Raw genomic sequence first — 57,671 nt, 5'->3', positions numbered from 1 at the left:
ACTATCAAAGCCTGTTCAGTTTGAGGCTGTTCAAACGGGCAGAGACGATGTCTGCCTGCTGGGTTTCACATCTGGCACCACCGGACAGCCGAAGGCAACCATGCACTTCCACCGCGATCTGCTGATCATCGCAGATGCCTATGCAAAGGAAGTGCTGAACATCCAGCCATCGGACGTGTTTGTTGGCAGTCCGCCACTGGCCTTTACATTTGGCCTCGGCGGCCTGGCAATTTTCCCGCTTCGTTTCGGCGCAACCGCTACTCTGCTGGAAACGGCAGGCCCTAAGCAGCTTATTGAGATCATTGAGACTTACAAGGCAACGATCTCGTTCACAGCACCAACGGCTTACCGTGCCATGATGGCGGCAATGGAAGAGGGGGCAGACTTGTCCTCACTGCGCATTGCAGTCTCAGCGGGAGAAACATTGCCAGCACCAGTGTTTGAGCGATGGAAAGCAAAAACTGGCATTCCAATGTTGGATGGGATTGGCGCAACGGAAATGTTGCACATCTTTATTTCCAACCATTTGGAAGATGCTATGCCAGCAACCACAGGCCGGGAGATCAAAGGATACTCGGCAAAAGTGGTTGATGAGAACATGCAGGAGGTTCCACGCGGCACAGTTGGCAAACTTGCCGTAAGAGGACCAACCGGTTGCCGGTATATGCAAGATGACCAGCAGCAGAAATATGTCCGCGACGGCTGGAATTTGACAGGTGATGCCTTTTATCAGGATGAAAAAGGCTATTTCCACTTCGCAGCCCGCGCAGACGACATGATCATCACGTCCGGCTACAACGTTGCCGGGCCAGAGGTAGAGGCTGCTCTGTTAAGCAGCCCGGAAGTGTCCGAGTGTGCTGTTATCGGCGTGCCTGATGAGGACCGGGGACAGATTGTAGAAGCACATGTGGTGTTGGTGGAGGACCACCCACAAGATGCAGACGTAATCAAACGTCTTCAGGACTATGTAAAATCTACTATAGCGCCCTATAAATACCCTCGTTCACTTAAACTGGTAGATTCGCTACCAAAAACCGCGACTGGTAAAATTCAAAGATTCCGTCTGAAGGAACAGCTGGTCGAGGATAAATCAGGGGAACTTATATGAAAAAACTCGTTTCAGCCGGAGTAGCCGCCCTTCTGTGTTGTACAGCTGGCATGGCGCAAGCCGAAGTTAAAATTGGCATGATCACCACCTTATCAGGCGGTGGCTCCACACTCGGTATCGACGTCCGCGATGGCTTTGAGCTTGCTCTCAAACAAGCAGGCGCATCCGATGTTAAGCTGCTGGTAGAAGACGACGCCCGCAAACCGGACGTTGCCAAGAAACTGGCAGACAAGTTCATTCAGAAAGACAAAGTAGATATCCTGACAGGTATCATCTGGTCCAACCTGGCAATGGCTGTGGTTCCAGCTGCCACCCGCAAAGGCACGCTCTATATCAGCCCGAATGCAGGCCCATCTGCGCTGGCTGGTAAAGCTTGCCATGAAAACTACTTCAACGTGGCTTGGCAGAACGACAACCTCCATGAAGCGATGGGATCTCACGCCAATAAAGCTGACTACAAGAAGACCTTTATTCTGGCACCAAACTACCCAGCTGGCACCGACGCTCTGAAGGGCTTCAAGCGGATGTACAAGGGCGAGTTGGCAGGTGAACTCTTCACCAAGCTTGGTCAGGACGATTACGCAGCAGAAATCGCTCAAATCCGTGCTTCTGGTGCAGATAGCGTATTCTTCTTCCTGCCAGGAGGCATGGGCATCGCGTTCATGAAGCAGTACGCCCAGTCCGGCGTTGATGTGCCAGTCATGGGCCCGGCGTTTTCCTTCTCACAGGACATTCTGCCTGCGATTGGCGACGCTGCACTCGGCGTCGCAAACTCCTCACAGTGGGGTAAGGACATTGAGAGCGAAGTAAACGCTAAATTCGTCAAAGGCTTCAAAGAAGCTTATGGCCGCCTGCCTTCCCTTTACGCATCTCAGGGCTATGACGCTGCAAATCTGATCCTTTCTGCAATGGAAAAGGCAGATGTCAGCGACAAAGATGACTTCCGCGCAGCTCTGAAAGAAGCCGATTTCGCTTCTGTGCGCGGTGACTTCAAGTTCGGCAACAACAATCACCCAATTCAGGACATTTACGTTCGTGAAGTGGTGAAAGAAGATGGCCAGATCACCAACAAAATCGTTGGTGTCGCAATCAAAGGCCATCAGGATGCATACGCATCCAAGTGCCGAATGAAGTAAGCCAACACATTGAAGTAAAATAATAATCAGCGGGGAAACCCTAATCCTTCTCCGCTGATCCCCTATACTGATGTAACAATGAAAAAGAAGCCTCGGGAATATCATAAATGACGGCAGCTTTGATTTTTGAGCAGGTATTGAACGGGCTGCAATTCGGTCTCACTTTGTTTCTGATGGCAGCTGGCCTCACGCTGGTCTTCGGCGTTATGGGTCTGATCAACCTCGCTCATGGCTCGCTTTACATGGTCGGTGCCTTTTGTTGCGCTTGGATCACTCAGCAAACCGGCTCTTTCTGGCTTGGTCTTGGTGGTGGTGTCCTTGGAGCGGCGGCAGCTGGTGCACTTATCGAAATGCTTGTCATTCGCAGGCTTTATGACCGCGATCACCTTGATCAGGTACTGGCAACCTTTGCTCTTATTCTGATCTTTTCTGAAGGCACCCGCATGGTCTTCGGTTCCATGCCACTTTACCTCAACATTCCGGCAGCTCTGGGGGGCACCATGGCGTTGCCCGGCGTAGAAGCTTATCCGGTCTATCGCCTGTTTATCATTCTGGCAGCACTGGCTGTTGCCCTGCTTCTCTACCTGCTTATTTCCAAAACGCGCCTTGGCATGCGGATCCGCGCCGGTGAAAGTGACCGCGAGATGATCGCTGCCTTAGGTGTTGATATCAAAACGCTTTACACCATCGTTTTCGCATTGGGCGCTGCGATCGCAGGTCTGTCGGGTGCTCTGGTCGGCGCATTGCGCTCCGTACAGGTCGGCATGGGAGAACCAGTGCTCATTCTGGCCTTCGTGGTCATTGTGATTGGCGGCATTGGCTCAATCAAAGGCGCTCTCATCGGCTCCATCCTGATTGGCCTCGTAGATACTCTGGGACGTATTTTCCTGCCCGTTATCCTGAAGTTCTTCATGGAAAATGCCAGTGCAAACAGCGTCGGGGCAGCTCTGTCATCCATGCTTATCTATCTGATGATGGCAGGCATTCTGGCAGTCAAACCAAAGGGGCTTTTCAATGCAACGAACTGATACAGCTCCAAAATCCATCAACATGCCAAAGCTGAGCCGCGAGACCGTCGTTAACATCGCAGTTATGGCAATCCTGCTGGCTCTGCCGCTCTGGGCGTCTTCCATCGGAGAAGACTACTACGTCAATCTGGCAAGCCTGATCACCATCTTTGCCATTGCTGGCGTTGGCCTCAACTTTGCCATCGGGCAAGGCGGAATGGTCAGCTTCGGCCATGCAGCCTTCTTCGGCATTGGTGGCTACACCACTGGTATTGCAGCCTTTCACAGCTTTGAAGAAACCCTCTTCATGGCCATGCCTTTTGCGATCTCCGGCACCAACCAGATGCTTATTATCTGGATTGTCGCAATGGTCATTTGCGGCATCGCTGCCTTAGCAATTGGCGCAATTTCGCTGAGAACCGAAGGCGTCTACTTCATCATGATCACACTGGCATTTGCCCAGATGATCTACTACTTCGCCATTTCCTGGCCGACATACGGCGGTGAAGATGGGCTTTCAATTTACCTGCGCAACGAATTTCCAATGGTAGATGCAGAAAGCGCTCTGACGTTCTTCCTTGTCTGTTTTGTCCTGCTGCTCGGTGCAATCTTCGTCTCAGCACGCTTGTCTGGCTCCCGTTTCGGTGCAGCTCTTGGCACCGCCCGTATGAATGAGACACGGCTGGCAACCTCTGGCATTGATCCATTCCCGATCAAGCTCACAGGCTTTGTTATCTCCGCGATGATCACCGGCCTTGCAGGAGCGCTGTTTGCCGAGCTAAACGGCTTTGTAGGCCCTTCAATGCTCTCCTGGCACCGTTCCGGAGAGATTATGGTGTTCGTCATCCTTGGCGGCGTCGGGCGTCTCTATGGCCCTGTTATCGGCGCCGCCCTGTTCGTACTGCTCGAAACCTATATCGGCGAATGGACAGAGCACTGGCAACTGCTGCTTGGTCTGGCCTTGCTCGGGGTCGTTCTGTTCGCCCGAGGTGGCGTCATGGGCATGATTGCAGGGAGAGCACGCCATGACTAAACCGGTTCTTGAAGTCAAAGGCCTGCACAAATCCTTTGGGGCTCTGCAAGCGACAAAAAACGTATCCTTGGACCTGAAACCCAATGAGATTCATGCGCTTATCGGACCAAACGGGGCTGGTAAATCAACGCTCATCGGTCAGATTGCAGGCTGGATCACACCTGACAGCGGCAGCATCATTCTGGATAGTGAAGACGTAACTTCAGAGACAGTCGCCAGCCGGTCCCGTAAGGGACTGGGCCGCAGTTTCCAGGTTTCTTCGCTGGCCATGGACGTCAGCGCCCGTCGCAATGTCATGCTCTCCGTACAAGCCAGTCAGGGCTCCAGTTTCCGCTTCTGGAAGCAAACCAAGTCCGACGAAGAACTGCGCGAAACCGCTGGAAACTGGCTCAGACAAGTCGGCCTCGGTGGTCGCGAAGATATCGCGGTCTCGGAACTCTCTCACGGTGAGCGCCGTCAGGTGGAAGTCGTCTGCGCTTTGGCTCTCAAACCTAAAGCACTGTTACTGGACGAACCCATGGCAGGCCTTGGCCCGACAGGCTCTATTCAGCTCACTGAATTCCTTGAGGAAATTCGCCCGGAAATCCCAATCCTGCTCATTGAGCACGACATGGATGCCGTGTTCCGTCTGGCAGATCGCATCACGGTTCTGGTGGGCGGTGCAGCCATTCTGTCAGGCTCGGTCGATGATATCCGCGCCAGTGCACTTGTCAGAGAAGCTTATCTTGGGGAGGAAGCCTGATGCTGTTAGAAGTCAAAGGCTTGGAAGCCCATTATGGTGCTGCGCAAGCGCTCTTCGGTGTGAACCTCTCCGTCAATGAAGGCGAAATGGTCGCGATGCTTGGCCGCAATGGCATGGGCAAATCAACCACAATCAGCTCTATTTGTCAGATGGTTACGCCAACCAAAGGTACCATTGAGTTTCGCGGTCAAAGCCTGAACCGCCTGTCCAGCCACAAAGCCGCACGCCTTGGTCTGGGATTGGTCCCGGAAGGTCGTCGCTGTTTCCCGAACCTGTCTGTTCTGGAAAATCTGAGCGCGGCCGCCCGCAAAGGCGCATGGACGCTGAACCGCGTCTATGACTTGTTTCCACGCCTTCAGGAGAGGAAAAGTCAGAGCGCAAACACGCTGTCTGGTGGAGAGCAGCAAATGCTTGCCATCTCCAGAGCTTTGATGACAAACCCAAAATTGCTGATACTCGATGAAGCAACGGAAGGTCTGGCACCTGTGGTGCGCGGGGAAATCTGGCAGGCGATCGCCAGGCTGAAGAAGGAAGGACTGTCCATTCTCATCATCGACAAGACGCTCAAGGAGCTCCTTCCGCTGGCTGATCAGGCCGTCATTTTGGAAAAAGGCGAGTCAGTCTGGGCAGGCCGCCCGGATACACTCACCGAGGAAATGAAGGACAGATACCTTGGTCTTTGAACGCACGATCAAAGTGATCTTCCAGCACTGCGACCCCGCTGGAATTGTCTTTTATCCCCGCTACTTCGAGATGATCAATCAGGTCACCGAAGAGTGGTTCGAGCAATCGCTCGGCACGTCGTTCGTAGAAATTCATATAAATCAAGGGGATGCAGTCCCAACAGCCAAGATCGAAACAGAGTTCAAAAAGCCGAGCAAGCTTGGTGACGAACTCTTATTCACGCTCCAGGTCACAAAGCTGGGACGCTCCAGCGTCCATCTGGAGTTTACGGTGACATGCGAGGACGAGCTTCGTCTCACCAGTCGCTCGGTCATTGTCTACGTCAAAGGCGAGGACAAGAAGCCAGCGAGTTGGCCACAAGCCATTAAGAAACAAATGGAATTTTTCCTGAAGGAAGAGGGACCTTCATGACAACACAACAAGCACTGTTCAAATTTCTCCAGCCGGAAGGTTGGAAGCCTGCTTCTGGATACGCCAATGGCATTATGGCAGAAGGCACACCCATCTTTCTGGGAGGTCAAATCGGCTGGAACGGCCAGCAGGTCTTCGAGAGCGATGATCTCATTGATCAGATCAAGCAAACACTTGAGAACATTAGCGAAATTCTAGCCACAGCTGGCGCTAAGCCAGAGCATGTGGTGCGCCTGACGTGGTATGTGGTCGACAAGAAAGACTACACCGCTCGCCTGCGCGAAGTTGGCGAGGCGTATCGCTCTGTGTTTGGCCGTCATTTTCCATCCATGACCATGATCCAGGTGGCAGATTTGGTGGAAGATCAGGCCAAAGTGGAAATTGAAGCAACGGCAGTACTGCCAAGAACGGAATAACGTGATGCGGGATTGGGACGCGGCCTATCATAACTCCGGTGCAGTACCAAACGCACAAGAGCTGTTTAATCAATGGGTTGAGCGCTCCAAAGCGTTTCGCGAGGCCTCAAAAAACCAACTGGACGTAGCCTACGGAAGCGGGGAGAGAGAAAAGCTCGACCTGTTCTTCCCACAAGGCACTGAGGCGTCCAAAGGGCTCGTCATGATCGTTCATGGCGGGTACTGGAAGGCCTTCGATAAATCCGCCTTCAGCCACTTGGCGAAGGGGGCTGTCGAGATGGGGTACACCGTTGTCGTGCCTTCTTACGACCTCTGCCCGGATGCGAAAATAGATAGCATTACCAATCAGATGCAGCGAGCTCTTGAAGTTGTAGCTGAACAAGTTGAAGGATCGATTCACTTGACCGGTCATTCTGCTGGTGGACACTTGGTAGCGAGGTTGGGCTGCAAAAACCGGATGATACCAGATAGTATCACTGGTCGGATCAAGCACATCCTCGGCATCAGCGGGGTTTACGATCTGCGGCCAATCCGCAGGACAGCAATGAACGACACCCTGCATATCGACGAAGCCGAGGCGCTGGCAGAAAGTCCAGTCCTGCACGAACCTCTTGATAATCTACGCTTTACAGGCTGGGTTGGCGCTGAGGAGCTGGCAGAGTTTCGACGGCAAAATGCAACCCACTGCGCAATGTGGGGCGGTTTCGAAACACACATCACCGCCTATGAGGATCCGGGCAAAAACCATTTTACCGTGGTAGAGGCGCTGGAGCAGCCCAACAGCCTACTCCTCACAACTATGTTGAATACATAATCACAACCTACTGAAATATATAGACATTATAAAAGCCACGCGACTTTGCGTTCTTATGTGTAATTTTGCGTGGTTTAAGTGATTCATGCGTTACTTTAAGTTGCTATGTAACTGCGTTGATGAATTCATTTCATCAGAAAGCACCCCTCACAGCAAACGACACAGCCCAGCGCATCAGATTGAAAAGCCATCCTATAACCTCCACTCGTCTTAACCTATTGGATAGCCTATTCACCAAATGGAGAGTTGTGGAACTGCTACCAGCCGCTCTAAGGTTGACCCAACAACGCGAACCAGAGTTATCCGCCCAGCGCGGCTTGCAGGTACACTCATCTGACAAGCCAGCTCTGTAAGGCATCAACTCTGGAAACGGGCACTTTCCAAGTTGCCCGTATGCGCAGGACTTGGCTGACTGGGGAGGCATATGTGACAACAGCAAAAGCGGGACCACTTTCGGGACTTCAGGTGGTGGAGATGGCAGGCCTTGGCCCAGCGCCCATGGCCGGACAATTGCTTGCAGATCTGGGAGCCGATGTCATCGTCGTCGACCGCCGCACCGGCGAGCGGATCGACAAGGATGTCAACCGCCGAGGCAAGAAGTCCATCGCTTTGAACATGAAGAGCGATGAGGCAGTCAAAGTCTTCTTTTCCCTCGTTGAGAAAGCCGACATCCTGATTGAAGGCTTCCGCCCCGGCGTAATGGAGCGCCTTGGCCTTGGGCCGGACGAATGCCTCGCCAAGAACCCGGGCCTGATCTATGGCCGCATGACAGGCTGGGGGCAGGACGGGCCACTGGCTCATGCCGCCGGCCACGACCTCAATTACCTCGCCATGACCGGCATGCTCCACGCCATTGGTGAAGAAGGCCGCCCACCAGTTCCACCACTCAACATGGCGGCAGACTACGGCGGCGGGTCCATGTTCCTGCTGCTAGGTGTCTTGTCAGCGCTGTTTGAGCGCACCAGAAGCGGCAAAGGACAGGTGATCGACGCAGCCATGGTCGATGGCGTGCCAGCCATGATGGGCCTGATCTACTCCTTGCTGGGCCGCGGGCTTTGGCAGGACAAACGCCAAACGAACCTGCTGGACGGTGGTGCCCCGTTCTATCGCTGCTATGAAACCTCAGATGGCCGCTATCTGTCCGTTGGTTCTCTGGAACCTCAGTTCTTCGCTCTGCTGCTAAAAGGGCTGGACCTCCCGCAAGAGCTTTCCAAGATCCAGATGAACATGAAAGAGTGGCCTCAGCTGGAAGAGCAAATCGGCGCTGCCATCAAGGCGAATACGCTGGACCACTGGACCGGCGTCTTTGCGGGAACTGACGCTTGCGTTGCCCCTGTGCTCTCCATTGAGGAGGCAAACGCAGCCTCTCTCAACACCGAGCGCGGCAACCGCATCCGCCTCAACGGCGTCACCCAGGCAGCACCCGCACCGCGCTTCAGCCGTACAGTTCCGCAAACACCTGAACCAGCAGGAAGAACCGGAGACGATACTGCACAGGTTTTACAGCAGCTTGGTTTCTCTGAAGCTGATATCGTTGATATGCAAAAGAGCAAAACTTTGGCCTGAATCTGCGACAATTAACGATGCGAAACAAACTGTAAACGGAGGGGGCCTCAGCACTCCCTCCCACGTCATAACTGCCTCAGCCCAATCCTCTGAGCACATCCCATGACTGAGGACATCCTCTCGAATCTCCTAGGGTAACTTTAATCAGGTTACTGCGAAGGAGTGCACCAGAGTATGCTGGTAACAGATGCATTTGTATTATTGTTTCTTGTTACGCAGGGCCTCTTTCTCGTCGCCTCATACGTCTTTGCTGTATCTGGCGCAGATGACCTGTTCGTTGACACCCTCTATTACACCTTTGTCGCCTGGTATCGCAGCCCCTTAGCGGGCAGAACCGAAGAACGCCTGTTTGAAGAAACCGGGCACGTCCCGCCAAGACCGCTGGCCATCATGCTACCCGCATGGGATGAAGCCTCAATCCTCTATCCCGCCGTTACAGGCATCATGCGCAGGCTGGACTATCCATCCTATTGGATCTTCATTGGCGTCTACCCCAATGACGCAGCCACAAAGAAGGCTGCAAATCGTCTGGCAGCTGAACATGACAATTTGCGCGTCGTTACCACCAACAATGACGGCCCAACCTGCAAAGCCGACTGTGTCAACACCATCATTGCCGAAATAGAGAGGTTCGAACAGGAACAGAACATCTCCTTTGCCGGCATCGTCATGCAGGACGCAGAAGACATCCTCAACCCAAACGCTCTGCACGTCTTCAACGCAAGCCTTGAACTTGCCGATGTGGTGCAACTGCCCGTCCTCTCCTTACCCCGTAGACGGCGGAACCTGACAGCCGGCCACTACATGGACGAGTTTGCCGAGTTCCATTCCAAGGAAGTTCTCGTCAGGGGCTTCTTGACCGGAACAGTTCCGGGCGCTGGTGTTGGCACCTGCTACTCCAAGAAAACCATCGAGACAGCCAAATCCATCTCCGGCACAGATGAAAACGGCATACCGGAAGTCTTCAACATCGGCTCCTTGACGGAAGATTACGACCTCGCCATGCGGCTCACAGGGAAGGGGCTCACCCACCACCTGCTCTGGGTCCACCCGGCCAAGAAAAGCGATCACACGGACTTTGCAGTCACGCAGGAGCTGTTTCCCTCCGGCTTCTGGCAAAGCGTACGCCAGAAAACCCGCTGGACCATCGGCATCGCGTTTCAGGGCTGGGCACAGCTGGGGTGGAAAGGAGGGCTCGCTGATAAATACTTTTATTGGCGCGACAGGAAGATGGTGTTCTTCAGCCACGCCATCATCATCGGGTACATCTCGCTTTTCTTCTACTGGGGCCTTCGCCTCTATGAGCGTCTGGCACCGGATGCCTACTATTTGCCGCCACTTCTGCCAGAAGACAGCCCATTTTGGTATGTAATCTGGTTCAACGTGCTCCTGCTCGCCCACCGCCTTATCCAACGCCATATCTGGACAGGCTACCATTATGGACTGCGCGCATTGGCACCTGTGACCCTGCGCTACTTCGTATCCATCATCATCAACTACATCGCCATGATGCGCGCCATCAAAACATGGATCCGGCATCTGGGCACCGGCGAAGTCATCGGTTGGGACAAGACCGCTCATGACTATCCGGAGGAAGAAAGTCTGGAGCTTGCAATTCCTGTAGAGCAGGAAGCACAAACATGACCCGGCCCCAAACGCCCCACAACACACGCGGGAATGCCAATCGAAACTCGGCATTCTATCTGCTGTGGGTCATCATGTTTGCGCTTGGCTTATCCATCCCAACACAATCGCAAAATCCAGCTCCGCCTTCACAGAGAGTCAGCCCTGCGCCTTACACCCTCCAGCAAAAAGACGAGTACTACATCAGCTTGCTGAAGGACCGACAGGACAGCCAATCCCTGTTGCAAAGCACGTGGCGCGGCTACCGCTCCTATCCCTTGCTGGACCTTGCCTACCGCCTGCTGGCAGAGGGGCGAAGTGAAGATGCGCTGAAAGAACTGGATGAGCTGCTGAAACAAGACCCCGATCATCTTGTGGCCCGCTGGCAAAAAATCCAGCTGCTCATCGGCCTCAATCGCCCAATCGCAGCAATTGACCAATTAGAGATCCTCCAATCTCAAGCCCCCGCTTTCAGCCGCGGCTACCTTTCGCTCGGCCACCTGCAAATGCTCACGGGCGAGTATGCGGAAGCCTTTGATGATTTCCGGCTGGCGATAGAGACTGGCAAATTGCTGCCGAGCAACCGGGAAGAAGCCCTTGCAGGCGCAGCAGAAGCAGCCATCAAGCTTGGCAAAACCAAGGAAGCTCTCCATGCACTGAACATTTTGCGAGAGCTGGGCGCTGCCACCCCAAGACAAAGGCTCATCAGAGCGGATCTTTTGCGCAACTTCAATCAGCTGGAAGAAGCCCGTAGCGAATGGGACGAGCTTTCCAAGCTGGACAACGCACCAAGAACCCAGCGCACAGCAATTTTGAACGAAGCCTTCCTCTTTCTTGCGCAAGGCAAAGACGAAGAAGCCTACCGCTTGCTGCTGCGTGGTGAAATGAATGGACTGTTTACGGGCCGCCAATCCTCCGCTTTAGAACAACGCACATTCGCCAGAGCCCTGGCCGCCAGCGCGCTCAATTCTGGTCATCTGGATGAGTTGCTGACCTTCCTCAACCCCGGGCGCATTGATCAACTGGGACTGTCCACGCGCGTTCAGCTGGCCTACGCTCTGGTGAAAAAAGGCTCCAGCGCCGAGGCAGAAATGGCGCTTCTGACAGCGGATGGCAGGATCCTCGACACCAAAGCCTCCGGTCCGGAAGAAGCCGCCAACTACTATCTGGCACTGGCAGACATCGCCATTCGCGCAGGAGATGATACCAGAGCGGTCACCGCAGGCCGATTGCTGATCAAACTCACCCGCAGCCCGGAATACGGCCTGCAACTCAGCATGCTCGCTCTTAACAATGGCTGGGAAACACAAGCCATCAACGCGCTGGTGGAACTGCGCGCCATCACCCAGTTTACCGACCAGCAGAAATCTCCGGAAGCCTGGGTCGAGTTGTTGCAAACCCTTTCAGATCTGGCACGGCGGGCAGGGGATCTGGATCTCGCCAATCAGGTTCTCAAAGAAGCTGAAACGCTGATGCCCAACTGGCGCATCACAGCAAAAAGAGGGCAGGTCGCCCTGCTCTCCAACCATCACCGCATCGCCTCCGCTGTTCTTCAGGATGCTCTTGCACGAGCCCAAAGAGCCCGTGCTGACGGCGCCTTCAATGAAAACGACAAGAAAGCCTATGCACGTCTTCTGTTTGATCTGGCAGCTGTCTCTGCAACCAATGAAGACTGGACCAGCACGCTTGACTATCTGATCGCGGACTGGAAGCTGCAACCGGACCCGGCACTGGTTCTGCCAGCATATCTCATGCTCAAGGAAAGCACCGCAGAAGGCATCACGGCACGCATGTGGCTGAACTACGTTTTCAGCTACACCAACACGGCAAACCTGTCAGAGGAAAGCAAAGACATGTTTGCCATGGCTTTCCTCTCACTGGCGCGCCTCTTGAAAACAGAAGGGCAGCTTCAGGAAGCCGTGAAAATGTACCGCCAGTCACTGCGACTGGCCCCAACTGCAGAAACCCGTTTAGAAGCTGCTTATCTTGCACTGGAGCTCAATCACCCCAAAAGAGCTCTCATGTTGCTGCAACAACTGGACCAGACCAAAAACACAGATGCGATCTTGGCGATCAGGTGCGAGGCCTACCGCGTACTCGACCGCAACCTGGAAGCCCTGACTTGCGCACAACAGGAGCTTCAGGCCCAGCCCATGAACGCCGACAAGCACCTGACGCTGGCCAGCCTCTATCTGCGACTGGGAGACAAAGAGAAAGCCAGAGAGGAACTACAGCAAGCGTATGAACTCAGCCCAAACCTCGCCACCGCAAGCCAGCTCGGCTTCCTCTATCAGGAGCTGGGAGAATATGAGGTCGCGGAAGACTGGTTTCTGGAATCTTTTGAAGAGCATGACGATCAGAGCGCTGGCATGGCACTGCTCTACCTCAACCTGCGCCAGATGGACTATGATGAGGCAGCACACCTCCTTGCCAAACTGGATGTCTCCAAGCTCTCTCAAGAGCAAATGGCCGGCTACTACGCCGCCCGGGCCCAGCTCACGCTCCATCAGGGCAATCAATCACCAGAAGCACTGGCAAGCGCTCTGGTGGACCTGCGCAAGGCACGGTCCATCGCCTCGACACCGGACATTCGCTTTTCCGTGGTTCAGGTTCTGTTCCAGCTGGATCAGCTAGAGGAGGCAGAGGCTGAATATGAAAAACTGCCGCCAGCCGACCTTAAAAACCCGGCAACACTCGCTTTGGGAGGATACCTTGCCCGTGCTCAGGGTGACAATGATCTGGCAGTCACCCGCTTTGAAACCTCGCTGGAGGAAAAACCAGATCAGGCGAACCTTCAGGAAGATCTGGCCTATACCTATCTGGCAGCCTTTGAAAACAAGAAAGCCGCTGAACTGTTTCGCAAGCGGATTGATGTGCTGCACCAGCATCAGCGCGACATCTATGAACAGGACAAGCTGGAGCGCTTCCAGCGCCAGCTCCGCATTCTGGAAATCCCGATCAGCTTTCTGTTCTTCGATGGAGCCAGCCCGTCACGGCAGGATGAGGAGGAGTTTGCAGGCGCCATCCTTGGCATCCCATCCAGCAGCCCGTTCGGCTCACTGGAAGTGGCATGGCGACCTCCGGTCATCGGCTACCAGAATGGCCGCGTGTTTGAGATAATCGCCCGCGCCCAGTGGCTCAACCAACGCTACAGCTTCCGTCCGGACCCTGACACCTACCAGACCATCGTCGGCCTACGCTTCAAGCCGTTTATGACGCAAAACCTGAAAATAGGTCTGGAGCGGTTCTTTAAAGGCGGCAGCATCACAGAAGACAACTGGCTGGGGAGGGTGCTTTGGTCCTTCACCCGCGGAAACGACTTCCTCCCGCTCTACGATTTTTACTCCGGTGAGCCTATCGACAAAGAACCCTACATCAGTCTCTATCTGGAAGGTGGTCGTTTCTTCGAAAAGGAAAAAACCATTCTATTCTATGGAGATGGCCGACTTGGTTACACTTTTAGGCTCGATCCTAACCTGATTTTGTCGCCTTTTGCGTATTCCATAGGGAGCGGAAACTGGAACTCCCAAACCAGCGCTGTGGCGATTGAGGCAGGGCTGGGAGCATCTTTGAAGTGGAGAGGGTGGTACACCGAAGCCTATGGTGACCTGCTTCAGCTGGAAGTGTTCGGGCGTGTAGGACACGAAGTATTAAACACAGATGACAGTGAGACCAGCCGAGTGCTTCTCGGGCTTCAAGCAAACTTCTAAACTCTTCGTTCTTGGGGTGTTCTGCCTCGCTCTCATCACATTCATGATGATCTTTAAAGCCTATGCGCGGCAGGATTCCGGCGCCAAGGAATGTATTCCTATACGTATGAGCTTCATCCAGCCGTGGGGCGATGAATATTTTCCTAACCCAAGATTATGGCGCAGCGAACTCCTTTCACATCAACGACTTGGCATAAACGAAGCCATCCTCCAGTGGACCGTATGGGGAAGCGATCTTCAGGACGAAATCAAGCTGCCTATGTGGCTCGAAGCTGCAATCATGGGCGCAGATGAAGCCGGAGCCAAACTCTGGTTCGGCCTGCGGTATGATCCAACGTTCATGGAGAAGCTGCAAAAAGATGGCCAGACCTATCTGGACAAGCGCTTAGCGGAGACCGAAAAACTCGCCACTGCGATAAAGGCCCAGATCAGCTACACCGCTCATCCCACCGAGGTTTTTGCGGGCTGGTATATACCAGATGAAATTGATGGCAATCTGCTGTTGGATAGCAAGCTCAAACAGCTCGTCACCGGATACACCACACAAACCCGCGCAATCTTGAACCGCATCCTCCCGGGGCCTGTTGCCATCTCTGGATACACCGATTTGAAGACCATTCCGCGAAAACTGGCCACCCAATGGAACAAGCTCATGGCAAAATCATCCATGGACATTCTGTTGCTGCAGGATGGGCTAGGGGCCAAGCTTATGGAACCTTATTCCAGCCGCAACCTGCAACGCGCCATCAGCGCCGCCTTCAGCACACAAGATCATACGGTTATTCCAGTGGTGGAAATCTTCGAGATTGATCCAAGAACAGCAGATTTCAGCACAATCCCAACCTCGCTCGGCACCATGAAAAGCCGTTTGAAGAACGCAAGATTTTCGGCCACGCAGCCTTTGGCCTTGTTCTCGTTGTCCAGTCATATCCTGAAGTTCAACAACAAACACAGTCGCGAGATCAAAGAGTTTCTTACTGAGAACGCTCATGTCTGCATTGCAAACGCATTGGCTGATGTAGAAGCTGCCGAATAATCACAAGGACCGTAGCGCAAAAGATGAAAGAACCAGAGATCATCGGAGCGGGCCCTAACAAAGTGCTGTGCATCATAGGCACCCGTCCAGAAGCTATAAAAATGGCGCCGGTCATCTCTGCAATCGCAAACTGCCCAAACCTACACGCCCATGTTCTAATGACAGGCCAGCACCGCGACATTGCATCCAATGCACTTGAATCCTTCGACATTCACCAGATCAACTGGCTCGACGTATCCAGCACCAGCCACAAGCTGGCCGATCAGGCCGGCGAACTGCTCAAAGGCATAAACGCATACATTGCTGTGCATCATCCCAAATACGCATTGGTCCACGGCGACACCACAACAGGCTTTGTCGGCGCACTGGCCAGTTTTTACAGCGCCATTCCAGTCGGCCACGTGGAAGCCGGACTGCGCAGTGGTGAGCTGCAGGATCCATTTCCCGAAGAAGCCAACCGACGATTGGCAGACCAACTGTAACATCCATCGCTAAAGACAACTTGCTGCGTGAAGGCCTGAGCAAAGAGAAAATCCTCACCACAGGAAACACGGTGGTCGACGCCGTTCGACATCTGGCACAGAAGATCAAACCGGCACGAGAGCTCGACCAGCTGAAAGGTGTTCTGGGGCCGCAAAAGCGATTGGTGCTGGTGACCACACATAGACGTGAAAATTGGGGCGATCCCATGCGCCATATCTGCCAGGCCATAAAACGCATCACAGAAACCCATGAGGATCTGCAAGTCATTTTGCCGGTCCACCCAAATCCGGTCGTCAAAGACATGATCGAGTCCGAGCTCAAAAATACATCGCGCATCCATCTGGTCACGCCATTGTCTTATGAAGCGCTCATCGCACTGGAACGTGACGCAGACCTGATCCTCACAGACAGCGGCGGCATACAGGAAGAAGCACCGGAGTTCGGAACACCGCTGCTGATCCTGCGCAAGACCACAGAGCGACCAGAAGCATTGATCAGCGGCCTTGCAAAACTTGTCGGCACATGCGAGCAAACCATCACCGATGAAGCCGCGCACATTTTGAAATGCAAACACACTAAGATCGACCGCCAAAACCCATTCGGCGATGGCCATGGATCACAACGCATAGCGGCTGCCGTAGAAAGTCACATAAACTCAGCAGACTAGCTCCATTCTGGTCTTTGTAATTTAAGTTCCATAATCTACCTTATGCGTATTTTATATGTCAGCGCAACGCTAAACTGTCTATCCCTTGCAAACTAAAAATGTCATGCTTGGCCTGGTTCAGGTTATGCTGGGGAGCGTGGCATGGGATGGGTGGTTATGAGTGAACGGGAGTTAAATCGGGTTGAAGTGATTGCGCAGGTTGTGCGCGGCGAGCTAAGCAATGCGGGTGCCGGTAATCTGCTGGATCTGTCGGTGCGCCAGATATCGCGGCTGGTGAAGCGCTATAGAGATGAAGGTGCCAGCGGCCTACGCCACCGTGCCCGTGGCAAGCGGCCGAATAACCAGATCAGTGACGCCAAGCGTGAATACGCGCAAGTTGTTATCAGCGAATATTATTCTGACTTCGGGCCAACACTGGCGGCAGAAAAGCTGGAAGAGCATCACAGCTTGAAGGTCTCGCGCGAGACGGTGCGCAAATGGATGATCGAGGCCGGGATTTGGCTGAATAAGGCGCAGCGGCGCACGTTTCACCAGCCGCGCAATCGCCGCTAAGCCTATGGCGAGCTCATCCAGATCGATGGCAGCGATCATCGCTGGTTTGAAGAGCGCGGCGATCCATGCACCCTGCTCGTCTTTGTTGATGATGCGACGTCCAAACTGATGCACCTGCAGTTTGTGCCTTCAGAAAGCGCGTTTTCCTATTTTTCTGCTCTGGAGCAGTATTTAGATAAACATAGCCGTACAGAGACACAACCTTGGCGCCCCGCGCAATCAATCCGCGGGAAACATACTCGCCGACACCCGCTGATCCACCTGTTATCAGAACAGTTTTTCCGTCAAGTCGTGGTCCAGGAGGACACATACGTGTTCTCGCCCCTTGACGAAACATACACCGTAAAAGGCGCAAAACACTGGTTTTGGAGGGTTTATATGGGGTGAGGTCTATGGACACTTTTTTATCCTTGTTTACAGTCGGTCAAGATCGATTGACCATAATACTTAACTAGATTACTATTCTAATCAAGTATTATCTGTAACACCTCGGATATGTGATGACTCAGTTTGATTTCGCCCCAGAATCCCAAAAGGCAACCATTCAGGCAGCGCATCTGCTGTTGCTGCAAGCCGCTCGCCTTCGACAGAAGCTACAAACGGCAGTGAGTGAGGCGTGTGATCTGACCTTGTCAGAAAAAGAACTTCTTGGACGCGTCCAGCAATCAGGAGGTGAAGTGCGGATGAGTGATATTTCCAGTGCTCTGATGTTCACCGAAGGTGGCGCAACAAAGATCATTGGCCGGCTGGAGAAACAAGGTCTCGTCACGCGACATCGCTCGCAAGAGGATAAACGGGTTATCCTGATCAACATCACAGAAGAAGGTGAAAGCAAACTCGCAACCGCTCTTAGCGCCATGGCGAACGTCGCCTATCCGCTTTTAAGCAAAGTGTATTCTGAAGAAGAATGCGCCGAGATGACCCGCTTGCTGGAGAAGCTTGGTGCACATCCCGACCTGTTATGAGCGAGGTGCTAACGGCCTTATCAGGTCCGCTTAGACAAGCAAATGCCGCAGATACGAAAAAGATTCTGCGGCATTCATTCATCTTCTCAGGCCTTAAAAGTCCATCACAATACGACCGTCAATCTTGCCGTTACGCATACGATCGAAGATATCATTGACGTTGTCGAGCGGCTCTGTGGTGTAATGCGCCGCCACCTGGCCTTCACCAGCAAACTCTAATGACTCCCGCAGATCATTTCGCGTGCCCACAATGGAACCACGTAATGTTTTGCGATTGAGCACCATATCAAAGATGTTGAGTGGAAAGTCCTCAGGAGGCAAACCAACAAGGCTCATAGTGCCGCCACGTGCCAGCATGCCAACACCTTGCTGGAAGCTCTTGCCAGCCACTGCCGTCACCAACACGCCCTCAGCACCGCCGCCAGCTTGCACTTCAGCCACCGGATCGCACTTGAAGGCATTCAGCGTCATATCCGCGCCAAGTGATCTTGCAAGCTCCAGTTTGTCCTCTGCAATATCAACCGCAATCACATGCAAGCCCATGGCCTTGGCGTACTGAACAGCCAGATGCCCCAAACCGCCAATACCGGAAATCACAACCGTTTGTCCCGGTTTTGTCTCCGTTTCCTTCAGCCCCTTGTAAACGGTTACACCTGCGCACAGAATTGGTGCTGCAGGTGCAAATTCAAGTTCCTTCGGCAAATGAGCGACGAAATTCGGGTCAGCCAAAGCATATTCTGCAAAGCTGCCATTGACGCTGTAACCCGTGTTTTGCTGGCTTTCACATAAAGTTTCCCAGCCATCAACACAGTGACGACAGCAGCGGCAAGCGGTGTGAAGCCAGGGAATTCCAACGCGATCCCCCTCTTTCACCGAAGTGACATTCCGGCCTTTCTCAACCACAATGCCCACGCCTTCATGGCCCGGAATAAAGGCTGGTGTCGGCTTGACTGGCCAGTCACCTTCAACAGCGTGAAGGTCGGTGTGGCACACGCCAGTGGCCTCAATTTTCACCAGAACACTGTCATCATTTACTGTAGGCTTTTCAACTTCACACACGTCCAACGGCGCACCAAACTCGCGCACAACGGCCGCTCTCATCATAGACATGACGGGCTCCTTGACCTGTTCGGGCCGCAGCGGCCCAGATGCATACAGGGAAAGCTAAATTTTGCAAATGCAGGTATGCAGCACCAGCATTCAACCCGAGCCTAACAAATCTCCTGCCAAGTATAAAAGAGATGATATTTCAAGGATGCAAGCGCGGTTAACAACGTTTCTCGCCAGTCACTCAAAGTTAAAAAGGCTTGTTCTTTAATACAAAACCCGCGGACGACAATCAGGTGTATTCAAGGACATACATTTCCGTAAAGTGAAACAAATTCATCAACTTAGGCTAACTACGTAGCTTTTAGGCGACTTCACCTGAGATCATTTCATCGTCATGAGTCGAGCGGAGACCTGACACTCTCCCCCTACTCCATACAACACCACAAAACATTTGCCTCCACCTAACAATATCAAGTATAAATCAAATGTATGCATAAGGTAGATTATGGAATTACTTGCTATTATTCAATCTAAATATAGCAATTATGAGTATTGTATCATTTAAATACTTAAACATCTAACAGCTAGTTCATACTATGGATGATCATCACCATCACTCAGGCCAAGTAAACGTCTTGCGCGTAAGATCACAGGTGCATCGACCATCTTGCCATCAACAACAAACGCGCCTTGTCCTGCTGTATCCTTTTGCTTTTCAAGCACATTCAAGGCCCACTGAACTTCCTCATCACTAGGCTCAAAGCACGAATTGACAACGCTGACTTGAGAAGGATGAATGGCAAACTTGCCGTTATATCCCATATCTCGCGCATTGCGGGCTTCATCTTCAAGTCCTTCAGGGTCATTGAAGTCTAAATACACGCCATCAATCGCCCAAAGATGGTTCTGAACGGCTGCATTCAGCAGCTGTCCACGTGGCCACACAAGACTGTTCCAGCCCATAGTGCCACCTGTCTCTGCCGTATAGTCCGCATACCCAAAGGCCAGTGCATGAAGCAGCGCATGAGTTGAGGCAATCGCTTCTGCGTTAGACAGTCCCGCTGGCGTTTCCAACAACGCGCACACCCGCACCATCTCCTTGCCAGGATGGCCCTGCAGCAGATGGTCAAGTTGCTCCAGATCACGCGGGCTTTCGCATTTGGGCAGAAATATCCAGTCTGGCAGGTGCGCCAGATCCAGCAGGCACAGCACATCTTCCAGTCCATCCGGCGTGCTCATCGATGAGATGCGAATACCGATTTCACAGGCCTCATGCTCGCGGATCTCATCTTGAAGGCCGCGCAGCAGATCTCTAGCGGCTGGCTTTTGCTTTTCAGAAACACCGTCTTCAAGGTCAAGCACCACACACCCTGCTCCCGATGCTGTCGCCTTCGGGAAAAGATGGGCTTTATCTGCAGGTAAGAATAACAGGCTCTTCACACCGGAACTCCAACTTAATCCATTGACGCCGTTAAGGCAGAATGTAGATCAGTAACAATTAATTTCCTGAAAATAGATAGGATCAAGCTGACCTCTTTGACGATGGACCCCGGACATAACCGCATGCCTGCAGACCACTTTGATCAGCTGTATCAACAAAAACTGATAAGCGCAGATGAGGCGATAAAAACGCTTGCAAGAGATACAAAGCTGATCACCTTCGGGTGTTATTGCGGAACCCCTCCTCGCCTTACCCAAGCCTTTTGCGAGGCTGCTGCTGCCGGATACTTCAGCAGCACACCAGATGTTTACCTGCTCCGCTCGCGCAAAGAGATTGTCGATCAGTTTTCAAATGTCGAAGTACTCAAACAAATCAAGCTGCTCTGCCCCTTTTTAGGAGGAAGTTTTCGTCAACTTGCTGATCACGCCAAGGAGTTAAGACAGACCCATCCGGATCTGATCATTCCGCACTATCTGCCAGAGCATTTTAGCCTGTATGCACAAGGTGTTTTCTCCCGTCATGGCAAGCCCAATGTGCACTTGTTTCAGGTCTCTCCCATGGACGAGCACGGCTATTTCAGCTTTGGTGTAGATGGTAGCATGTCCATCCCCCTGGCGTTTGAGGCTGGGCAGATTATCGTTGAAGTCAATCAAAATATGCCGCGCACCTTTGGGTCTGGGCTCGTACATATCTCTCAGGTCTCAGCCCTTATTGAGCACAACAGCGACCTCATGGTCCTGCCGAAGAAACCGACAAGTCCTGAGGACCATAAGATTGGTGAGTTTGTTGCTGAACTTGTACCAGATCACGCTTGCATTCAGCTCGGCATTGGCGGCGTCCCGAATGAAGTTGGCAAACGCCTGAAGACAAAATCTGATCTTGGCATTCACACAGAAATGCTGGGGGACACGCTGTTCGAGTTGATACAGGCCGGTAACGTATCCAACCGGTATAAACAGCTCAATGTCGGGCACACCGTTTTTAACATCGCTCTGTTCTCCAATCCCGACTACTACGCCTATCTCGACAACAACCCAACCATGGCCTGCCACCCGGCGCACTACGTCAACAATCCGCACATCATTGCTCAAAATGACCGGATGGTCTCCGTAAACTCCTTCGTGGAGATTGATCTGTTCGGCCAAGTCGCCTCAGAATCCATCAACTGGCGTCAGATTTCCGGCAGCGGTGGGCAGCTGGACTTCGTCCGCGGAGCATTCCGCTCCAAAGAAGGCATTGCCGTGCTCGCTGCCCATTCCACCGCGAAAAACGGCAGTATCTCCAAGATTGTCCCGCGCCTGCAGAACATCGTCACAACCCCGCGCAATGACGTCAGTTATGTGGCTACAGAGTACGGCTGCACCAACCTGTTTGGCATGTCCACCTCAGAGCGCGCCCACGCCCTCATTGAGCTCGCCGCCCCGCAATTTCGCGATGAGCTGCGCGAAGAAGCCAAAAGTCTGACCATCTACTAGGCTGAAAGGAGCCCGTCATGTATTCAGCCTACGCTCAAATCTCGGAAAATCGTTTTCTGGAGATTTACGGCCTCAACTTCGAAGATTTCTCCGTGGGCCAGATCTTTCACCATCGTCCCGGCATGACGGTTTCTCAGCAGGAAAATGCAGAGGAAGCGTTGGACACCTTCAATGCCGCAATGCTGCATTATGATGCCCATTACGCAGCGCAGACAGAGTTCAGGAAACCTCTCGTCGTCTCCACGCTGACACTGCAAAAGATCTTCGGCATGAGCTGGAAGACCTTTGCCAGAAAAGACCGCATCACAGCGTTTAAGAACATCTCCATGACTGCGCCCATCTTCGGCGGCGACACGCTCTACTGCTGTAGCCAAATCATCGCAGTAGCAGAGACTGAAGACAAAACCGGCCACGTCACCGTAAAAGCCTCCTGCACCAATCAGGAAGGCGTTGAGGTCGCCAACCTCACATACACCGTCAGCATCTTCAAAAAAGGCAAGCATCCGGTTTGGGGCAACCTTCCCAACTCCAGCAGTAATCCTTGGTTTTTGGCCTATTATCAACGTGAGGATGGGTCCCTACAGGAAACAACAGGCATCTACTTTGAGGGGTTCGCAACAGGTCAGGTCTTCGAGCACAGCCCGGACATCACACTCCATTCGTCTTCCATGCTCCGTCACGCCGTCCAGACCATGCAATGGCACCCACTCTACCGTGATCATGAGTTCGCGCGGGAGGTCTACGGCAGAGACCGTCTGCCAGCATCAGAACTGCACGTCCTCTCGTTGGTCACCGCCGCCACCACAACCACCTTTGGCCGTGTGGTTGCCAATCTGGGTTGGACCGATACAAAATTGTCTCGTCATTTCTATGCAGATGACCGCTTCAAAGTGCAAAGCGAAGTCCTGTCAAAGCGAGAAAGCCGTTCCAGACCAGATCAAGGCATTTTGACCGTAAAAACCGTCGCCCACGATCAAACCGGCACCGAGGCCCTCTCCTACACCCGCACCCTGCTCGTCTACCGTCAGGGCGGAGGTCCATACGCAGCCGCTGGCTATTGATCCCACACCACATTCTCCTATGATGCTCTCTTGTGTAAAAGATGGATGACACGTGAGACCAGCTATCATGAGCAAAGCCGCATGGCAGTTGGAAGCCGCTGAAAACAATGCAGATCTTTATCAGCATATGTTTGAAGCCCATGGCATTCCCTATGAGCGCTCTAAGGAGCTGTTTCACACAACTGTGCCGCCCCTTCCGTTTTACTCCAGCATCGTGACCTGCCTCCCGGCAACAAAACCTGAACTCATCAATGACTTCACGCGCACTGCTACCTTTGATGTTTATGTCAAAGACAGTTTTGCGGTCCTTCCACTGGAACAATCTGATTTCAAAAAACTGTTCGATGCCAGCTGGTTTTATCTGACTGAAATCGTCAAAGCAGACACGGCAGGCTGGGAGCAGATAAAGACCGCCCGGCAGCTGGAGCACTGGGAGGCAGCATGGAAGACAAGCGGCAATCAGACAGACCGCAGCATGTTTCCACCTGCACTTCTCACGAACCCGAACATTGCCTTTTGGGGCTATGCTGAAGCGGGAAAGTACACCAAGGGCTTCATCGGCAACTGGTCTGGCAGCTCAATCGGCCTTTCCAACATCTTTGCAGGCACACTGTCCCTACAAGACCTCCAACAAATAGCGGGCCTGTTGCAGGCGTGGCAACCATCAACACCCATAGTCGGCTATGCACGAGGTGAAACTCTGCACAGCACCATACAAACGGGCTTTGAAACTTCCGGAAACCTGACGGTCTGGATCAAACAACTCTCACCAAGCTGAGCTCTCATGCGAGCAACAGCATGCAATCGCTCAAACTTTCATCAAGCACCATTGCCTCCTGCAACAAAATGTGAGGCGTAAATAATTGTTTCCATTGTTGTATTTCGTCATCACACCCGCAGAATTTTGGTCACAATTCGCCCCTACCTCTCCTGTGCAACACATCGTTTCAGGAGAAAAGCCATGGCCATCGAGGTTTGGCTGACTTACGTCCTTGCCTGCACCATCTTACTCATCATCCCCGGACCAACAGTCCTTATGGTCTCCAGTTATGGTATCAGCCAGGGCCTGAGGGCGGTTGTCGCCTCAGCCCTTGGCGTTAGTTTGGGGAGTATCTTACTGATCTCGGTCGCATTGGCCGGGCTCGGCGCCGTCATCTCAACCTCCGCGCTGCTCTATGACATCCTGCAATATGCGGGCGCGACCTACCTCATTTATCTGGGCGTCAGCATGTGGCGCAGGAAATCTGTCCTCAAAGACCAAATGGAGATTGTGGCAACGACCCGCCTGCAAATATTCAGAGATACGTTTCTGGTCTCAGCATTCAACCCAAAAGACATGCTGTTCTTCGTCGCGTTTCTCCCGCAATTTGTAGATGACACGATTCCAGTCATTCCGCAGTTCATACTGCTGGGAGCAACCTTCGTGGTCCTTGGTGGCATCAACACGATGTTCTGGACCTCCATGGCAGGCAGTTGCAGTGCCATGCTCACCGGAAGCAAATGCGCAAAACGTCTCAACAGGATCGGAGGGACTGGTCTGCTGAGTGCCGGGCTTTTCATCGCACTCTCCGGTAAATTTCCGTAAAACTCACGGACAGTGGCAAGAACTCAAAGTCTCTCCAGTATTTCTCAAAGGCCTGCCTCTACCCAAACAGCATCTACATGGGTAAGCTACTCACCTGCTGCACACTTTGAGATATCAGCTCAAAGCCTTTCAACTCATCACCTGTTCATGATCGATCAGGTCTTACCGGAGAACATCATGGCGTTTGAAGCATGGATCGCGTTTGCCGCGGCAAGTATCCTACTACTGATCATTCCCGGTCCAACCGTCCTGATGGTCATCAGCTACAGCCTCAGTCAGGGCAAACGCGCCGCAGTTGCCTCCGTCACCGGAGTGATGCTGGGGGACCTGTTTGCCATTACAGCAGCTCTTGCTGGCCTTGGAGCCCTGCTGGCAACCTCCGCCATGCTTTTCCAGATCATGAAATACATCGGCGCAGCCTATCTGATTTACATTGGCATTAAGATGTGGCGCAGCAATTCCGGCCCATCCACACAAGTTGAGATGCCACATGTTCCGGCACTGCAGATCTTCAGAGACACCCTGCTGGTCACCACCTTCAACCCAAAGGGTATGCTGTTTTTCGTGGCGTTCCTGCCTCAGTTTGTTGATCACACCCAGCCCGTGCTGACCCAGTTTTTCATTCTGGGACTCACTTTTGTTACGCTTGGTGGCATAAACACAGTGTTCTGGGTGTCCATGGCGGGCGGATTGCGCAAAGTCGTCAACGGACCAAGCACACTCAAGCGCCTCAATAAGGTCGGCGGCACTGGCCTTCTGGACGCAGGTATTTTCACCGCTTTGTCTGGCCGCGTGAGCTAGCAAAAAAGCCCAGAACATCCGGGCTTCTCACAATCTATCGAAGAAGTGTTTTCAAGGCATCCGCCACAATAATCGTAGCTGCCTTGAGATCCGACAGCTGCAGATGCTCATCCGCCCCATGGGCATTGGCTTCCAGAATGGACCGCGGTCCTGCACCATAAAGCACTGTTGGAATACCGGCCTCAGCATAATGGCGGGCATCGGTATAAAGCGGAGCGCCCGTGCTTTTCAGCTCAATGCCCAAAACCTCTTTGGCAGGCCATTTCAACGCTTCCACCAGCTTTTTTGCACCCGGCAACTCGCGCAGCGGCTCAGCAATCATAATGCGCCGACACTCCACCTCAACACCGCAATCTTCTGGTACCAAAGCTTCAATCAGCTCAATCAGCTGCTCTTCCACCTGTTCCCCGTTTTCTTCGGGAATCAAACGCCGGTCAACGCGCAGCGAGACGCGCTCTGGCACAACGTTGGTGTTGATGCCGCCTGAGATCAGGCCCACAGTGATCTGAGGTGATCCAATGCCATCCTGTTCACTCTGAATGGACTTAAGCCTTTCGCGTTCCTCATAAAGTGCTGTGAGAACCGGCGTTGCAGCTTGCAGGGCATCCGCGCCACTCTCTGGCATTGCAGCATGCGCCTGACGGCCACGGAAGATCACTTCCATGTGCAAACATCCATTGTGAGCCGTTGTCGCTGCATAAGAAAAGCCTGCCGAGATCGCATAGTCCGGCTTGGTCAGCTCTTGCTCCAACAGCCACTTTGGCCCTACAAACCCGCCAGCTTCCTCATCATAGGTCAGGTGCAGCTCAACCGAGCCTTCCAGCTCATCCGCATACTCACGCAGAGCTAAAAGCGCAAACGCGTAGGTGGCAAAATCTCCTTTGGAAACTGCAGCTCCGCGCCCATACAAAGCACCATCGTCAATCTCGGCGCCATAAGGATCTTTAGTCCAGCCTTCTCCCGGAGGAACAACATCACCGTGTGCATTTAGAGCAATCACTGGGCCGAACCCGTCGCCAAACGTTTCACGAATAATCAGGTTGGTCACAGAGACCATGCCGTTCTGGCGCACAAATGGTTCTGGAACAGGGTGCTTTTCAACGGTAAAGCCAAGGCCTTCAAGCAGCTCAGCAGTCCGCAACGCGTGGTGCTCTGTATCCCCTGGCGGGTTGTCGCTTGGCACCTTGACCAATTCGCGCAGGAAGTCGACCTGCTCCGCAAACCGGTTTTCAATCGCGGCCTTCATGAATGCTCCCCTTGAATTTTACAGTAGCATTAATCCAATAGATAACGGTCATGGTTGCAAGCATCTTGTCATGCAGCCCCTCATGTTCCAGTGGATTATTGCCCCTTACGTAACTGTAGTAAGCACTTTCCGGCAAGGATCAAGAACTGCAAGCACTCTGTTCATCTGCCACCAGATCCTCCAGTCGGAAGCTGAAGATCCGGCAGATCTGTCGCAAAGCCTCCGCGAACTCATCTTTCGCGCTGTTCTGCAAGCGAAGCTGGAAGGCCTCCAGTATCTGATGCTTGGTTGCCCCTTTCACCGCAAAGATGAAGGGGAAGCCATAGTTGGATTTGTAGGTGCCGTTAAGCTGGGTGAACTGCTCATATTCCGCATCACTCAGCTGGTCCAGTCCAGCGGCGGACTGTTCATTCACAGAGGCATCAGCCATTTCACCGGCACGCGCCGCTTTGCCTGCAAGGTCAGGGTGTGCACGGATTAACGCCAGCTGCGCCTCTTCATCCGCATGTTGCAGAGCGTTAGCAAACGCCTCAATCAGCGCATGACGAGAGGCAAAAGGTGCATCTCGCTGGGCAACAGTTGCAACCCAGGGAGTGTGCTCGGCAACCCCGCCAAACACTTCGACAAAGGTGTTCAGCGAAAACCGGTTCACCTCATCCAGAGAATAAGTCACCATGGCCTCAATGCCCCTGCAACCAGGCGCCAAGAATCTCGCGCTCTTCTTTGGTCATGCCTGTCTCATTGCCAAGTGGCATGGCAGAGGACCGCACCGCCTGCGCCATGATCAGACTGTCATAGCGTTGCAGATCAGCAATGCTGTCCAGCTCGATGTTTTTAGGCGCTTCGCTAAAAGCCTCATTGGTTGGCGTCGCACTATGGCAGGCTGCACAATGGGTCTGCGCGATCTCCAGCACATCACTGTCTGGGATCGGACCATGTCCACCACCAATCTTGGCAGGCTGTGTCACAATGAGAGCTACAAACAGACTGACGGCTGCGGTAGGCAAGGCCCACCAGAAATTGGCAAAGTTGTCATGCGCATCATGACGATTGATGAAGTGGCGCACCATGCCGCCCATCACCAGGATCAGCGCAACAACCAATACAGGTTGGCTATGCCCCGTCAGCAACGGATAATGGTTGGACACCATCATCAAAAGAACCGGCAATGTCAGGTAATTGTTGTGAACCGAGCGCTGCTTGCCAATCAGGCCAAGCGCGGCATCAGGTTTACGCCCTGCCAGCAGGTCTGCTGTAATCTTTTTCTGGTTCGGGATAATCACCATAAACACGTTGAAGGCCATAAACGTGCCAATCAGCGCGCCAACGTGAATGAGAACCCCGCGTCCTGAAAAGACCTGAGAATACCCATAGGTCGCGCCCAGAATGATCACCAGAAGGCACGCAGCCAGCAAAGGTGTGTTCTTGCCAATGGCAGAGCGGCACAGGCGATCATAGATGATCCAGCCCAGCCCAAGGGACGCGATGGAAATCGCAACAGCCTCAACAGGCAAAAGCTTCATGACCTCTGGGTCAATGAGATAAACTGTTGCATTGAAATAGTATTGAACGCTCAAAAGAGCAAAGCCGGATACCCAGGTGAGATAAGCATCCCACTTGTACCACATCAGGTCTTTCGGCAGCTCTTTCGGTGCCACCATGAATTTCTCAACATGGTAGAAACCGCCGCCGTGGACTTCCCAGGCGCTGCCAAAAATGCCCTCTGCCTGCCCTTCCCGTTTGCGCAAGGAAAGGTCGAGAGCGATGAAATAAAAAGAGGTCCCAATCCAGCCCACGCCCACAATCAAGTGAAACCAGCGGAAAAGCAGATTGAGCCATTCACTAAGGAAAGTGGCTGTCATTGTCTTGTTCTTTTAAGTTCAATTGAAATGAGTGGGCAGCGGGAGAAAACCCCCACTGCTGAAATCAGCGGAGAGCACCGTGAAAAAATGTGGCGCTCTCCGAAAACAAGCTTGAGGCTTATTCAGGCAGCTGGTCGTCGATGCCTTTAACGTAGAAGTTCATGGAAAGCAGTGCACCATCTTCAGCGCTTACACCAGCTTTCAGGAACTCAGAGCCGTCCTGTTTGGTGATTGGGCCGGTAAATGGCTTCAGTTCACCAGACTTGATCGCAGCAAGAGTTTTGGCAGCTTCTTCTGCAACATCCTGCGGGATGTTGGTGAACGGCGCCATGTGAACCATGTCGACATCCAGACCGCCCCAGGTGTCCTGGCCCTTCCAGTTGCCATCCATCACTGCCTGTACGCGGGCAATGTAGTAAGCGGACCAGTCGTCGATGATCGCAGTTGCTTGTGCCTTAGGCGCAAACTTGATCATGTCAGATGCCTGACCAAAGCCCATGATGCCACGCTCTTCAGCAACCTGCAGAGGCGCTGGGGAGTCAGTGTGCTGAACCATGATGTCAACGCCCTGATCGATCAGTGCTTTTGCTGCATCAGCTTCACGGCCCGGATCATACCAGGAGTTCACCCAGATGGTCTTGATCTTGAAGTCCGGGTTCACAGATTGTGCACCCAGCATGAAGGAGTTAATGCCACGCACAACTTCTGGGATCGGGAAAGAACCGATGTAGCCAGCAGTACCGGATTTGGAAACCTTTGCAGCGATCTGACCAAGCACATAACGACCTTCATAGAAGCGAGCGCCGTAAGAAGAAACGTTCTTCGCCTGCTTGTAGCCGGTTGCATGCTCAAACTTCACTTTCGGAAACTTGCGCGCAACCTTCAAGGTTGGGTTCATGTAACCAAAGGATGTTGTGAAGATCAGCTCGTGACCGGAGCGAGCCAGACGCTCAATCGCGCGCTCAGCATCCGCACCTTCCGGTACGCTTTCGATGTAAGTGGTTTCAACTTTGTCGCCAAAGTGCTTTTCAATCGCCTGACGGCCCTGATCGTGCTGGTAAGACCAACCGTGGTCAGAAACTGGACCAACATAGATGAAACCCACTTTCAGTGGATCAGCAGCAATTGAAGCCCCTGCGGAAAGACCAAGTGCAACTGCAGCAGTTGCAGCAAGCTTGAAGATAGTGCGCATTGTGCGCTCCCCTTTATAGGTTAACCTGCATTCCTGCCACGCAACACCCTAATAAGCGCGGCGGAACACACCATTGAGAACCAGATGAACGACGGCGCCAAGCAAACACGATAGGAACAAACCCGAAGGCCGTTCTGCGCATTTGTGCGCCCACAAGTTGTTTTTCTGCTTTGTTTTCGCTCGCAAATAATTGCGATCGTTTATTCGTGCGCGTGCAGAAATCCGCAAGTTGTGCAGCCGTGAATAAGTTCATATTCACTCAGAGATTTAAATCTCTGTTATCCATATCTCCGACCCACCATGTATACGAAGGTCGAAATATTTACAATTTGACCAACGTCTACTATGAGCGCGTCGGTCAAATCAGGTTCTTATTAGCGATCAGGCACAAAGGGCTTACCAAGACATGCAGGTGTATTCACCTTGGCAAGTGTCTTATTACGCGAGATCATGATCAGCACAATGATAGTTGCCAGATACGGTAGCGCGGACATCAACTGCGTCGGCAAACCAATGCCAGCAGCCTGAGCGTGGAACTGCAAAATGGAAACAGCACCAAACAGATAAGCCCCAATCAGCACACGCGCCGGGCGCCAGCTTGCAAACACCACCAGAGCCAGCGCAATCCAGCCTCGGCCCGCTGTCATGCCTTCAACCCACTGCGGGGTGTAAATGAGCGACAGGTAGGCACCAGCAAGGCCAGAACACGCCCCACCAAACATCACCGCAAGATAACGCACCTGAATAACCGAGTATCCAAGCGAATGCGCTGAGCCGTGATTGTCACCAACCGCACGGATGATCAAACCCGTACGAGACCTGAACAGCACAAAGTAAACCGCAATCACAAGACCATAAGAAGCGTAAACCAGAACGTCCTGATTAAAGAGCAGCGGCCCAATGAATGGAATGCCCGACAACACTGGAATAGCAATCGGTTTCAGGCTGATACCCGGCTGACCGATGAAGGCTTCTCCAACCATGCCGGAAAGGCCAAGCCCCAGTATAGTCAGCGCAAGGCCTGTCGCCACCTGATTGGCCATCAGATTAAGCGTCAGGAAGCCAAACAACAGGCTCATGGCAACACCGGAGATCATGGCCGCCACAATGCCGATGTAAGGAGAGCCAGTCGCCTGTGTCGCTGCAAAACCCATCACAGCGCCGACAATCATCATCCCCTCAACACCAAGGTTGAGCACACCTGAACGCTCCACCACAAGCTCACCAATAGCAGCAAGCAACAGCGGTGTAGACGCGGTGATTATGGTCAAAAGCACCGCCTCAATCATGGAAAGATCAGACATTGCCTGCCTCCTTCATGTTTTTCACACTGGAAGCAATCTTGAATCTGTAAAGAATGAGCGTGTCACAGGCGAGCACAAAGAACAGCAGCATGCCCTGAAACACACGCGTCACCTTATCGGTCAAACCAAGGCTAACCTGAGCAGACTCGCCGCCGATGTAAGAAAGTCCAAGCAACAATCCGGCGAACAGAATGCCAACAGGATTCAAACGCCCAAGGAACGCCACGATAATCGCGGTAAACCCATAGCCTGGAGAAATAACAGGCGTCAGCTGCTCAATAGAACCGGAGACTTCCGCCATACCAGCCAAGCCAGCCAACCCGCCGGAAACGAGGAAACCAAACCAGACAACCCCATTACTGGAAAACCCAGCAAAACGGCCAGCACGCGGTGTCTCACCCATGACCTTGATTTCAAAGCCTTTGAGCGTGCGAGACAGCATCCACCAAACCGTCAGAACGGCCAGAATGGCGAAGATCATGCCAATATGCAGACGTCCTTCACCGATTTTCGGCAGCACGTGTGCCGCGTCAAAAATCCGGCTTTCCGGGAAGTTAAAACCTTCCGGATCACGCCATGGACCACGGACAAGAAAGTCGAGAATGTACTGCGCAATGTAAACCAGCATCAGGCTGGTCAGAATCTCATTGGTCCCAAACCGCACTTTCAGGAACGCCGGAATAGACGCCCAAGCCATACCGCCCAAAATGCCCATCAGCACCATCAAAGGCAGGGCCAGAGGGCTGGTAAAGTCGTAAAACAGTACCGGAATGATGGATCCAGCCAGCGCACCCATGGTGAACTGACCTTCAGCACCAATGTTCCAGGAATTGGACAGGAAACAGACAGACAGGCCAACCGCGATCAGCACCAGCGGACCTGCTTTCACCAGCAACTCTTCAATGGACCAGCTGGTTGTCAGTGGCTCAATGAAATAGGCATAAAGCGCATCAATCGGGTTGTAGCCCATGCTGACAAACAAAATAGAGCCACACACAAGGGTGAGACCAATCGCAATCAGCGGTGAAACAACGGTCATCAGCTGAGAGTGCTCAGCGCGTTTTTCAAGTTCAATGCGCATGGGTCTCTCCCGCTTTTGCTGCAGGGGAAGCAGATTTGCCCTCACCCATACCCGCCATCAAAAGACCGATCTTCTCACGCGTCATTTCAGAAGCTGGCTCGGCGACAGAAAGCTCACCACGAGAGATCACCGCAATCCGGTCAGACAGCTCGTAGATCTCATCAAGATCTTGGGAAATCACCAAAACAGCAGAACCACCTCGGGCCAGATCAATGATCGCCTGACGGATCAAAGCCGCAGCACCTGCATCAACGCCCCATGTCGGCTGGCTAATCACCAACACTTTCGGCACACGGTCCAGCTCACGGCCAACCACAAACTTCTGCAGGTTACCGCCAGAAAGCGAGCGCGCCTCAGGATTATCATGAGACATACGCACATCGTAGGAAACGGTGATGCGCTTTTCCATTTCAGTTGCAAACTTCTGGTTAAGCATGCCGTGCTTGATCAATGACGGCTCAGTTTTATAGCGCGTCAGCAAAATATTGTCAGAAAGCACAAAGCCCGGCACCGCACCATGACCCAAGCGCTCTTCAGGCACAAAGGCAGAGCCCAGCAAACGCCGGTCATTGATCTTGCGCTTGCCAACCGGCACACCGCAAATTTCAACCGCATAAGCATCTTTGACCTGCGTCTCACCAGAGATCGCGTCAAACAACTCGCTCTGGCCGTTCGCTGCAATCCCGGCAACAGCAACAACCTCGCCGCCGCGCAAATCCAGATTGACGTCCTTCAGCTCAATGCCAAACGCACCATCCGACGGAATAGACAGATTGCGCAGCTTGAGCATCACATCGCCCGGTTGTGCTTCAGTCGCACCAGCGGAAATATCATGAACATCACCACCCACCATCATACGGGCAAGGCTGGCTGGTGTTTCCTCAGCAGGATCACACCCACCCACCACACGGCCATGACGCATGATCGTGGCGTTGTGGCAGATCTTCTTCACCTCTTCCAGACGATGAGAGATGTAAAGGATCGCACAGCCTTCAGAGGCAAGACGCTGTAAGGTGACAAAAAGCTGATCCGCTTCTTGCGGGGTCAGTACAGACGTAGGCTCATCCATGATGATGAGACTGGGGTTCTGCAAAAGGCAACGTACGATTTCGATACGCTGACGGATGCCAACCGGCAGATCTGCAACCAGTGCTGCAGGATCCAGAGGCAGGCCATACTTTTGGGAAACCTCAGTAATACGTTTGGAAAGAGCCTCGATTTTCTCGCCTTTAGGCAAGGCCAGCGCGATGTTTTCAACCACACTCAGTGCTTCAAACAAGGAAAAGTGCTGGAACACCATGCCAACGCCCAGTTTGCGGGCAGCCGCAGGGTTCGAGATTGAAACCCGTTTCCCCTTCCAGAGGATCTCTCCCGCACCCGGTTCAAGAGCGCCGTAGAGAATTTTCACGAGCGTGGATTTACCCGCTCCGTTTTCGCCCAGCAAAGCATGAATTTCACCTTGCTTAATGACGAGATCGACATTGTCGTTCGCTAGAATGTCACCAAATCGCTTGGTAATACCCTTGGCTTCTATGAGATCTACGCCCTCTGCCACCGGGCCAGACCTCTGTTCGTTTTCCATCGTGTTATCCGTTCCCCCAAGCAAAATTAGATCGAGATGTTCTCCCTGAACCTAAGAAGCAAAACGAAAACCTCCCTGAGCATTGCTCATTTGCTTTTCCTTTACCACTAGAAGTTGAGCAGCAATAGAAATTGCAATATCAGACGGTTTTTTGCTTTTAATCTCAGTAATTCCGACCGGACAAACAAGCTGTTTGCTTTGCGCCTCCGATATTCCGGAGTCTTTGAACCGTTTAAGTGTTCGCGCGCGCTTTGTTGCACTGCCTATCAATCCAATAAATGCCAGATCGGTTCTACGAACAGCGGCATCTACTATAGCATGATCACGCTTGTGATCATGGGTCATTACGATGACATAGTTTCCCGGCTCAAGGTTCTTTACGACGACTTGAGGCTCATTTAGATGAATGCAGCGGATATTGGAAGGTACATATTTAGGAAAAATTTCACGCCGTTCATCAATCCAACTGATCTGAAAGCCCAAAGGGGCCATCGCAAGCATCAAAGCCTTGCCAACATGCCCTGCACCAAACAGATACAGGTGAGGCCTATCCTCCCCGAACCTCTCGGTCAGTTTGCCTTGATTTAAAACAATTTCTGCGGAATCTGCACTGCACATTGCAGGGGGTAATACGTGCCTTTCAAGGGGGCCGGAGCTGCAAGTATTTGCAGTCGTTGAAAAAATTCCCACCCCTTCTTGTGTGGAAAAATCTTGTGCACGACCGCGATAATTGAGGTGAAATTGCTCAAATGCGATTTCAACCCGCCCACCGCAGCACTGCCCAAGGTCTGGACCAAGCGCGTATGAGCGCGTCTGGAAGGCCACCCCGCCATTTCCCATCAATGAAACAGCTTCATGCAAAACATCGTACTCAAGACGGCCACCACCGATGGTTCCCTTAAACGACATATCCGGTCGCACCACCATGCGCGCGCCAACCTCGCGGGGGGATGATCCAGCAACATCCAAAATGCTCACCAGCACGCATTGGCCAGCAGCATCAAGAGCAGACAAAACTTCACCCCAAACCCGCATCAGCCCTCCTCTCCAACCTTGATCGCTTTAACAGCTTTCAAAATCGCTTCAGGCGTTGCAGGTGCATCCAGTGTCGGCAAAACACCCTTGTTCAGGCTCGCAACCGCATCGTTAATCGCGCAGAACACTGAGATCGGCAGCATCAAAGGCGGCTCTCCAACAGCCTTGGAGCGATAGATCGTTGGCTCAGGGTTCCCGTCACTCTCATAAAGCGCCACATTAAAAATCTCAGGCACATCCGTGGCAGTCGGAATCTTGTAGGTAGACGGAGCATGTGTCCGCAGTCGGCCAGCATCATCAAACCACAGCTCTTCCGTGGTCAACCAACCCATACCCTGCACAAAGCCACCTTCGATCTGACCGATATCCAGCGCCGGATTGAGCGACTTACCTACATCATGAAGCACATCAACCCGCTCAACTTTCATCTCTCCGGTCAATGTATCAATCACCACTTCAGAGCAGGAGGCCCCATAGGAGAAATAAAGGAATGGACGTCCCTTTACCCGCTCACGATCCCAGATGATCTTGGGCGTTTTGTAAAATCCTGAAGAAGAAAGATGAATCCGATGCTCGTAAGCAAGTTGAGCCAGCTCCTTGATGGAAAGCTTCTGCTTCCCGCAAATCAGCATCTGGTCATCAACCAGCTCGATGTCTTCCTCAGACACCTCGAAATGCTGCGCCACAAAGGTTTTCAGCCGTCCAACAATCTCACGACAAGCAATCGCTGCTGCCATACCGTTCAAATCCGTACCGGACGAGGCAGCTGTCGGTGACGTGTTTGCCACCTTGGAAGTGTTGGTCGCGGTAATCTTTACCTTCTCAAGGCGAACCCCCATCTCAGTCGCTGCAATCTGCGCAACCTTCTGATAGAGGCCCTGCCCCATTTCTGTACCGCCATGGTTCAGGTGCACAGAACCATCCCGATAAAGATGCACCAGTGCACCCGCTTGGTTGAGATGGGTCAGCGTGAACGAAATACCGAACTTCACCGGCGTCAACGCGATCCCTTTCTTCAGGATCACGTTCTCAGCATTAAACGAATCTACGGCTTTACGGCGCGCGCGATACTCGGAGCTTTCCTCCAGCTCATTCACCAGCGCGGCCAGCACGTCGTGTTCATCAACCGACTGCCCATAAGGAGTGGTATTCTCACCCTCGCGATAGAAGTTTGCCTTACGTACATCAAGTGGGTCTTGCCCCATCTTGATCGCAATCGCATCCATCAATCGCTCAGCAGCAAACATCCCTTGCGGGCCACCGAAACCACGGAAAGCTGTATTAGAAACCGTATTTGTTTTCAGCCTCTTGGACGCTATGAGAACATCTGGATAGAAATAACTGTTATCCGCATGGAACATCGCACGATCATTGATACCAAGCGACAGATCCGCAGAGTGTCCGCAGCGCGAATTCAGATTGATTTGAACCGCTTCAATCTTGCCGGATGCATCACATCCCGCTTCCACATCAACCAGAAAGTCGTGGCGTTTCCCGGTCAGGATCATATCGTCGTCACGGTCCAGCCGGCATTTACATGGACGACCAGTAGCGTTTGCAGCCAAAGCCGCCAGTGCAGCCCATTGGTTGGCCTGAGATTCCTTACCGCCAAATGCACCCCCCATCCGGCGCACTTCAACGGTCACCGCCGCCTCATCAACACCCAGCACTTTAGCAACCGTATGCTGAACCTCAGTTGGATGCTGTGTGGAGGAGTGCACAAGCATATCACCATCTTCACCGGGAACAGCAAAGGCCATCTGCCCTTCAAGATAGAAGTGCTCCTGCCCACCCAGCGCAAAACTGCTCTTCACCGTGTGCGCAGACCGTTCCATAGTGGCTTCCGGTGTCCCACGGCGAAACTCATAGTCCGGCAAGACTTTCTGCTCTGCTTTGAGAGCATCAGCGACGCTCACCAGCGGCGTTTCAGCCTCAACTTCAATTCGTGCCAGTTGAACAGCCTTGCGCGCCTGTAAACGGCTCTCAGCCACCACAAGAAACACCAGCTGCCCATGGAATGCGATGCGATCTGATACAAAGACCGGATCATCTCCCATCGCAGGAGAGCAATCATTCACACCGGGAATATCCGCCGCTTCCAGTACCGCAACAACACCGGGAGCTGCTCTGACAGCGCTCAGATCGATTGTCGTCAGACGGCCACACGCTTCATGGGACGCATACCCCGGCGCCACATGAAGCGTGCCGTACGGCTCAATCATGTCATCAATGTACGTCGCAGTGCCAGCTACGTGTTTTTCTGCACTGTCATGTTTGTAGGATTTTCCAACAACCTGAGAGGCCGAGGTGCGTTCCGCTGTCTTTTCAAGAAGATCAGTTGACATGAGCGCCTCCTTCAACCAGTTCACGTTGCCCAAAGACACGCGTTTTTTGCGAGGATGCAGCAGAGATTTCCAGCAGGGCTTTTTCTAAAAGTCCCCGCACAATATCACGCCGATAAGTGCTAGAGGCCCGCATATCAGTCAACGGAACGAATTCGCTCTCAATAATATCCAACGCATTCTGCCAGCTGTCTGGATTGCTCAAGGATGCCCCAACCAGAGCTGCTTCGGCCTCACTTGCACGTTTTGGGATGCCTGCAACACCGCCAAATGCCATGCGGGCACTCTTCACCACACCGTCTTTGACTGTCAGACAGAACGCAGCCATTACCGCAGAAATATCCTGATCAAAACGCTTGGTGATCTTGTAGGCCCGGAACTGCTCATCAGCACTCAAACGCGGCACATTGATCGACGTCAGCACTTCGTTCTCAGCGATGTCCTGCTTGCCATAGTCAATGAAGAAACTCTCCAGCGGCAACGTGCGACGCCCCCGATTGCTTTGCAACTCGATCTCGGCCCCCAACGCAATCAGCATCGGCGGCATATCCCCGATTGGCGATCCATTAGCAATATTTCCACCAACGGTACCCGATGCCCGAACCTGCTTTGAGCCAATCCGGCTGACCACCAGATCCAGATCAGGATCAATGGATTTCAGGAACTGCTCTGCAACCGCATAAGACGCCCCCGCTCCAAGCCGGATGCCCTGCTCATCCTCATAACAAGTGCTCAGACCATTCACTCTCCCTAGATAAATGATCTTTGGCAGGTCACGCAGGTGTTTGGTGACCCAAAGCCCAACATCTGTAAAACCAGAAACAAGGGTAGCCTCTGGATGCTCTCCATAGGTCTCCAGCAAACGCTGAAAGCTGCTGGGAGCAAAGAAGAAGCGTTCGCCATCGCCCACATGAACATCCTGCGCATCCTGAAGAACTACAAGTTTGTGCTCTGTCTCTGTCGCTCGGGCAGAAAATGCATCATTCAAACCATTGCGACATGCATCCAAAGCAGCATCAACAATAGGTCTGTAACCCGTACACCTGCACAAGTTCCCAGCAATCCACGTATTCACATCCTGTCGTGTCAGACCCGGCGTATTTGCGTGGTAAAGTGTGAACAGGTTCATCACGAAACCGGGCGTGCAAAACCCGCATTGCGAACCGTGTAGGTCAACAAGTGCCTGTTGGACCGGGTGTAATCCGTCAGGTCCTTCCAGATCTTCTACCGTTACAAGCTCACAGCCATCAATCTGGCCAAGCAGTAAGATGCAGCTGTTAACGGGCTCATATACGAGTTTGCCGTCACGCAAACGCCCAAGCGCAATGGTGCAGGCACCACAATCCCCTTCGCCACATCCTTCTTTGGTGCCCGTTGAGCGCTCACTCAGGCGCAGATAATCAAGCAAAGTCGCCGTTGGTTCAAAATTGTCCAACTCGATGACCTGACCTTTTCGAAGGAAGCGGATTGCTGTGCGCATCAACTCAGCTCCCCCTGTAGGTGGTGTAACCAAAGGGAGAAAGCAGCAGTGGCACATGATAGTGGCTGCTTACATCCGCAATACCAAAGCGGATCGGCACCACATCAAGAAATGCAGGTTCTGGAAGAGAAATACCCTCAGCCCGCAAATAGTCGCCAGCATGGAACTGCAGTTCATAGGTGCCCACAGTCAGGCTATCACCTTCCAGCAACGGCCCATCCACACGCCCGTCATTGTTGGTCGAAAATACACCTATTTTGGAAAAGCTGTTCCCATCAATGCGAACCAGCTCAACCTGCAGCCCTGCCGCTGGTTTCCCCTGAGCACTGTCCAAAACGTGGGTGGTCAATCGCCCCATAGTTGCCTCGTCTTTCAAATGGCAACTGCAATAGATGCCAGAATCTAAGTGAAACTACAGAGTGCACGACTATTTATGATAACAAAAGAACAAAAAAGTGTCATACATGATGCCATTTAGGCATCAACTTTAGGCAAAATCTTCTCCAATCTTGCCTCCGCTTGCTCAAGAAAAATCGCTGGAGCCAGCGCAAGCCCTCGTAATGATGAGGTAATGACGCAAAAATGGCCGCGTGTCAGCTGCTCATCAATAAGCGGCTTGAAAAGCAGCCGCTTGCTCGCCAGCTCCTCCTCCAACCCAATAACCGTCTGAAACGCCACCATTTCACCTGAGCGCACCAGATGTTTCATAAAGCGCAGAGAATTGGCCTCCACACTGCTGTGCCCACCAATAGAACTGTGAGAGAGCGCTACGTCCAGCCGGGCACGAATAGAGATCCCGCGCGCTGGCATGGCAACCGGATACTCAAAGCACTGTGCAAGACTCAATTGTTCTTCGTCAGCAAGCGGATGCGTCGGAGCCATGATTGCCCCAATCTCCAATGCCTTCTTGTAGGTGATATTAAGCGCATCTGTATCCGGTGGTTCAAAGGTGAACCCCACATCCACTTCCGCTTTCTCAACGGCCTGCGCAACCCGCTCAGCCCCCATCACCTGCACATCCACATGAATACCGCTGTAGTCCTTGTGAAACTGCGCAATCACCTCAGGCAACAGCGCCTCAGTCACACTTTCAACCGTTGCAATGGAAACCACACCACGGCGAAGACCTTTAAGCGCATCCAGCTCAGCACCGGTCGCCTCCAGATCGGATAGCGTCCGCCGAATATGGGCCAGCAGAATTTCCCCTGCAGAAGACAGACGGATCGTGCGGCCAACTCGCTCAAACAGCTCCATTCCCAACTGCTTTTCCAGTGTGAGAATTTGTCGGTTCACCGCAGAAGACGCCACATTGAGCTTGCGTGCTGCCGCCCGAATGGAGTTCTCTTCCGCAGCCGCTGCAAAATAGCGAAGCGCTGGGCCGTAAAGATACCGCGACCGATCCATCAATCCTCCCAATCCCTCAAACGTATTTAAGGGATAATCACTGTTGCACCGGTGGTTTTACGCCCTTCCAGATCGCAGTGCGCCTGCGCAATGTCCTTTAAGCTGTAACGCTGGTTGATCTGAATATTAATTGTCCCGTCAGCCACAGCAGCAAACAGGTCCCCAGCCGTCTCTTCCAGCTCCCAGCGCTCCGCAATGTAATTGAATAGCGTCGGACGCGTCGCAAACAGCGAGCCTTTCTGAGATAGGATGGCCATGTTGAACTCAGGGAGCGGCCCGGACGATTGACCAAAGGAACACCAAAGCCCACGTGGACGAAGGCAATCCAGCGATGCAGGATATGTATCCTTGCCCACACTGTCATAAACCACATCACAGCCGCGCCCATCGGTGATCTGACGCACCCGCGCTACCCAATCCTCGCTCTTGTAATTGATCACATACTCATAACCGTTGGCCTGAGCCAGCCGAGCTTTTTCTTCCGAGCTGACTGTCCCGATCACCCTTGCACCAAGGGCCGACGCCCATTGACCAACGATAAGCCCGACACCGCCTGCCGCTGCGTGGTAAAGCAAAGTCGTATCCGCTCCCACGTTGTAGGTCTCGCACAGCAGATAGCGTGCGGTCATGCCTTTCAACATTAAAGCCGCCGCTTGCTCATCACTCACACCTTCGGGGATCTTCACAAGCACGCTGGCAGGAATATTACGCTCTTCACTGTAAGCCCCCAGCGGTCCTGCATATGCTACACGGTCTCCAAGAGCGAGCCCGGTCACGCCTTGCCCAAGCGCAACAACAATCCCTGCCCCCTCATTGCCAGGAATAAACGGGACGCCGTTTGGAGCCGGATAAAGACCAGAGCGAAAATAGGTATCAATAAAGTTGAGCCCGATCGCAGTGTGCCTGATCCGAACTTCTCCATGCCCCGGATCAGGCAGGTCTACATCCACGTGTGTCAGAACGGACGGATCACCAGTTTTTTCAACGCGAACAGCAAAGACCATATGGATTTTCCCTTACAAAAGCTGGAGGCGGAGTTTGGACAGAATGCCGCTAACTTGCAAGCACCTTTGGGAAAACCATGCTCCACCCTGAGAAATGCAAGCATCAAAGCAAAAAGCCCGACCAATTGGCCGGGCTTCTAAAAACTCATTTATCGAGAATCACATCTTACGAAACAGCTGGTGAACAGCCCCAACGCAAAACAGATAAAGGCTCGTTGCCGTGATCAGCGCAAACAACCAGTTATCGATAATAAAATCCTGATAAAGGGCAACCGCAAGTGCAGCACTCCACACAATGAGAATGCCCAAGGTCAGCGGACGCCACTTGACGGTGCGCACCGGGTGGACGAATTCAACAGGAGCAAACGTCAGCACAGAACACAGCACCACCATGCCGATGATGATCCATGGCGGAGACTGCAGTGCAACCAGCACAACAATCACCATATTCCAGACACCAGGGAAGCCAAGGAAGCCACCGCTTTCTGTCTTCATGTTGCCGTCAGCGAAGTAGATCGCGCCGGTAAACACAATAACAGCACCAGACAGAAGCCCCCAGAACTCTGAGAGAAGGCCGCTTTGGTATAGCGCGAAAGCAGGCAGGAAAACGTAGGTCGCGTAATCAATCACTAAATCCAGAATAACGCCGCTCCAGCGCGGCAAGCGATTCTGAATGTCATATTTACGTGCTAAAGGACCATCCAGCCCGTCGACAACAAGTGCCACCCAGAGCCAGAAAAACATCATAGGCAGATTGCCGTTCGCTCCAGCGACAAGCGCAAGCAACGCAATGGGGGCCCCCAATGCGGTGAGGATGTGAATGAGGAACAGCCGGGAGTTGGTCTGACCGGTCAACTTTGGGTCCTTTGTTATTCTTTAAGTGCAGGTACCACTTAGAACAATCTATCGCCCAAAGCTTCAATAAGAGGTAAGTCCGCCCGAGCGAAATAGATGTTTGCACCGCCCCATAGCAGAAGTGCGATACCTATTCCATAGCTTGTAAACGGTGTTTTGCTCTTTTTTTCAAGTGTCATTATGAGACCAAGCAGCGCGATCCAAATAATATTCATGATTCCCACTGCAAACATAAGCACCATGAGTGCCCAACAGCACCCCAAACAGTACAAACCTTGCTCAATTCCAAACTGGAAGGCACTTTGCTTTTGCTCACCAGAATGCAGAGCCAATGCAACATTGGGTGTCCGGCACCGGTCAAGACAGGCCTGCTTGGCAGGCGTAAATTGATAGATCGCAGCTGCAATGACTGTTGTGATTGTCAGTGTAGAAAAGACCGGCAACATCATCGGGCTCATCACGCCCAGCTCATGCAGCACACCTTGGGCAACGGTCGCAACAACGGAAAACGCAATCCAGACAGCCAGATAGCCGCCAGCCACCACGTAAATAGCTTTACCGCCACGCGCTTCATGGTAGGTCTGCAGCATGGGCATGGCAGTCGGCAACATCATGGCAAGCACCATCATGAACCACATCACAAACAACAGAAAATAGTCGTAAAGGCCCATATTCACCAGCGCTGGCATCCCAAACGCTTCCTGAGCCAGAGGCAAACACAGCGAGGCAAGCTGAACACGCACATGCTCCGGCAGGCCCTGGAACATATTGAACTGATTGAACAGCTCCATGCCCGGCCCCATCTCGCCCATATCCATACGAGAGATCATGTCGATGACCATGGCCGCCAGATAAACCCAGCCTAAAACCACAGCACCGCCCAAAACAATGTACGGGAGCCGATAGGACAACTGTAAATCCGTTTTCGGACTGGTAACTGACATAACCAACCTCAAAATCAATCAGGACAGCCGAAACTCTGCGGTTCCGGAACCGGCGCAACTTATGCAGCATCTCTAATAGACCAGTAATAGTCCCAATGCGACATTGATTTAGTTCAAATCTAAACTGGAGCCTGCGACATGATGAAGCTGGCGCAACGAGACCTCTCCGCTTTCATTAGGGGACTATCCGCGTGCGACACCTTGAAACCGATAGGTTTTATCCCCTAGATACTTGGGTAATAGAACGCAAACAAAATGCGGAACGAAAAAATGGCAGCCAATCTTGCAACAGACAGCACCAAAGGCAAAAGCAACGACCTCACGCCGTCGCAGGAAAAGAGCTACGATTGCGCTGTAATCGGCACAGGCCCGGCTGGCATGATCGCCGCCCTTGCGCTCGCCAGCAATGGACTGGAAACTGCGCTTGTCGGCCCGCCAGTCAACCTCAACGACGCCCGCACCACCGCGCTGATGGACGCCTCCCGCCAGTTTCTGGATAACATTGGCATTTGGAAAGACTTGCGTTCAGCGTTTACGCCGCTGGAAAAGATGCGTCTGATCGACGGCACCGATCGTCTTTTACGTGCACCGGAAACCACATTCTCTGCCTCAGAACTGGACCTGCCTGCCTTCGGCTACAACATCCTCAACAAGGATCTGAACCGGGTATTGTTTGATCTTGTGAACAACAACGAGCTCATTGAGCTTGTCGAAGACACGATCAAAAACGTCAGCAGCAATGATCATAAAGCCACCATTGAACTGAGCAATACGCCAGACATCAGCTGTCATGTTGTCATCGGCGCAGATGGACGGAATTCTGTGGTGCGCCGCTCCGCTGGCATTGAGACTAAGAACTGGAAGTACCCGCAAGCGGCACTCGTTCTCAATCTCAAACACGACCTGCCGCACTACAACATTTCAACCGAGTTCCATCGCAATACCGGTCCATTCACCATGGTCCCACTTCCGGGCAAGACGTCTTCCCTTGTTTATGTGGAAACGCCAGAACGCGCAGAAGAGCTAAACAACTACAAGGACGAAGCACTCGAAGCTGAGCTGGAAAAACTCAGCAAGTTCGTTCTGGGCTCGCTTAAACTGGCAAGCCCAAGGCAGGTCTACCCACTCTCCGGCCTGACAGCCGTTCACATGTGTGGCAATCGCTCGCTGCTTATGGGAGAGGCAGCCCACGCCTTCCCGCCAATCGGCGCCCAGGGTCTCAACCTGTCTCTTCGCGATGTAGCCGTTGCAACTGAACTGCTAGCAAACGCCAAACACACCAAAGCAGATATGGGATCGGCTGAGTTGCTGCAAAAATATGATCGCAGCCGCAAGGTAGACGTCATCAGCCGCACAACGGCTGTAGACCTGCTCAACAGATCGTTGCTGACGGATGCCTTACCTGTTCAGATGTTGCGTTCTCTGGGGCTCTACACCGCCTCCAGAATCCCACTTGTACGCCGTCTGCTGATGCGTGAAGGCATCGCTCCATCCTGGAGCCTACCAACACTGATGCGCGCGCAGAACGATTAAGGCACCAGTATTCCAGATTGAATGAGATAAATGAGCGTTGGCAAAGTAATAACAGATGCCAACGTTCCATAGAGCACGGCTGTAGACGCGCGCTCAACATAGCTCGAGTAGTGCTGAGCTAGCACATAAACATTCGCCGCAGGTGGCAACGCTGCCATGAGAACAGCTGTTGAGACCCACAGACTGTCAAAGCCCCCAATCCACTCCAGCAGCACAAATACAAGGATTGGATGCACCACCAGCTTGATAAGCAACAGGACCGGCAGCTCCTTCGCCGTTCTCCGGCTAGGCTGCAAGGCAATCGTCACACCCATAGCAAACAACGCACAAGGCGCCGCAGCTTGTCGCAAAAACGAGATGGTCTGGTCGAGCGCAACAGGTGGCTTGAACTCAATCGCAGCAGCTAAAATGCCCGCAAACACCGCAAGAATGAATGGGTGTGTGATGATCTTCTTGAAAATCTCAAAGGCCAGAGGCCCAAACTTGATGTTTCGCGCGCCACCAATCGACATCATCATGGGAACGAGAATGAACAGCAAGATTGTATCAAAACACAGGATCAAAGCCGTCGGCACCGCCGCCCCTGCCCCAAGAACAGCAAGAGTAACACCCGGTCCCATATAACCAATATTGGAATAAGAACCGACCAGTGCCTGCACAGTCGCTTCACCAATGCTACCGCGCAATATGAAGCGTGCAAAAGCATAAGCCAGCACAAACATGGCAAAGGTGGAAAATGTAGTCGCAGCGACAAAATCAAACGTCGCAAGTTCTTCCAGTGGCGTTTCGGAAAGCAGCTGAAAGAACAGCGCAGGCAGCGCCAGATAAATCACGAAAAAGTTCATCCATGCCAAACCCTCTCGTGAGAGTTTCGCACTGCGACCAGAAACAAACCCCAGGAAGATGAGCAGGAAAAATGGCATTGCCAAATTAACAACATTGAGCATCTAAACCATTTCCCCATGCAATTTTTTAGTGTTCTCCGCATCCAACTGGAGAATGAGTTGCTTTTGAAATGCTGATTGGCTAATCACCATGTCCGAGTTGAGCGTATATAGCCATTCTACAGAGGTTGGCATACCGGCAACTACGACACTATAGTATGCGAGTAAACGGAACTGGAAAGCTCCATCCGCCCAAAGGCCAATATGAAAGCTAAAAAATCCCGTCGCCCACTGACACGTCGCAAGAAGCTCAGCTTTCGTGCTGAATGGCTGGCTCTAAGATCTATCGGCGGAATTCTGCGCTCTATGCCGCTGGATTGGTCCTCCGCTTTTATGGGAAACATGTGGCGCTTGATCGCCCCGATGACCCATAGGCATGCCCGAGCGAAAGCGCACATCATGGCCGCCTATCCGGAAATGACGCTCAATGAGGCGGATAAAATTGTCCGGGATATGTGGGAAAACCTTGGCCGGGTCTCTGCTGAAACCGTTTTGCTCTCCAAAATCCACAAGGATCCGAGCCGCGTCACCTATGTAAACCCAGAGGTCTTTGAAGACTCGGTTGGTGAAGGCGCCGTACTTGTAACCATGCACTCCGGTAACTGGGAAGTTGTCTCCGACAAAGCAGAGGAACTTGGCCTCCCGCTCGCAGGGGTCTATCAAAAACTGAAGAACCCCTATTCTGAAGAATATTTGGTCGGGAAAAGAAACTTTCTCTATAAACTTGGCTTGTTTTGCAAAGGCCACGACACCGGCACAAAGATCATTTCAATCCTGCGTAAAAAGGGCTCGGTTGCCTTCGTCGCAGACGTACGCGACCACCGCGGCGTCAAAATTGAGTTTTTCAAACAACCTTCAGCAGCAACACACATTCCAGCTGCACTTGCGCGTACTATGAACAAGCGCCTTATTGCTGTGGTTGCGCGCCGTAAAAAAGGCTCCCGCTTCGACATCATTGCCAAGGAAATTCCGGTCGCACGCACCAAAGACCGTGTACAGGATGCAATCACCACAACTCAGGCAGTACATGACCAGTTTGAAGAATGGATCCGCGAAGAACCATCCCAGTGGATGTGGATCATGAAGAAGTGGATTTAACCAGTTCACTCAATGTGTACCGTCGCAAAACGAAAACTGGTGACACACATAAGCAAAAACTGAAGCTGTATAATCAATTCTAACTAAAGACTAAGGGCTTCAGGACTTAGCCCAAAGAGCTGATTTTGCACCGCACAATATTCTGTATACTCCCCTCTGAATTTCCATTTCGGCTCGGGAGGGAGCTAGCCAGATGAAAACTTATCGTTCCTTTTATAAACCTCTGGCCATTGGTGCTCCAACACCGTTTGCTGAGCCACCTGTCGCGCTGGAACGCATGATCCACTTCGTGCCCCCGCATATCGAAAAGATGCGTGCGAAGATCCCGCAGATGATTTCGCAGGTGGATGTAATTCTCGGTAACTTGGAAGACGCGATTCCAGCCGATGAAAAACTCAATGCCCGTGAGGGCTTCATCCAGATGGCCAATGACAATGACTTTGGCTCTACAAAGCTCTGGACGCGCATCAATTCACTGGAAAGCCCGTGGGTACTGGACGACATCACTGAAATCGTCACCCGCTGCGGCAACAAGCTTGATGTGATCATGCTGCCAAAAGTGAACGGCCCCTGGGACATTCACTATTTGGATCAATTACTCGCTCAACTGGAAGCCAAGGCAGGCGTGAAAAAGCCAATCCAGATCCACGCCATTCTAGAAACGGCTGAAGGCGTCAACAACGTAGAAGCCATTGCTACAGCCAGTCCGCGTATGCACGGCATGAGCCTCGGTCCAGCAGATCTTGCAGCCTCCCGCGGCATGAAGACAACTCGCGTTGGTGGTGGTCATCCTGACTATCAGGTGCTAGCTGATTCCGACGGCGACGCACCACGCACACGCTACCAGCAGGATCTATGGCACTACACCGTCGCCAAAATGGTAGATGCATGTTTGGCCGCAGGCATCAAGCCATTCTATGGCCCGTTTGGAGACTTCAGCGATCCTGCCGCATGTGAGGCTCAGTTCCGCAACTCATTCCTCATGGGCTGTCTTGGAACCTGGACATTGCACCCAAGCCAGATTGGCATTGCAAAATCAGTCTTCTCACCAGAGCCAGATGAAGTGAAATTTGCTCGCAGAATTCTGGAGGCAATGCCAGATGGCACCGGCGCGGTGATGCTGGATGGAAAAATGCAGGATGACGCGACGTGGAAACAGGCAAAGGTGATCTGTGACCTAGCTGATCTGGTCATCTCCAAAGACCCGGATTTGGCAGAAACTTTCCAATAATCAATCCTGGAGAGTGGTCGGCGCCACTCTTCAACCACGCGAATGTGCATATCAATGAAATGTGAGGAGCTATTCATCCCCAAACGTCACATTTTGATCGGTTTGTGCTGCCTCTCGCCTCTTTGCTGCGCTATATAGCTTGACAATAAGCGCATGGCATGACCTTTAAGGCGCCCTGACAAGATACAGTATCTTCGAAAGCTTGGTGGATTATGGAGACAATTAGAACCGCGAAATTCAGAATTGGACAGGTCGTACGTCACCGCCTGTACCCGTTCCGTGGCATAGTCTTCGACGTTGATCCCACATTCGACAATACAGAAGAGTGGTGGGAGTCAATTCCCGAAGAAGCACGCCCAAGCAAGGACCAGCCTTTTTATCACCTTCTCGCTGAAAACGCTGAGAGTGAATACATTGCTTATGTCTCGGAGCAGAATCTGGAAAAAGACGACAGTGGCGAACCTGTGAGACACCCGCAGGTCGATGAGTTTTTTGATGAGACCACCGATGGAGACTACATCGTCAAGGATGTGGAAATTCATTAAAGACGGTTCCTGAATTCTCTTCATGGAAATCCCATCTTTTCAAAGTCATCAGATCAATAAAAAACCCGAAGGAAAACTCCTTCGGGTTTTTTAATTCTTAAAGCAAAAACCAAATTACTGGTTTGCTTGACGCTGCTGCTCAATCAGCTTCTGACGAGCGGCTTCAGCACGCTTCTGAAGTTCAGACTGCAGGCGCTCCTGCTTTGCCTGGAGTTCTTCAGGCTTAATAGCTTCACCATCATAAATACGGGTGAACCCTTTCAAAGTAAGATCGAATGGACGAGCCTTACCCTGCTGGTTCAACGTAGTAATGATCAGCTTGCCACCTTTTTTCAGGCCACCGATGAAGGTGTCATCAATAACCATCTCGGCAATACAAGCGTTTGGAAAACAAATTGTATATTTAGCTTCAGACTGTTTGCCACCATCAACCTGTACACGAAGACCAGGCTGAATCAGCATTCCTGGAGGAACAGCAAGATGCAGCAGCTTGCGGCTTTCGCCGGTCACTTCACGCACAACAGCTTGAGCTAGGAACTGGCCTGTGTCCGTGCGCAGTTCTTGTGTGATAAGGCAAAATTCTTTCTTGGATTTAGGATCAGTGTTACAAACTTTCACCCAAGCATCGTCTGCCTGTGCATTCTGTGCAACACTGGTGCCTGCAAAGCCAACAGCGGCCATTGCTGCAATAATCCCACCAGTCAGAACGCCCTTAAAATTAACGGCCATCCCAAATTTCCTCAAAGTTTGATCCGGTGCAAAACGATGCCTCCGGCAATTACGCAGCAACCATTTTTTAAGTTCAACAGTGTTTTGACTGCTTGTTCGGCGCCAAGCATACTCAGAACAGAGCTGAAAAAAAGGCAACGCTTCTGTTAAATGCTACTTATGTACTCTTTAAACGCCTCGGAACCATTTTTCCACCTATAGATTGGGGTGGTTACTGTCCTTTTCCAAAGCCTCGTAGGCTGAAATTTCCTCAGAATCGTATTATTGCTATATTCTGCGGACGCCCTAGGAGAAATTCTAATGACTAAATTCCGATCCTATGTGAATGGAATAAACAATTTTACGAAAGGGCTTGTTGTCATTTCCGGTATGGCAACATTAGCTTGTTCAACTGCACTGGCTCAGGATACCGTTCCTTGGAGCCATGGCATTGCAATGCATGGGAAACCTGCGCTGCCAGCAGATTACACTCACCTGCCCTATGCAAACCCGGAAGCTCCTAAAGGCGGTCGTCTTTCTCTCGGCGTTCAAGGTACATTTGATAGTCTCAATTCCTTTGCTCTCAAAGGAGCATGGACATCCGCACGCGGCATGAAAGAGCGTCAGATGGGCTCTTTTATCCTGGAGAGCCTCCTTCTTCGCACCAATGACGAAGCATTCACATTGTATGCACACCTTGCTGAAGCTGTGCGCATGCCGGACGAGCGGAACTGGATCGAATTTCGTCTGAGCCCTGCAGCAAAATTTTCCAACGGTGACCCGTTAACCGTTGAAGATATTATCTTTTCTCTTGAAACCATCCGTGATCATGGCCGCCCGCCTTATGCGCGTTGGTATGGCAAAGTCGTCAAGTTCGAAAAAACGGGGGCACATTCTGTAAAACTGCATTTTAAAGATGGCAGCGACCGCGAGCTTCCACTGCTCATTGCTCTGGCCCCTATTTTCAACAGCCGCACAACTGATCCCGAAACGTTCGGCAACACCACGCTGACACCGCCAATCGGAACCGGCCCTTACATTTTCTCTGAAATCGACCCCGGTAGACGTACCACCTACACACACAGGGACGATTATTGGGCAAAAGATCTGCCACAGAAAATCGGCTTCGATAACTTCAAAGAAGTGACCGTTGATTACTTCAGAGATTATAACGCCTTGCAGGAAGCGTTCCGCAAAGGTGACACAGAAGCGCTCATTTATGGCAATCCAAGCCTTTGGGAGAATGCGGGTGACTTTCCTGCGTTTGACGAAGGCAAGGTTGTCAAAGACGTATTTGAACGTGGCACGCCACCGAGCATGACCGGCATCGCGTTCAACACCCGTCACCCCCAGTTCTCTGACAAACGCGTCCGCCAAGCTCTTGGCATGCTGTTGGACTTCCAATGGATCAACAGAACCCTCTTCAACGGACTGTACAAACGTACAGACGGATATTGGGACAACTCTGAACTGTCCTCCATTGGGCGCCCGGCGAACGAGTTGGAAAAGAAACTTCTTGAACCATACCCGAATGTGGTCACAGACGAGGTTCTGGCAGGAACATGGCGCCCTTCCGAGGCTGATGGGTCCGGGCGTGACCGCAAGGTATTACGCGACGCACTGAGCCTTTTCAAACAGGCAGGGTACAAACTTGATCAAGGCAAACTGATCAACACAAAATCCGGCGAGCAGCTCAGCTTTGAAATTCTTGTACGCGTTCAGGACGAAGAGAAAGTCGCGCTTGCATTGCAGCGCACAGCCAAACTTCTGGGCATCGAAATCTCAGTAAGAACCGTCGACGCCGCCCAGTTCGAAGAACGCCGCGCATCTTTTGGGTTTGATGCCCTCTTCAACACTTGGTTTGCTTCCCTTTCTCCCGGCGGTGAGCAATATGCACGCTGGTCATCGCAGGCAGCAGACACCAAAAGCTCCAGAAACATCGTTGGCGCAAAAGAACCTGTAATCGATGCATTGATCGATGCCATGGTCGCGGCCCGTACCCGTGAGGAGTTTGTAGCCGCAGTCCGCGCATTTGACCGTGTTCTGATCTCGGGCTTTTACGCAATTCCACTCTATCACGCCCCTGCTGAGTGGGTTGCACGATGGACAACCGTTGAGCATCCAGCCAAATCACCGCTTTACGGCATGCAGTTCGACAACTGGTGGGATGCACCTAAAGAGTAGATAAACACATAAAAATTAGGCTGCGTTCTTGATGAAGGCAGCCTACTCAACAAAAGTGTCTATTAACCAACTTGTCGAATCTCTAATTTCTCAGTCGCTTAGCGGACTTACCTTAAATGATACTGTCAAATACCGATGCCATTGCAAACCACAGCACAACTGGAGTTTGGGGCAATATCACTCTTGATATGCTGTTCCGGCGTGCTGCGCAAAAACATCCAAACCGCTTGGCATTGGTCGATGCACCCGACAGAGAAACATGGACAGGCGGCAAGCCACGCCACCTGACCTATGCCGAAGCAGAGCAGGAAATCAGCAGAATTGCTGGCTTCTTCGCAGCTGTAGGGATGGAACCCGACCACATTTTGGGCCTGCAATCTCCCAATACAGTCGATAATGTTCTTTGCATTCTAGGAGCACTGCGAGCTGGCCTGATTGTTTCCCCCTTCCCGCTGCACTGGCGCCACTCTGAGATTTTACGCGCACTCAGCACAGTAGATGCCAAAGCACTGATCACAGCAGATCGCGTTGAAACCCGCATGCTCGGCGAAGAAGCGCGCGACGCTGCCGCTGACTTTTTCTCTCTGCGTTTCGTTTTTGGCCTTGGCAGCGACATTCCCGACGGCCTCATCGATATGGCACCTATGCTGGCTGAGAGTGGGGATTCCTTCCCGGAGCCGGTGGTAGAACGGGACGGCGCACCTGCCAATCACGTCGCCACACTCACCTGGGTTCACTCTGGATCTGAAATCAGCCCAATCCCACGCAGCCATAACCACTGGGTCTCCACAGGCCTCATGCCGTTTCTTGAGACAAGACTGGAGCCGGGTGCACGGATTTTGCTGCCGTATATTTTGTGCGGAATTACCGGAATTGGCGCCGGTTTGGTCCCGTGGCTACTGAGCGAAGGAACGCTGCACCTCCACCATCCACATGCTTTATCCACATTAACGGATCACGCACGCTCCATTGAGGCAAATTATATTTTAACCCCTGGACCGCTTGCTTCTCACATTGATGGGGCCTTGGAAGGCTGGAAAACAAACACCGTTGCCACATGGGCAATCACCTCTCCAACGCCTACCAAATACAAAGCCAAAGGCATCGTAACAGACCTCCATGTGTTGGATGAATATGCACTGGTGGCACATTTGCGAGGAACCTCTGAGGAGCCTGTCCCGCTCATTCCGGGCAACCAGTTTGCCCCAAGCACATCCACCCACGGCCCGTGCCTTATTAATATTGATCCCGTTGAAATAAATGAGGAATATTCACAGGGAATTTCGACAACAGCGCCCGGATACCACCTCAAACTCAAGGGTGCGATGGTCCCAGATGCAGATTGGCCGACCAACGAATCTCATCTGACATTCTTCAGCAACGAGCAAAATGAACATGGGTTGATTACTCAAATCCCTGTTGGCGTACATGACGTTACTGGAGCAATTCATGGCTTTGGAACGCCCGGTCAAAAAGCGCCCGGTTTGCTGGAGCTGGAACGTCTCGACGAAATATACAGTGAATTCTCGGGGGTAAAAGAAGCGGCTGCTTTTCTGGTAGAAGATGAATTAATGGGTGCACGCCTTATGGTCGCGGTGGTACCGTCAGAAGGTCTTCTCGTTGATGTGGAAGCCTTTTACGCCTACCTCGACGCATCACGCGTCAGCCTAACAATGATGCCACATAGAATTCTGTCACTCCGCGCATTACCAATGACAGAAGATGGCACTGTAGACCGACAGAAATTGACCAGACGCTCCCAGCCAAAACCGGTGGAAGCGGTTGCCTGAGAGGATGAATGGCCGATCATAGCCAACCATTAGAGACTGAAACGCAAGATTCCAGTTGGGGCAAAATCCTGCTGATCGCACCGGTGCACAATCATGTCTTTGATATGTTGGAGCCTTTGACCGTTCTGTCTGATCGACTAGTCGCAGTGCGAACAAGCGCACAGCTTATGGAAGAGCTTCAAGGCACAAGCGTCCTCCCCATCTGCATTCTATTACCATGGCAAGAAGATAACCCTCCTGAGCTTGACAAACTCACTCAAACCATTAGGGAATTTCGAAAAGGCCCGGGAGTTGAAGTTCCGCTTCTGATTATTACAACTGGCAGTGCGCCCGTCCCGCTGGATTTAAAGCCAAGCGCGACCGTGAGTGATGCGATACCACCAGATGTACTGTTGCCACGCATTGCTGGTTTGAGACGCCTGGCCAATAGAGCAGAAGAAGCACGCCTGCGCCGTGGCCTGTTTGGCCCATTGCCGGAGTATAAGATCGAGTTCGGCCCGCTAAAGTCCGCAGGTCTGCTGGTCGCTGGCTATGGAAAGCACTTTGGACGTACACAGGCCCTATTGGATATGCCTGTCGAAATTGTTGGTGGCTTCTCCTCCGATATGACAGAAGATTATCTGACAGCGCGCCGATTTGAAGCTGTCTTGATCGACATGCCCACATGGCAAGCTTGCGAAGAGATTGAGCGGCTGCGAGCTGATCCGCGTTATTTCAACTTGCCCATACTTGCGCATAGCGTTGACGAAGAATCCGCACACCTTCTCTATTCAGCAGGTGCAACTGATGTCCTGCTCGGTGACGTCTCAGACAAAGCGCTCACGGGTCATATCATCAGCGCCTTGCGCGCAGGCAGACGCCAACGTTTGACCGATGCAATCCTGACTGTTTCCAGCCAATGGCTTGCACGTCAGGATAATGATGACTTTCTATCCGAACAAAAATACCTCAACTACCTGAAACTTCTGGAAGAGTCCACGAAACGACGTGGTGAATCCATCTACGAACTCAATCTTCTTGAACTCATAGAACGTTTCACTGGCAGCAACCCTCAGGCATTCGCACAGCATCAAATGTACTGGAGCGGAACTGTTCTTTCCATAGCCATGGCCGTTTGCCGTGATGAAGACTTCGTTGCTAACATTGAAGGTCGCGGACCCGTTGCCGTTCTACGCAGCAAAAAAGGCATGGAGCAGCTCTCAAACCGCGTGCTCGTCATGGTACGCACTACAGGCTTGGGCAACGGATAAGCTCTTCCACCTCCTCACGAAACTGTGAGAGTTTTCCTGGGAAACTATCCAATTTTCCTGATAGATTGCAGAGCTAACGAGACAAACCTATAACTGAGAATACTGATGTCTACTACTGCCCCGATTGTCATTGATGTTATCTCCGATGTCATGTGCCCATGGTGCTTCATCGGCAAACGCCGACTGGAGAAAGCCTTAATGATGCTGCCGGACAGCACCGTAAAAGTTCAATGGCACCCCTACCAACTTGATGCGACCCTTCCCAAAGAAGGCAAAGATCGCAAAAAGTATCTGGAAGACAAGTTTGGTGGAGCTGAACGGGCAAAAGAGATCTACGCTCAGGTAAGCAATGCCGGTGCAGCAGAAGAAATTGACTTCAAGTTTGAGGCAATCACGAAATCCCCCAACACAATCGACAGCCACCGGTTGATCCGCTGGGCCCGCTCTGAAGGCATGCAGGACGCGATGGTCGAAGAGCTGTTCAAGCTTTACTTCACAGAAGGTGCTGACCTGACCGATAAGCAAGTCCTGACCAGCGCCGCCGAACGCGCAGGTCTCAACAGCAAACTGGTTTCTGATCTATTGAATACAGATCAGGACGTAAAAGAAGTTGAAGCAGATGTGGTCCGCGCTCATGAAATTGGTGTTACGGGCGTTCCCTTCTTCATCATCGATGGCCGCTTTGCAGTGGCAGGAGCAGAAAATCCTGAAACACTTGCAGCAGCAATCCGCCACGCCGTGGAAACAAAAACTGGCGAATAAAAGAAGTAGCCGCGTCTTTATGTACTCAACGATCTTCTGAAGTTAAATTCCAAGCGCAACAACAAAGCCACATATTCAACTGCTGGATTTCAATAGTGGCTCTGTTTTGCTTGCAGGTATAACCTTGCATGCATGAGCCTCAGGACTTTCATCGCACTGCTACTAACACCCATTGCCATTTGGCTTGTAAGTATTGCAGCGCTCTTCGTGATTAGTTCGAGCACTGACTGTTCATTTTCATCGAAGGGTATAAGCCCCTGCATCATTTATGGGATTGATATTGGGCACTCTTTGTATGATCTCGGTCTGATGGCGGCATGGGGGTTCCTAGCCGTCCCGTATATGTGGGGTTATCTGTTTGCAGGGTGGTTCATATTCAAAGTCGGAACCTTTTTATACGGCATTTTCATCAGGATGTAGAAAGCAAAAAAGCCGGCCCAAATGGACCGGCTTTCTTAATTTCAAGCAAATGCTGAAGGTCTTATCCGCGCAGGATAGAACGACCAGCAAACACGCCCTGGAGGCCCAGTTCTTCTTCGATACGGATAAGCTGGTTGTACTTAGCCATACGGTCAGAACGGGACAAAGAACCTGTTTTGATCTGGCCACAGTTGAATGCAACTGCCAGGTCAGCAATGGTGTTGTCTTCGGTTTCACCTGAACGGTGAGACATGACAGAAGTGTAGCTTGCACGGTGCGCCATATCGACAGCTTCCATGGTCTCAGTCAGAGAGCCGATCTGGTTCACTTTCACGAGGATGGAGTTTGCAGTGTCGTTTTTGATGCCGCGAGCAAGACGCTCGGAGTTGGTCACGAACAGATCGTCACCTACCAGCTGACACTTATTGCCGATCGCTTGGGTCAAAGACTTCCAGCCATCCCAATCTTCTTCAGCCATACCGTCTTCGATGGAGAATACTGGGTACTTGCTCACCAGATCTTCAAGGTAGCGAACCATTTCATCAGAACCAAGGATTTTGCCTTCGCCCTTCAGGTTATACTTGCCATCCTTGTAGAACTCGGTGGAAGCTGCATCAAATGCAAGCATCACGTCGTCACCAGGGGTGTAACCAGCTTTCTCAATAGCATTCAGAACGAAACCGATCGCATCATCAGTAGAACCGATACCAGGAGCAAAACCGCCTTCATCCCCCACATTGGTGTTGTGGCCAGCAGCGGAAAGACCTTTTTTGAGCGTATGGAAGATTTCACAACCCATACGAACAGACTCACGCAGAGAGCTTGCGCCCACTGGCATGATCATGAATTCCTGGAAATCGATTGGATTGTCAGCATGCTCACCACCGTTGATGATGTTCATCATCGGAACTGGCAGCGTGCGTGCACCAAAACCGCCCACATAGCGGTAAAGTGGCATCGCAGCCGCTTCAGCAGCAGCTTTCGCAACAGCAAGAGAAACGCCCAAAATAGCGTTTGCACCAAGACGGCCTTTGTTTTCGGTACCGTCAAGTTCGATCATAGCACGGTCAACTTTGATCTGGTCTTCAGCGTCCATACCGCCCACAGCATCAAAGATCTCACCGTTTACAGCTTCTACAGCGTCCTCGACACCCTTGCCAAGGTAACGCTCACCGCCATCGCGGCGTTCAACAGCTTCAAATGCGCCAGTGGAGGCGCCGGACGGAACTGCAGCCCGACCGAAGGAGCCGTCTTCCAAAAGCACATCAACTTCAACAGTTGGGTTGCCGCGGCTGTCAAGGATTTCGCGACCAATAATGTCGATGATAGCAGTCATCTAAGAGTACTCCAATGTACTTGTAGAGTGTGGAATTTTGGCTCTAAGAGCTTTTACCCGAGGTACTGCCCCCAAGGAAGAGAAGAGACCGTACCCTTCTGTAAATCCTTGGGAATAAACGAATGTATTTTGTCGCACCTCTACGTAAAAACGCAGTATTTTGTCACTTTCCTTAGGTGCCGTGAAATATCTAAAGCGTAAAACTTCCGTTTTTCGCGATCCGGTCAAAATCCTGCAGCCACAGCAGCAAGTCTTTGAGTCGGTTTAGAGGAATCATATTCGGACCATCAGATGACGTGGTGTTGTCAGGATCGTCATGTGTCTCCACAAACAGGCCTGCAATACCAACGGCAACAGCAGCACGTGCCAGTGTTGCAACAAACTCGCGCTGCCCACCAGATGTACCACCAAGGCCGCCAGGCTGCTGTACAGAGTGAGTTGCATCAAACACCACCGGAGCACCCATGTCCGCCATAATCGGCAGAGCGCGCATGTCTGAAACAAGTGTGTTGTAGCCAAATGTTGCGCCACGCTCGCACAGCATTACATTGGAGTTGCCACTCTCAACCACTTTGGTCATGACGTTTTTCATGTCCCAGGGCGCGAGAAACTGTCCCTTCTTCACATTCAGCGCTCTACCGGTTTTCGCAGCAGCAACAAGAAGGTCAGTTTGGCGGCACAGATAAGCTGGAATCTGCAAAATATCGCAAACTTCACTAACTGGCGCACAATGGTTTGGCTCATGCACATCCGTAATCACTGGCAAGCCGTAGGTTTCTTTGATTTCCGCAAAAACCTCCAGACCTTTGGCCATGCCCATACCGCGACTGGCAGAGAGGCTGGTCCGGTTCGCCTTGTCGTAGCTCGCTTTGAAAACCAAACCTATGTTCAGCTCTTCTGCAATTTCTTTGACAGCCTGAGCCATTTCCATAGCGTGTGCGCGGCTCTCCATCTGGCATGGTCCAGCAATAAGAGAAAACGGCTTATCATTTGAAAAGACAGCGTTTCCAACTGAAACTTCTGAATTTGGTTGAGACACGAAGAGATCTCCTTAAAGGCGTGAATATAATCCAAAAGTTGATTAGGCGCTTTGGCTCCAAATTACAAGAGGAGGAACGATGCGATGCGTTCCACTGATCAGCCCCACTTGAGTAGTCCGGTTTGAAAGTTAGT

Annotated in this window: 48 protein-coding genes and 2 pseudogenes (1 of these 50 running past the window's edge); 29 read left to right on the top strand and 21 right to left on the bottom strand. The window is 52.2% G+C overall.

The genetic code is table 11. The features are described 5' to 3' along the window. The 16 genes and pseudogenes from PsWM33_RS25025 to PsWM33_RS24950 all read left to right on the top strand — a co-directional run. Positions 1 to 1,108: the 3' portion of an AMP-binding protein gene (locus tag PsWM33_RS25025; protein WP_193778466.1), read on the top strand. Its footprint begins 539 nt before the window's first position; the window shows 1,108 of its 1,647 coding nt (coding positions 540-1,647); the start codon falls outside the window, past its left edge; the stop codon is at positions 1,106 to 1,108. Further along, positions 1,105 to 2,244 (top strand): ABC transporter substrate-binding protein, encoded by a 1,140-nt coding sequence (locus PsWM33_RS25020; RefSeq protein WP_063302032.1) that lies wholly within the window; start codon positions 1,105 to 1,107, stop codon positions 2,242 to 2,244. The genes PsWM33_RS25025 and PsWM33_RS25020 overlap by 4 nt, the downstream gene beginning before the upstream one ends. Before the next feature lie 107 nt (positions 2,245 to 2,351). Beyond that, on the top strand, positions 2,352 to 3,272 hold the full coding sequence (locus PsWM33_RS25015) for a branched-chain amino acid ABC transporter permease (protein ID WP_063302031.1): 921 nt from the start codon (positions 2,352 to 2,354) through the stop codon (positions 3,270 to 3,272). Beyond that, entirely contained in the window at positions 3,259 to 4,284 is a 1,026-nt protein-coding gene (locus PsWM33_RS25010; protein ID WP_063302030.1) for a branched-chain amino acid ABC transporter permease, read from the top strand. The genes PsWM33_RS25015 and PsWM33_RS25010 overlap by 14 nt, the downstream gene beginning before the upstream one ends. Further along, positions 4,277 to 5,026 carry an ABC transporter ATP-binding protein gene (locus PsWM33_RS25005; RefSeq protein WP_063302029.1) on the top strand — a complete coding sequence of 250 codons (750 nt, stop codon included), beginning with the start codon at positions 4,277 to 4,279 and terminating at the stop codon, positions 5,024 to 5,026. Before PsWM33_RS25010 ends, PsWM33_RS25005 begins: the two co-directional genes overlap by 8 nt. After that, positions 5,026 to 5,709, top strand: coding sequence for an ABC transporter ATP-binding protein (locus tag PsWM33_RS25000; RefSeq protein ID WP_063302028.1), 684 nt, complete (start codon positions 5,026 to 5,028; stop codon positions 5,707 to 5,709). The genes PsWM33_RS25005 and PsWM33_RS25000 overlap by 1 nt, the downstream gene beginning before the upstream one ends. Next, positions 5,699 to 6,121: an acyl-CoA thioesterase gene (locus PsWM33_RS24995; RefSeq protein WP_082827146.1), complete on the top strand. Its 423-nt coding sequence runs from the start codon at positions 5,699 to 5,701 to the stop codon at positions 6,119 to 6,121. The genes PsWM33_RS25000 and PsWM33_RS24995 overlap by 11 nt, the downstream gene beginning before the upstream one ends. Further along, positions 6,118 to 6,537: a RidA family protein gene (locus PsWM33_RS24990; RefSeq protein ID WP_063302027.1), complete on the top strand. Its 420-nt coding sequence runs from the start codon at positions 6,118 to 6,120 to the stop codon at positions 6,535 to 6,537. The genes PsWM33_RS24995 and PsWM33_RS24990 overlap by 4 nt, the downstream gene beginning before the upstream one ends. Positions 6,538 to 6,541: 4 nt before the next feature. Then, on the top strand, positions 6,542 to 7,351 hold the full coding sequence (locus tag PsWM33_RS24985) for an alpha/beta hydrolase (protein WP_063302026.1): 810 nt from the start codon (positions 6,542 to 6,544) through the stop codon (positions 7,349 to 7,351). Positions 7,352 to 7,777: 426 nt separating this feature from the next. After that, positions 7,778 to 8,917, top strand: a complete 1,140-nt coding sequence (locus PsWM33_RS24980) for a CaiB/BaiF CoA transferase family protein (protein WP_063302053.1) — start codon at positions 7,778 to 7,780, stop codon at positions 8,915 to 8,917. A gap of 174 nt (positions 8,918 to 9,091) precedes the next feature. Next, a complete protein-coding gene (locus PsWM33_RS24975; RefSeq protein WP_063302025.1) occupies positions 9,092 to 10,561 on the top strand; it encodes a glycosyltransferase in 1,470 nt (489 codons plus the stop codon). After that, a complete protein-coding gene (locus tag PsWM33_RS24970; protein ID WP_082827145.1) occupies positions 10,558 to 14,250 on the top strand; it encodes a tetratricopeptide repeat protein in 3,693 nt (1,230 codons plus the stop codon). Before PsWM33_RS24975 ends, PsWM33_RS24970 begins: the two co-directional genes overlap by 4 nt. Beyond that, complete coding sequence (locus tag PsWM33_RS24965; protein WP_208994745.1) at positions 14,201 to 15,286, top strand: DUF4434 domain-containing protein; 1,086 nt, start codon at positions 14,201 to 14,203, stop codon at positions 15,284 to 15,286. Before PsWM33_RS24970 ends, PsWM33_RS24965 begins: the two co-directional genes overlap by 50 nt. Positions 15,287 to 15,309: 23 nt before the next feature. Then, positions 15,310 to 16,436 (top strand): annotated as a pseudogene (gene wecB, locus PsWM33_RS28200) (non-hydrolyzing UDP-N-acetylglucosamine 2-epimerase). A 141-nt stretch (positions 16,437 to 16,577) separates the two neighbouring features. Further along, a pseudogene (locus PsWM33_RS24955) lies at positions 16,578 to 17,171 on the top strand (helix-turn-helix domain-containing protein); the annotation flags it as partial. A gap of 317 nt (positions 17,172 to 17,488) precedes the next feature. Then, positions 17,489 to 17,953: a MarR family winged helix-turn-helix transcriptional regulator gene (locus tag PsWM33_RS24950; RefSeq protein WP_063296899.1), complete on the top strand. Its 465-nt coding sequence runs from the start codon at positions 17,489 to 17,491 to the stop codon at positions 17,951 to 17,953. Between the two features lie 93 nt (positions 17,954 to 18,046). Here PsWM33_RS24950 and PsWM33_RS24945 read toward each other — a convergent pair whose 3' ends face one another. Together PsWM33_RS24945 and PsWM33_RS24940 are read right to left on the bottom strand one after the other, a co-directional pair. Continuing rightward, complete coding sequence (locus tag PsWM33_RS24945; RefSeq protein WP_057461165.1) at positions 18,047 to 19,063, bottom strand: zinc-dependent alcohol dehydrogenase; 1,017 nt, start codon at positions 19,061 to 19,063, stop codon at positions 18,047 to 18,049. A gap of 534 nt (positions 19,064 to 19,597) precedes the next feature. Continuing rightward, positions 19,598 to 20,443, bottom strand: a complete 846-nt coding sequence (locus PsWM33_RS24940) for an HpcH/HpaI aldolase/citrate lyase family protein (RefSeq protein WP_208994741.1) — start codon at positions 20,441 to 20,443, stop codon at positions 19,598 to 19,600. A 123-nt stretch (positions 20,444 to 20,566) separates the two neighbouring features. Here PsWM33_RS24940 and PsWM33_RS24935 point away from each other — a divergent pair, with 123 nt between their 5' ends. From PsWM33_RS24935 to PsWM33_RS24915, 5 genes are all read left to right on the top strand, one after another. After that, positions 20,567 to 21,919 (top strand): acetyl-CoA hydrolase/transferase family protein, encoded by a 1,353-nt coding sequence (locus tag PsWM33_RS24935; RefSeq protein WP_063302050.1) that lies wholly within the window; start codon positions 20,567 to 20,569, stop codon positions 21,917 to 21,919. 17 nt (positions 21,920 to 21,936) lie between these two features. Further along, positions 21,937 to 22,980 (top strand): MaoC family dehydratase, encoded by a 1,044-nt coding sequence (locus PsWM33_RS24930; protein WP_063302023.1) that lies wholly within the window; start codon positions 21,937 to 21,939, stop codon positions 22,978 to 22,980. Between the two features lie 67 nt (positions 22,981 to 23,047). Further along, on the top strand, positions 23,048 to 23,758 hold the full coding sequence (locus PsWM33_RS24925; protein ID WP_063302022.1) for a hypothetical protein: 711 nt from the start codon (positions 23,048 to 23,050) through the stop codon (positions 23,756 to 23,758). A gap of 183 nt (positions 23,759 to 23,941) precedes the next feature. Next, the gene (locus PsWM33_RS24920) at positions 23,942 to 24,565 is read left to right on the top strand and encodes a LysE family translocator (protein WP_063302021.1); all 624 of its coding nucleotides are present in this window, start codon (positions 23,942 to 23,944) and stop codon (positions 24,563 to 24,565) included. A gap of 177 nt (positions 24,566 to 24,742) precedes the next feature. Further along, a complete protein-coding gene (locus PsWM33_RS24915; RefSeq protein WP_063302049.1) occupies positions 24,743 to 25,366 on the top strand; it encodes a LysE family translocator in 624 nt (207 codons plus the stop codon). A 34-nt stretch (positions 25,367 to 25,400) separates the two neighbouring features. Here PsWM33_RS24915 and PsWM33_RS24910 read toward each other — a convergent pair whose 3' ends face one another. The 15 genes from PsWM33_RS24910 to PsWM33_RS24840 form a co-directional block, all read right to left on the bottom strand. Further along, complete coding sequence (locus PsWM33_RS24910) at positions 25,401 to 26,612, bottom strand: ArgE/DapE family deacylase (RefSeq protein WP_063302020.1); 1,212 nt, start codon at positions 26,610 to 26,612, stop codon at positions 25,401 to 25,403. 139 nt (positions 26,613 to 26,751) lie between these two features. Continuing rightward, positions 26,752 to 27,288 carry a 2-oxo-4-hydroxy-4-carboxy-5-ureidoimidazoline decarboxylase gene (uraD, locus tag PsWM33_RS24905; protein ID WP_063302019.1) on the bottom strand — a complete coding sequence of 179 codons (537 nt, stop codon included), beginning with the start codon at positions 27,286 to 27,288 and terminating at the stop codon, positions 26,752 to 26,754. Positions 27,289 to 27,292: 4 nt separating this feature from the next. Next, positions 27,293 to 28,474 carry a urate hydroxylase PuuD gene (locus tag PsWM33_RS24900; RefSeq protein WP_057466299.1) on the bottom strand — a complete coding sequence of 394 codons (1,182 nt, stop codon included), beginning with the start codon at positions 28,472 to 28,474 and terminating at the stop codon, positions 27,293 to 27,295. Positions 28,475 to 28,592: 118 nt separating this feature from the next. After that, positions 28,593 to 29,666, bottom strand: a complete 1,074-nt coding sequence (locus tag PsWM33_RS24895) for a BMP family ABC transporter substrate-binding protein (RefSeq protein ID WP_063302018.1) — start codon at positions 29,664 to 29,666, stop codon at positions 28,593 to 28,595. A 374-nt stretch (positions 29,667 to 30,040) separates the two neighbouring features. Beyond that, entirely contained in the window at positions 30,041 to 30,970 is a 930-nt protein-coding gene (locus PsWM33_RS24890; RefSeq protein WP_082827144.1) for an ABC transporter permease, read from the bottom strand. Then, the gene (locus tag PsWM33_RS24885; RefSeq protein WP_063302017.1) at positions 30,963 to 32,051 is read right to left on the bottom strand and encodes an ABC transporter permease; all 1,089 of its coding nucleotides are present in this window, start codon (positions 32,049 to 32,051) and stop codon (positions 30,963 to 30,965) included. Before PsWM33_RS24885 ends, PsWM33_RS24890 begins: the two co-directional genes overlap by 8 nt. Further along, positions 32,041 to 33,633, bottom strand: a complete 1,593-nt coding sequence (locus tag PsWM33_RS24880; protein ID WP_063296911.1) for an ABC transporter ATP-binding protein — start codon at positions 33,631 to 33,633, stop codon at positions 32,041 to 32,043. Before PsWM33_RS24880 ends, PsWM33_RS24885 begins: the two co-directional genes overlap by 11 nt. Before the next feature lie 51 nt (positions 33,634 to 33,684). After that, positions 33,685 to 34,668 carry a xanthine dehydrogenase accessory protein XdhC gene (xdhC, locus tag PsWM33_RS24875; RefSeq protein WP_063302016.1) on the bottom strand — a complete coding sequence of 328 codons (984 nt, stop codon included), beginning with the start codon at positions 34,666 to 34,668 and terminating at the stop codon, positions 33,685 to 33,687. Next, positions 34,668 to 37,013, bottom strand: coding sequence for a xanthine dehydrogenase molybdopterin binding subunit (gene xdhB, locus PsWM33_RS24870; protein ID WP_063302015.1), 2,346 nt, complete (start codon positions 37,011 to 37,013; stop codon positions 34,668 to 34,670). The genes xdhC and xdhB overlap by 1 nt, the downstream gene beginning before the upstream one ends. Continuing rightward, positions 37,003 to 38,490: a xanthine dehydrogenase small subunit gene (gene xdhA, locus PsWM33_RS24865; RefSeq protein ID WP_063302014.1), complete on the bottom strand. Its 1,488-nt coding sequence runs from the start codon at positions 38,488 to 38,490 to the stop codon at positions 37,003 to 37,005. The genes xdhB and xdhA overlap by 11 nt, the downstream gene beginning before the upstream one ends. Before the next feature lie 4 nt (positions 38,491 to 38,494). After that, positions 38,495 to 38,848 (bottom strand): hydroxyisourate hydrolase, encoded by a 354-nt coding sequence (gene uraH / locus PsWM33_RS24860; RefSeq protein ID WP_063296915.1) that lies wholly within the window; start codon positions 38,846 to 38,848, stop codon positions 38,495 to 38,497. 116 nt (positions 38,849 to 38,964) lie between these two features. Next, positions 38,965 to 39,894, bottom strand: a complete 930-nt coding sequence (locus tag PsWM33_RS24855) for a LysR family transcriptional regulator (RefSeq protein WP_063302013.1) — start codon at positions 39,892 to 39,894, stop codon at positions 38,965 to 38,967. Between the two features lie 26 nt (positions 39,895 to 39,920). Then, entirely contained in the window at positions 39,921 to 40,898 is a 978-nt protein-coding gene (locus PsWM33_RS24850) for a quinone oxidoreductase family protein (RefSeq protein ID WP_063302012.1), read from the bottom strand. A gap of 159 nt (positions 40,899 to 41,057) precedes the next feature. Then, positions 41,058 to 41,753 carry a CDP-alcohol phosphatidyltransferase family protein gene (locus PsWM33_RS24845; protein ID WP_063296918.1) on the bottom strand — a complete coding sequence of 232 codons (696 nt, stop codon included), beginning with the start codon at positions 41,751 to 41,753 and terminating at the stop codon, positions 41,058 to 41,060. A 38-nt stretch (positions 41,754 to 41,791) separates the two neighbouring features. Next, a complete protein-coding gene (locus tag PsWM33_RS24840) occupies positions 41,792 to 42,697 on the bottom strand; it encodes a DUF2182 domain-containing protein (RefSeq protein ID WP_063296919.1) in 906 nt (301 codons plus the stop codon). Positions 42,698 to 42,967: 270 nt separating this feature from the next. On the opposite strand from PsWM33_RS24840, the gene PsWM33_RS24835 reads away from it, so the two are divergent. Beyond that, positions 42,968 to 44,230: a UbiH/UbiF family hydroxylase gene (locus PsWM33_RS24835; protein WP_063296920.1), complete on the top strand. Its 1,263-nt coding sequence runs from the start codon at positions 42,968 to 42,970 to the stop codon at positions 44,228 to 44,230. On the opposite strand, the gene PsWM33_RS24830 is transcribed toward PsWM33_RS24835, so the two are convergent. Continuing rightward, entirely contained in the window at positions 44,227 to 45,177 is a 951-nt protein-coding gene (locus PsWM33_RS24830) for an AEC family transporter (RefSeq protein WP_063296921.1), read from the bottom strand. The genes PsWM33_RS24835 and PsWM33_RS24830 overlap by 4 nt on opposite strands. Before the next feature lie 201 nt (positions 45,178 to 45,378). Between PsWM33_RS24830 and PsWM33_RS24825 the strand changes: the two genes are divergently transcribed. The 3 genes from PsWM33_RS24825 (at position 45,379) to hspQ (ending at position 48,048) form a co-directional block, all read left to right on the top strand. Further along, complete coding sequence (locus PsWM33_RS24825) at positions 45,379 to 46,272, top strand: lysophospholipid acyltransferase family protein (protein ID WP_063302011.1); 894 nt, start codon at positions 45,379 to 45,381, stop codon at positions 46,270 to 46,272. 193 nt (positions 46,273 to 46,465) lie between these two features. Next, positions 46,466 to 47,503, top strand: coding sequence for an HpcH/HpaI aldolase/citrate lyase family protein (locus PsWM33_RS24820; RefSeq protein ID WP_063296923.1), 1,038 nt, complete (start codon positions 46,466 to 46,468; stop codon positions 47,501 to 47,503). Between the two features lie 212 nt (positions 47,504 to 47,715). Further along, entirely contained in the window at positions 47,716 to 48,048 is a 333-nt protein-coding gene (gene hspQ, locus PsWM33_RS24815) for a heat shock protein HspQ (protein WP_057466287.1), read from the top strand. A gap of 114 nt (positions 48,049 to 48,162) precedes the next feature. On the opposite strand, the gene PsWM33_RS24810 is transcribed toward hspQ, so the two are convergent. After that, positions 48,163 to 48,777: an invasion associated locus B family protein gene (locus tag PsWM33_RS24810; RefSeq protein ID WP_057466286.1), complete on the bottom strand. Its 615-nt coding sequence runs from the start codon at positions 48,775 to 48,777 to the stop codon at positions 48,163 to 48,165. A 300-nt stretch (positions 48,778 to 49,077) separates the two neighbouring features. Between PsWM33_RS24810 and PsWM33_RS24805 the strand changes: the two genes are divergently transcribed. From PsWM33_RS24805 to PsWM33_RS24790, 4 genes are all read left to right on the top strand, one after another. After that, entirely contained in the window at positions 49,078 to 50,940 is a 1,863-nt protein-coding gene (locus tag PsWM33_RS24805; protein WP_063302010.1) for an extracellular solute-binding protein, read from the top strand. Between the two features lie 116 nt (positions 50,941 to 51,056). After that, a complete protein-coding gene (locus tag PsWM33_RS24800) occupies positions 51,057 to 52,730 on the top strand; it encodes a class I adenylate-forming enzyme family protein (RefSeq protein WP_063302009.1) in 1,674 nt (557 codons plus the stop codon). A gap of 8 nt (positions 52,731 to 52,738) precedes the next feature. Continuing rightward, a complete protein-coding gene (locus PsWM33_RS24795) occupies positions 52,739 to 53,980 on the top strand; it encodes a response regulator transcription factor (RefSeq protein WP_063302008.1) in 1,242 nt (413 codons plus the stop codon). 105 nt (positions 53,981 to 54,085) lie between these two features. Continuing rightward, the gene (locus tag PsWM33_RS24790; RefSeq protein ID WP_063296927.1) at positions 54,086 to 54,742 is read left to right on the top strand and encodes a DsbA family oxidoreductase; all 657 of its coding nucleotides are present in this window, start codon (positions 54,086 to 54,088) and stop codon (positions 54,740 to 54,742) included. Positions 54,743 to 55,223: 481 nt separating this feature from the next. On the opposite strand, the gene eno is transcribed toward PsWM33_RS24790, so the two are convergent. Next, positions 55,224 to 56,498 (bottom strand): phosphopyruvate hydratase, encoded by a 1,275-nt coding sequence (gene eno / locus PsWM33_RS24780; protein WP_063302006.1) that lies wholly within the window; start codon positions 56,496 to 56,498, stop codon positions 55,224 to 55,226. A gap of 190 nt (positions 56,499 to 56,688) precedes the next feature. Next, positions 56,689 to 57,537, bottom strand: coding sequence for a 3-deoxy-8-phosphooctulonate synthase (kdsA, locus tag PsWM33_RS24775; RefSeq protein WP_063302005.1), 849 nt, complete (start codon positions 57,535 to 57,537; stop codon positions 56,689 to 56,691). Positions 57,538 to 57,671 lie beyond the last annotated feature (134 nt).

It is taken from the genome of Pseudovibrio sp. WM33 (assembly GCF_001623165.1).
GTDB lineage: Bacteria > Pseudomonadota > Alphaproteobacteria > Rhizobiales > Stappiaceae > Pseudovibrio.
The sequence above is the reverse complement of the archived record's forward strand: the minus strand, read 5'-3'. Positions and strand labels throughout refer to the sequence as shown.

Coding starts and splice junctions, on each gene's coding strand:
- PsWM33_RS24990 (WP_063302027.1), top strand. CDS start 6,118: ATGACAACACAACAAGCACTGTTCAAATTTCTCCAGCCGGAAGGTTGG.
- PsWM33_RS24805 (WP_063302010.1), top strand. CDS start 49,078: ATGACTAAATTCCGATCCTATGTGAATGGAATAAACAATTTTACGAAA.
- PsWM33_RS24810 (WP_057466286.1), bottom strand. CDS start 48,777: ATGGCCGTTAATTTTAAGGGCGTTCTGACTGGTGGGATTATTGCAGCA.
- PsWM33_RS24835 (WP_063296920.1), top strand. CDS start 42,968: ATGGCAGCCAATCTTGCAACAGACAGCACCAAAGGCAAAAGCAACGAC.
- PsWM33_RS24910 (WP_063302020.1), bottom strand. CDS start 26,612: ATGAAGGCCGCGATTGAAAACCGGTTTGCGGAGCAGGTCGACTTCCTG.
- PsWM33_RS24885 (WP_063302017.1), bottom strand. CDS start 32,051: ATGCGCATTGAACTTGAAAAACGCGCTGAGCACTCTCAGCTGATGACC.
- PsWM33_RS24795 (WP_063302008.1), top strand. CDS start 52,739: ATGGCCGATCATAGCCAACCATTAGAGACTGAAACGCAAGATTCCAGT.
- PsWM33_RS24970 (WP_082827145.1), top strand. CDS start 10,558: ATGACCCGGCCCCAAACGCCCCACAACACACGCGGGAATGCCAATCGA.
- PsWM33_RS24790 (WP_063296927.1), top strand. CDS start 54,086: ATGTCTACTACTGCCCCGATTGTCATTGATGTTATCTCCGATGTCATG.
- PsWM33_RS24800 (WP_063302009.1), top strand. CDS start 51,057: ATGATACTGTCAAATACCGATGCCATTGCAAACCACAGCACAACTGGA.
- PsWM33_RS25000 (WP_063302028.1), top strand. CDS start 5,026: ATGCTGTTAGAAGTCAAAGGCTTGGAAGCCCATTATGGTGCTGCGCAA.
- hspQ (WP_057466287.1), top strand. CDS start 47,716: ATGGAGACAATTAGAACCGCGAAATTCAGAATTGGACAGGTCGTACGT.
- PsWM33_RS25005 (WP_063302029.1), top strand. CDS start 4,277: ATGACTAAACCGGTTCTTGAAGTCAAAGGCCTGCACAAATCCTTTGGG.
- PsWM33_RS24950 (WP_063296899.1), top strand. CDS start 17,489: ATGACTCAGTTTGATTTCGCCCCAGAATCCCAAAAGGCAACCATTCAG.
- PsWM33_RS24880 (WP_063296911.1), bottom strand. CDS start 33,633: ATGGAAAACGAACAGAGGTCTGGCCCGGTGGCAGAGGGCGTAGATCTC.
- PsWM33_RS24855 (WP_063302013.1), bottom strand. CDS start 39,894: ATGGATCGGTCGCGGTATCTTTACGGCCCAGCGCTTCGCTATTTTGCA.
- PsWM33_RS24850 (WP_063302012.1), bottom strand. CDS start 40,898: ATGGTCTTTGCTGTTCGCGTTGAAAAAACTGGTGATCCGTCCGTTCTG.
- PsWM33_RS24965 (WP_208994745.1), top strand. CDS start 14,201: ATGACAGTGAGACCAGCCGAGTGCTTCTCGGGCTTCAAGCAAACTTCT.
- PsWM33_RS24985 (WP_063302026.1), top strand. CDS start 6,542: ATGCGGGATTGGGACGCGGCCTATCATAACTCCGGTGCAGTACCAAAC.
- xdhC (WP_063302016.1), bottom strand. CDS start 34,668: ATGCGGGTTTGGGGTGAAGTTTTGTCTGCTCTTGATGCTGCTGGCCAA.
- PsWM33_RS24915 (WP_063302049.1), top strand. CDS start 24,743: ATGGCGTTTGAAGCATGGATCGCGTTTGCCGCGGCAAGTATCCTACTA.
- PsWM33_RS24935 (WP_063302050.1), top strand. CDS start 20,567: ATGCCTGCAGACCACTTTGATCAGCTGTATCAACAAAAACTGATAAGC.
- PsWM33_RS24890 (WP_082827144.1), bottom strand. CDS start 30,970: ATGTCTGATCTTTCCATGATTGAGGCGGTGCTTTTGACCATAATCACC.
- xdhB (WP_063302015.1), bottom strand. CDS start 37,013: ATGTCAACTGATCTTCTTGAAAAGACAGCGGAACGCACCTCGGCCTCT.
- PsWM33_RS25020 (WP_063302032.1), top strand. CDS start 1,105: ATGAAAAAACTCGTTTCAGCCGGAGTAGCCGCCCTTCTGTGTTGTACA.
- PsWM33_RS24825 (WP_063302011.1), top strand. CDS start 45,379: ATGAAAGCTAAAAAATCCCGTCGCCCACTGACACGTCGCAAGAAGCTC.
- PsWM33_RS24895 (WP_063302018.1), bottom strand. CDS start 29,666: ATGCGCACTATCTTCAAGCTTGCTGCAACTGCTGCAGTTGCACTTGGT.
- PsWM33_RS24975 (WP_063302025.1), top strand. CDS start 9,092: ATGCTGGTAACAGATGCATTTGTATTATTGTTTCTTGTTACGCAGGGC.
- uraH (WP_063296915.1), bottom strand. CDS start 38,848: ATGGGGCGATTGACCACCCACGTTTTGGACAGTGCTCAGGGGAAACCA.
- PsWM33_RS24840 (WP_063296919.1), bottom strand. CDS start 42,697: ATGTCAGTTACCAGTCCGAAAACGGATTTACAGTTGTCCTATCGGCTC.
- uraD (WP_063302019.1), bottom strand. CDS start 27,288: ATGGTGACTTATTCTCTGGATGAGGTGAACCGGTTTTCGCTGAACACC.
- PsWM33_RS24945 (WP_057461165.1), bottom strand. CDS start 19,063: ATGTCTATGATGAGAGCGGCCGTTGTGCGCGAGTTTGGTGCGCCGTTG.
- eno (WP_063302006.1), bottom strand. CDS start 56,498: ATGACTGCTATCATCGACATTATTGGTCGCGAAATCCTTGACAGCCGC.
- PsWM33_RS24820 (WP_063296923.1), top strand. CDS start 46,466: ATGAAAACTTATCGTTCCTTTTATAAACCTCTGGCCATTGGTGCTCCA.
- PsWM33_RS24920 (WP_063302021.1), top strand. CDS start 23,942: ATGGCCATCGAGGTTTGGCTGACTTACGTCCTTGCCTGCACCATCTTA.
- PsWM33_RS25010 (WP_063302030.1), top strand. CDS start 3,259: ATGCAACGAACTGATACAGCTCCAAAATCCATCAACATGCCAAAGCTG.
- PsWM33_RS24925 (WP_063302022.1), top strand. CDS start 23,048: ATGAGCAAAGCCGCATGGCAGTTGGAAGCCGCTGAAAACAATGCAGAT.
- PsWM33_RS24830 (WP_063296921.1), bottom strand. CDS start 45,177: ATGCTCAATGTTGTTAATTTGGCAATGCCATTTTTCCTGCTCATCTTC.
- PsWM33_RS24930 (WP_063302023.1), top strand. CDS start 21,937: ATGTATTCAGCCTACGCTCAAATCTCGGAAAATCGTTTTCTGGAGATT.
- PsWM33_RS24900 (WP_057466299.1), bottom strand. CDS start 28,474: ATGACAGCCACTTTCCTTAGTGAATGGCTCAATCTGCTTTTCCGCTGG.
- xdhA (WP_063302014.1), bottom strand. CDS start 38,490: ATGCGCACAGCAATCCGCTTCCTTCGAAAAGGTCAGGTCATCGAGTTG.
- PsWM33_RS25015 (WP_063302031.1), top strand. CDS start 2,352: ATGACGGCAGCTTTGATTTTTGAGCAGGTATTGAACGGGCTGCAATTC.